Consider the following 54,855-nt stretch of genomic DNA (forward strand, 5'->3'; position numbering starts at 1 on the left):
AAAGTTGTGTTGTTTAAGGGGGGGGGGGGAATATGCCGGAACCATTACGGGAATGCACCCTGTGTCCCCGTAACTGTCGGGTAAACCGGCTGGCGGGGGAGAAGGGTTTCTGCCGGGCTCCGGGCCGGCCGAAGGTGGCCCAGGCGTCGCTGCATTTCTGGGAAGAGCCATGCATCAGCGGCCGGAAAGGGTCCGGCACGGTTTTCTTTTCCCAGTGTAATATGAGGTGTGTCTTTTGTCAGAACCACGAGATCAGTCAGGATGGTTTCGGCCGGGAAATAGAAGTGGCGCAGCTGGCCGGTGTCTTTTTGGATCTGCAGCAGCAGGGGGCCCATAATATCAACCTGGTATCCCCCACCCCCTATATCCCGCTGATCGCCCGGGCCATTGAACTGGCCCGGGAGAAGGGGCTGGCGCTGCCGGTGGTCTACAATACCAATGCCTATGAGAAAGTGGAGGCCCTGGCCATGCTGGAAGGGCTGGTGGACATCTATCTGCCAGATCTGAAATATTTTAGCGACGAGCCGTCCCGGCGCTATTCCGCCGCACCGGGCTATTTTGCCGTGGCCACCGCCGCCATCAAGGAAATGTACCGGCAGGTGGGAGCACTGGTTTTGGATGAGCAGGGGGTGGCCCGGCGGGGGCTGATGATCAGGCACCTGGTCCTGCCCGGTCAGGTGGAGGACTCAAAACAGGTGCTGCGGTGGATCGCCGCCAACCTTCCCGGGGAGGTGTATATCAGCTTGATGGCGCAATATTTTCCCGCCTACCGGGCCGGCGGCATACCGCCCTTAAACCGCCGGCTGCGCCGCAAGGAATATGAGCAGGTGGTGGCCTGCCTGCTGGAATTGAACCGGGATCAGGGTTACGTGCAGGAACTGGAAGCGGCCAGCCCGGATTACGTGCCGGCCTTTGATTTAACCGGACTGGACGGTGGAGGGTAGATTTATCAGGTTAGAATTGCCTTAGCCGGGAAAAAGGATGTTCACCGGTTATTTGTATTATTTATATACAGGTAGAACCTGGCCCCGCGAATGACCGGTGGAAAAAATGGCGTTTTGTTCTGATGGTCTGAACAATTGTTTATCAGCCCAACGGCTGGTATAATTTTAATGTGCCTGAAAAATTCCGCTTTCCCCGGAAAGGATGATTCAGTATGATTAAGCTTCCCTATGACACGGGTTATCTGGAACTGCCCCTGGATCCGGGAGGGCGTGTTCATGTCCTGACAGCGCCCTCCAGCGGTTACCGGCCGGAAGGAAGGCCGGAGGAACTGGTCCGGCAGAGCCTGCAAAACCCCGTTTCCTCCCCACCTCTATCGGCAATGGTTGCGGGAAAAAGCCATATAGTGATTATTTCCAGCGACCATACCCGCCCTGTACCCAGCCGGATCACCGTGCCCCTGCTTTTGGAGGAAATTAAGAAAGGCAACCCCCGGGCAAAAATCACCATTCTCGTGGCCACCGGCATGCACCGGCCCAGCACTCCTGAAGAACTGACCCAGAAGTTCGGCGAAGAGGTGCTGGAACAGGTTACAGTGAAGGTTCACCGTTCCCAGGAGGATGAGGAGATGACTTTTCTGGGCAACCTCCCCTCGGGAGGGGAACTGTGGGTGAACAAACTGGCCGTGGAAGCGGATCTGCTGGTGGCCGAGGGATTCATTGAGCCCCATTTCTTTGCCGGCTTCTCGGGCGGACGCAAGAGCGTACTCCCCGGTATCGCCTCCCACAAAACCGTGCTTTACAATCACAATGCCCGCTTTATTGCCAGCCCCTATGCCCGCACCGGCATTATGGAAAATAACCCCATCCATGAGGATATGCTCTGGGCCGCTGAACGGGCCGGGTTATCCTTTATCCTTAACGTGGTAATTAACAGCCAGAAGAAAATTATCCATTCCGTGGCCGGTCACCCGGTGGAAGCGCACCGGCAGGGGTGTGCCTTTGTGCACGGGCAGACGGCGGTAAAGGCCAGGCCGGCGGACATCGTGATCAGTACCAACGGGGGCTACCCCCTGGACCAGAACCTCTATCAATCCGTGAAAGGAATGACCGCCGCAGAGGCCTCGGCCGCACCGGAGGCGGTGATCATCATGGTGTCCCGCTGCCGGGACGGCCTGGGCGGTGACCATTTCTTCCACCTGCTGGCGGACTACCCGTCACCGCAAGCGGCCATGGACCGCTTTCTGGCCACCGCGGCCGGGGACACCGTTCCGGATCAGTGGCAGGCGCAGATTCTGGCCCGCATTTTGCTCAAACACCGGGTGATTGTGGTTACCGACCCGGCGCTGGCCGGTACGGTACGCCAGATGCACATGGACTACGCCCCCACCCTGGAAGAAGCGCTGCAACGGGCCCGCTCCATGAAGGGAAGGGATGCTTCCATCACTGTAATTCCCGACGGCATCGGTGTAATTGTGGAACAGGATGGGGGGAAGGTATGAAACGGATTGTCATTGCGCCCGACTCCTTTAAAGAAAGCCTGGACGCCCCGCAGGTGGCCAGGGCCATTGCCACCGGTGTGCGCCGGGCGCTGCCTGCCGTGGAAACGGTGGAAGTGCCCCTGGCCGACGGCGGCGAAGGCCTGACCGCCACCCTGGTGGCAGCCACGGGCGGCCGGCTGTGTAAAGCCACCGTCACCGGCCCCCTGGGGGAACCGGTAATCGCCCATTGGGGGATCCTGGGGGACGGCCAAACGGCGGTGGTGGAAATGGCCCAGGCTTCCGGCCTCCCCCTGGTTCCCGTGGAAAAGCGCAATCCGTTGATCACCACCACCGCCGGGACCGGTGAACTGATCCGCCTGGCCCTGCAAGGGGGATGCCGCCGGCTGATTGTGGGCATCGGGGGCAGCGCCACCAACGACGGGGGCGCCGGAATGGCCCGGGCGCTGGGGGTGCGTTTGCTGGACGGTAGAGGTAAAGACATCGGCCCCGGTGCCGCCGGCCTGGAGCTGCTGGAGCAAATCGACCTGAGCGACCTGGACCCCCGGGTGGGGGAGGTGGAGATACTGGTGGCCTGCGACGTGGACAACCCCCTCTGCGGTCCCCGGGGTGCTTCCGCCGTGTACGGTCCCCAAAAGGGCGCCACGCCGGAAATGGTGCCCCGGCTGGATGCCGCCCTGTCCCGCCTGTCCCGGGTTATTGCCCGGGACACGGGAAAGGATGTGCGGGATCTGCCCGGCGCCGGCGCCGCCGGCGGCCTGGGGGCCGGGCTGGTGGCCTTCCTGGGGGCGAAACTGCGCCAGGGAATAGAACTGGTGATGGAGGCGGTAAACCTGGAGGGCATCCTCGCCCGGGGTGCCGACCTGGTTATTACGGGAGAAGGGGAAATAAACAGCCAGACGGCCTCCGGAAAGGTGCCCGCCGGGGTGGCCCGGGTGGCCGGCAGGTATGGTATCCCGGTGGTTGCCCTGGTGGGCTCCATTGGACCGGGTGCCGATGAAGTATACGGCTGCGGCATCAAGGGGTACATGAGCATCGTCCCCCGCCCCGCCACCCTCTCCTACTGCCTGGAAAACGCCGCCGGCCTGTTGACCGATGCTGCTGATCGACTGATGCGCTTGCTTACGGTATGAGGAAAATAGGGAAGAGGGCATCCCGGGTGAATGATGGCTGGATTTTAATCAGGAGTGTTGCTGAAGGTTCTGGCCAGCAAAAGGGCACGGGTATGGCCCCGTCGGCCCTGTTTCCCCTGCTTGAGATCTGGCAGCTCTTAAGCCATTGAAAAACCTGTTGGATGCGGAGAAAGAGCGGGCGGCATTGGTCCCGCCCCAGCACCGGGACGCCGACCAGGTGTTGGGCGGGATTCGGCAAAAATTAAATGACGGGATTGTGTCTAAGAAACCCCGAGCGGACTTTGCCGGGGCCGAGGCCGCCCTGGAAAAAGCCCGTGCCGACCACGGCAGCTACGTCGCCATGGCGAACCTGCTGGCCGCCTACGTGCAGGCCGGTAGGGACACCACGGCGTTGGAAACTGCCATCGCCCAGGCGCTGGGAATTGCCGTTCAGCCGGTACAGCCCGTACAGGCCCCGGTGCAGGCCCAGCCGCAGGCTCGGGCCCAGCAGCCCCCGGCCTAAAAAGGCCAGGGCAACGGCCTGGAAACCGGCACCTTTACGGTGCTGGAAGTCCGGTCCGGCAAGTCCCCCGGCGTCGTCAGGGCCTACTGCCAGGCCATAGACGGCACCAAACACGCCGTCTACGCCAAAAACGGCGCTGGCCAGGCCCTGGCCGGGGCGGTGGGTAAGACGGTGGAGATCAAGTACCGGCAGGGCGACAGGGGGCTGATCGCCCTGGACGTTCGGCTTGCCGGGTAACGCGCCCCGTGGTAAAATGGGGGGCGAAGGGAAGTGAGCGGGATGGCGGAAATCCTTTATATCCCTTTATATCCCGGAAACCTTGCGAACGAAGCTGGGCGAGGATGGCGTAAAAGAATTGGTTGACCTGCTTAACCAGGCTGCAAAAAACATAAAGGGAAGCCTGGAGGAAAAGGCTTCTGACAAACTGGAGCAGAGGCTGACGGAAACAAAAGGCGGGATTGAGAAACAAATTGCTGACCTCAGAACAGAGCTCAAAACGGAGATCGCTCATACCAGAGCGGACTTGATCAAGTGGATGTTTATCTTTTGGGTAGGCCAGGTTGCTGTTATGGGTGGCTTGTTAGGGCTTTCCATTAAACTGATTTTAACGGCAATCGGCAGGTAAGAAGGAACAGGGAAGTGAGCAGGATAGTGGAAATCCTTTATGTTCCGGAAGCACTGCGGGAGAATGTCAGTGAAACGGCGGCGGAAAGGATTGAACGGCGCATTGTTCAAACGAAAACGGAAATCGTCAGAGAAATAGCTGCCGCTGAGTCCAGGCTTTTCTGGAAAACGCTGGCCTTCCTTGCGGGTCAAACCGGCGTCTTGATTCTGGTGATGAGATTGCTGCTGGGCAAGTAGCAGAATTAAAAATCGGGAGTTTTAAAGACGGTTCCTGGCAAAGAACTGACCGAGCTGGAATTTCTTGACGAGAAATTGACCCGGAATATTACCTCGACAAGACCGCCAGGCTGGTGCAGGCATTGTACGAGCAGCTTAAAACCGGCGTGCAGGAAGTGTTCGTTTCAGGTAAACTGGAAGAGTTTTTCGCTTTCCAGCCAAGTTTCACCGGTACAGCTTCGCCAACACCGTTATGATTTACTCCCAGTGCCCGCACGCCACTATGGTACTGGACTTATGAAAAAGCCGAGCATTTTTTGACAGAGAACCGGGACGACCTGTACGAAGAAATCTACCGGGCCGCTATGCAGGTTATCCGGGACCGGCTGCCGGAAGAAAAGGTAGCCCCCGGTGCCGGCCGATGCTGCATGGACGGCCCGAAGGGCGGGTATGACCCGGAGAAATGCCCACTGGCAGCGGTACAGTCCGCATTATCACGGCCCGGGATATGATCCCAGGCGAAAGACGATACTACCGCCGACAAAGGGGTGAGTGAGTCAATGTCTAAGAAGCTACCTGAATTCAAGGGTGACGAGATACCTGAATTTGCTACTGAGGAAGAGGCCGCTGAATTCTTTGCCAGCTACAGTTTCGCGGAAGCTATGGAGAAAGGGTTGTTTGAACCTGAAGAGGTTGAATTAGACCCCGAACTGGCCGCAAAAATCCGCGAGCGGGCACGGACCAAACAGGTGACCCTGCGCCTGCGGGTGTCCCAGATAGAAGCGGCAAAAGAGATAGCCAGGAAGAAGGACATCCCCTACCAGACCCTGATTCGGTCGTGGATTGCAGAAGCCATACGCCGGGAGCAGGGCAGCGGGGCATAATAATAAATCAAAAACCAGAGGGAGACCAGTGGTCGGGTATTTTAACCCGACCTTATCTCTCTGCGAAGAGATGCCGGGAGTTTACGAAAACCCCGGCCTTTCTTTTTTTAGAGGTGACGTAGCGGATGGGGAGAGACCCGGAAGAGATTGTCGCTGAACTCATGTCCCGCCTGCCTCACTACCGGGACGATCCGTACTGCCGCGGGGTGTGGGACGGGGCCATGATGGTGATCGCTCACTACGACCGGGATTTCCCGGACGAGCTGGACGACAAGATAGCTGGCACGGTCATGCTGCTGGCCGCGCCCAGCACGCAATATATCAATTGACTGACGGCAGGAGAGAAAGAGAACCAGAAGGACCCGGTCGGGGACATAACCCCGGCCGGGCTTTTTATTTTTAAGGCCAATTTCCGGCGGGAAAGGAGGCAGGCGGTTGAGCCAGCGGCCTAAATTTTTGAAGGGAGATGTGGCGGCAATGGAAAAGGTTTGATAGTCAAGGAGTTTGAATCAAACGGCAATTAACGCTTCGGCAAAATTTTGCACAAGCGTTGCCAGGTTTAACCATGCGCATATTCCAATATCTGTATTTTTCAAGAGAACAAAATGTTCTCTTGACATTTTGAAATTTTTCCAAAGGAACTGAAAAGTATGCGACTACCTACATCATGGCCCGTTCCCAAAAACATATCGGTATCCCCGCACGCGGGCGAAATGTACCTGGATCGCATCGTGGGCCTGCCATACGACGACGAAACCCTGGTCTGGACCGCCAGGCACGTCCTGGCCCTGAACCTGGAGGGCCGGGTGTGGCCGGTGGAAGATTTCTTCGCGCAAAGCAGCGGCCTTTTCCGGGTGAAGCTGGTCGGGCCGGGAATCAGGTTCGTCTACGAACCAGAGTCCCGGAGGATTATAACGGTTGTGCCCGGCAGGGGTGAGAACTTCGGCCTGAACGCCCCGGTGCCCCCGGACTTCCGGGTGGACAACGGCACACTTGAGCTCCTGCGGGTGTCCTGGGACCGGCTGGTGTCGAAGAAGTGGCCCGTTACCGGCGGGGGCAGGGACTGGCTGGGCATAAGGGTGGACAGGCGCAACTGCGTCCTGGCGGTGAAGAACAGGTGCGTGCTGTGGCTGGACAGCGAGCAGGGCAGGCCGCCCCTGGAAGCGGTGACGCCGAAGCGGAGGGAGGTGGCGTGCGGTGGTTGAGACGTGGGCTTGCGGCGATAAAGCCGTCCTGTACTCCGACGACAGCCAGGTGTGGCAGGCCGCCCTGGAAGCCGGGCTGAAGCCGATGGCCGAATACCGGCGGCCCGATGGGGTGCTGTTCGCGAAGCAGTTTGTGTGGGGGACGGGGAGGTGGTGCAGAGAGTGGTCGAAAAAGTGAAGGAGATGGTCAAATGACTGAATGCCGCTGGTGCGGTAATAAATTTCAGCCGTGCAAAAACAGTCAGAAATACTGCGACGAGTGCCGTTCCGACCCGGAAGTGGAGAGGGCGAGGGAGCGGAAGCGGAAGCAATTGGAGCGGGAAAAGAAAGCCAATAAAAGAAACGACCGGCAGAAGAAAGAAAAACGGTGCTTGTACTGCAACAAGAAACTTGACCCGTCGAGCAACCGCCAGGTCTGGTGCGAGAAATGCCGGATAAACGGCTACCGCGACACCCGCGCCATGTATATGAGAAAGTGGCGCAAAGCACCGGGCAGCAGGGTACCATCCCCGCGTAACGGATTAGACGAAAACGGTCAGAAACCGAACCCCGGAAGCCTTACGGGATAAGGCTTCCGAGAGTATACATTTTAATTTGTGAACTAAACCCGTACTTCTTACTTCTATACCCGCCGGTCTAATGTACAACAGGCCCCCATACCGGGAAGCCAGTAAAATCAAGGCTTCCCGGATTCGTTTTTTTCAGGGGGCTTCCCAGAATGCCCTATATTGCGTTGATACCAAAAACTTACATTTTAAAGGAGTGGTTATCCGTGGAGACACCGGTAATTAAACCGCCTGAAGGTTTTTCCCCGGCTTTACAAAAGGCCCTGGCCTGGTGCCCCTGCTGCGAAAAGGAGACACCCTTCGGCCTGGACGGCCGTTTGGGATACGCCCGGTGCGTGGGGTGCGGCATTTCCGAGCGGGACTTCTACGTGCGGCAGTTCAACGGCCTGTGGTCCGACGACGCGCTGGACAAATTTGTCCGCGCCGTGGAGAAAAGCCGCCGGAAATACGACAGACCGTTCCCGTGGGAACAGGCAGGGCAAATGGAACAAAAGGCGTGTCTCGTTTGCAAGAAACCTTTCACTCCAGCCGGCAACCGGCAGAAATACTGCACCGGCTGTGGCGAAGCTGTCAGGAAAGAACAGCGCAAACAGGCAGTTTACCGGCAGCGGAAAAAAGAGCGCGAAGGAGCGTGACCGACAGTGGCCGACAGAGTGCCCGCACTCCCGAGATTCGACTTCCGGAACGCCGGTATTGTCCCCGGCGTCCGCGTCCGTGTCCGTATCAGGTTTAAAAACCCCGGTACCTGGCCCGTCCAGTGTACCGGGGTGGTGGATAAAGTCTACCCGGCCTTCGCCCTGGTGCTGACCGGCGGGGGCTACCGCACCACCGTGCACATCAGCACCCCGCTGCCGATGCGGAACCTCCAAAGGTCGAGGAAAAAGAGATGCGCGTTTGGACAAAAGAAGATGCGGCCCGGTTTTTAAAAGCCACCGAGGGGCATAAATACTACCCGCTGGTTTACCTGGCGTTAAAACGGGGGCACGCCTGGGAGAACTGCTTGCTCTAGAGTGGGAAAATATCGATTTTAACGGCAAGAAAATACACATCGTGCAGACGCTGGCCGTCCTGCCGGGCGTAGTTAAAACACAGAGACCCAAAACTAAGAAAGCGCAAAGGGTTATTCCCCTTGGTACAGCCACGTACTGCCCCCTTCACAAAAAGAAGCGGTCAGGGCCATTGAAGATTTGGGGTTTTAGCCGGTTAGCAATTGGTTAGCAAACACTGAAGAAACACCAGAAAACCCTTAAAAATCAAGGGTTTCAGAATGGAAGAAAAACGTTCAGAGTTTTTCCGGAGTGGATGGGACCTGCTGAAAGTATCGCCCCCGGGGCAGGGATTTTTTTCCTGCCGAAAAATGGTTCTTTCTTTACAATTAATTAACATAAATATGGGAACTTGAAGGGCCTTTTCAACGTCTAAATAAAAAAGGGCAATTGAAAAGCGGGTTTGCCAGCCGGACCATACAGGATCCGGCCAGATTTGGCCTGTAAAGGAGAAAGGAGGGGAGGGAAAAACCAGCCGGTTCCGGTAGTGTTGGCGGACATTCCACGCCGGTACAACGGCGGGGAAAAGAATGGGGAGCTTAAAGGTAAGCAATGGAAGGGGCGATGGCATTTGCGCAAGGGGTTAATCATCTCACTGGTTTTGTTGCTTTCTCTCTGTCTGGGTGCAGGGCTGTCCTTTGCCCAGCCCCTGGACCAGGGGAAACTGCTGGGTGTTTTTCCGGAGACCCCGGCCCTGGATCAGCCGGTTACCCGGGGTGCCTTTGCCGCCATGCTGGTGAAGGCGGCCAATATACCGGCCGTAGACCAGCAGGTTTACCTGGCAAGGGATGTGGATCCGGGAAGCTGGTACGCTAAAGCCATGGCCACCCTGAAGGAAGAGGGAGTTATGGCCGGCTACCCCGACGGCACCATGCGGCCGAACCAGTCCCTGACGGGGGTGGAGGCGGCGGCGCTGGTGGCCCGCACCCTGGGCCTTTTTGATACCCTGGAGCAGCAGGCCGGTCCTTTAAAGGGGGATCACTGGGGCAATACCCTTTACAACTGGCTGACCAGCCAGGGACTGCTCAATGATGGTATCGATCCAGAAAAGCCCCTCTCTGTGGGGGATGCCGCTGCTTTTCTGTCCCGGGTTTTCGGCAGCGACCCGCAGGCCGTGGATATTGTGGAAAAAAGCCAGCAGGCCCAATCCGAAATAAAAGCCATGCGTCTGACGGGCAATATGGACATGGCCATCAAACCCCGGCCGGAAGTAGCGGAAAAAATACCCGATTTCAAAGGGTCGGGACAGATCAGCTTGGAAATGATTTTACCGGCCACCTTTCACCAGGTGCAACGGTGGCAGTTTAAGGCCGCAGGGATGGACGGGCAACTGCCCAACATGGAAGTGGAGCAGTATATGGTGGACGGCAGGCTGTATATGAAAGTAACCGACCCGGTTTCCGGTAAAGCCGAATGGGTGCGCCTGCCGGAAAAGGATACGGTTGATATGGAGGCTTTGATGAAGGAAAGCCTGGAAGCCAGCAAAATGGGGATACCGGAGGAGTTAAAGCCCTATTTGCATTATCAACTTTTAGGAACCGGGGAGAAAAACGGCCAGAAGACATATGAGATTGGTTACCACGGCCGGATTGACGATATGGCCGCTTTCTTGAAAGCAGCCGTGCCCCAATCCATGCGTGATCAGATGATGGGCGGGCCGGAAATGGAAAGCGCTTTGAAGGAATTTAACCAGCTGTTTAAATCCATTTCCTACTGGGGCCGGGAAGAGATCAACGCGGATACCTACCTGCCCGTGTCCAGCCAGACGCGAGTAGTGGTTTCTTTCAACGACCGGTTCCAGGGCGAGGTCATGCCGGTGGAACTGGCGGAAATGCGCATGCAGGTCAAGGACTACTCCTTTGGGGAGGACATCAAGATCCAGCTGCCCCCCGAAGCCCTGCAGGCTAAAGAAATGCCCGGAAATGATGAACTGAAGGGACAGGCGACCCCCGGGCTGCCTAATAAATGAACCCTTTCCGTGGGCCCCTTCCGGAGGTGAATTGCCGGAAGGGGTTTTGTTTTTGAGCGCTGTCGGGTTGGCCGGGATACAGCAGCATTATTTTCCTCCCACTATCTACCCCGGGAATTAACCAGCAGCACCCCCAAAAGGGCCACCGCTCCCCCCACCAGGGAAAGGACGGCCGGCAGTTCGCCCAGCCAGAGCAGGGCAATCAGGATGGCCAGCACGGGGGAGAGGTAAAGGAAGCTGGCGGCCACCGAAGCGGGCACCCGCGCCAGGGCATAGGCCCAGGTCACATAGGCCAGGGCGGCGGGAAAGACCCCCAGGTAAACTATGGACAGGGTGGCGGAAAGGGGGGCGGCCTGGATTTCCCCGGCCAGACCCGGGAGGAAAACCAGCATCAGAAGTGTTCCCGACCAGATGGTGTAGGAAGTGAACTCCAGGGCGCTGTACTTTTTCAGGTAGGGTTTTTGAAAAACGAAATAAAGGCTGGTGCCCAGGGCCGCCAGCAGGATTAAAAAGGCGGCGGGGCTGAAATGCATCCCGCCCCCCTCTTCCCCCAGGGCGATCAAGGCCACCCCGGCAAAACTGACGGCAATGCCCGCCCACCCCCGGGGTTGCAGGCGTTCACCCAGAAAAACCGCTGCTAAAAGGGCGGTAAAGACGGGGCCGGCGGCAATCAACAAACTGGCCGCCCCGGCCGTTACGGTAACCTCTCCGTAAGATAGGGCCACGTGATAAACGGTGATCCCGGCAAAGCCCAGGAGCAGGATGGCGGGAAGATCCCTTGCCTGCGGCAGGCGCATCCGGGTCAGTATGGCGTACCCGGCCAGGACAAGAGAGGCCACCAAAAAGCGCAGGAGGGCCAGGTGTCCGGGGGAATAGGCGGTCAGGCCGGCCCGGATGCCGGCAAAGGCGGAAGCCCAAAATAAAATGCTCACCCCGAAGGCGGTTAGAGAGCGGACATCCACTTTGTGACAGGCAACGTATACGGGTTTTTTTGCTACTGCCTGCTTCATGTTAACCCCTTTTCCTCTTATTCCTAAACCATTATAATATTTAAGTAATAAATTATCCAGGGAAAAAATGCAATCCGACATGCTTTCGGGGTGGCCGCGTTTATGCTCACCTGGGAAGAGCCAAATCGTCGCCTGTCCCACCGGCTGCCCCATTCGTACCACTTCCGCCCGGGGGTGGGTCTGGATCCCGCCGTTTTTCGCCGGGGGCTGGAACTTTTTGCTGCCTATCTGGGTGAATGAAACGGCCTGTCTCCATGATCCTTCCCAAACCGGCCGCCACTACCGCTTCACGGTCCTTTCCAGGGCGTCCTCCACCTGCAGGGCATAGTCGGCCAGCAGGTGGAGGTGGTGGTGCAGGTATTCCCAGGCCCGGAAGTCTACACGGTCGTGGCACGGCACATCATCACTCAAAGGGGTGGCCGTGCCCCCGGCATAAGACCCCATCAAATAGGCCACGGCCACCTGTGGTCGGTCCTGGACATATCGTTTAATCTCACTGATAATTTTTTTAGTCTCCAGCAGCAATTTTTGCCCCTCCCCGGAATATGTACCTTTAGCCATGTTTCTTATATGTATTGTGATTATACCATATGATTATTCGAGAAAGGTAAATAATGAGGAATGTCGAATATTACCCCGGGTGAATTTTTATGCTCGTTTTGCACGGAACCTGGCTTCCCGCCGGTACGGCGGTGAAAGATGGTGGATATTTTTTTGCCTGGGGGGAAATGGCCCCCGGCACGGAGTTTCGTGATACCGTTCTGCCCCGGCGCCGGGGGCGGCGGCCCCGGGGCTGGCACCCCGGGCAGGCGGAGAAGGCGGACTTATACCACGGGCTGGGTTTAAAGCAGGTACCGGAAACCCTTCAACTCTGGCTTTTGCTGCCCACCGCCGGCGGCCGGCCCCAGCCCTCGCCCCTGGTGCCGGTGGCCGGTACGGCCGAAGATGAAGAGCCCGTTAACGGCCTGATGACCCTTTCGCCCTGGCTGGTGGAAGGTTTTTTGCTTCCCGCCGGGCAGGCCGTGGATCTGCTTTTGAGCGGGCGTTTTTCCTTTGATGCCGTTTTGCCCGCTTCCGGCTGGCACTTCTGGCGGCGGGCGGCTCTCTGGGCCATGGAACTGCTGGTGCGGCAGCGCTTTATCCCCATGCTGGACGAAAAAAGCTACCGGGCCGTATGGCGGCCGGTGTTCAACGCCGCCGAAGATATGCGCAGGCTGGAGCTGCTGGCCCGCTCCATGCCCCCGGCCTGCCGGGCCGTGGCCGGCTGGAAAAACGGCTCTGATCCGGGAAAGGGAGGGGAAACCATACTGCCGGCCCCCGGGGTCATGCTCATGGATTTTGTCCGCAGCGTGGTCCAGGAGAAAATCGCCGGCTGGCTGTCCCCTGCCCCTGCCGGGCGGTGCAAAGGTGCCCGCAACCCGGCGGGTATGCGCTGGTTGGAGTCCTTGAGGCATGGCGGCGGCCCGGTGGACTTGCCGGAAGAGTTGCTAAAAACCATGGCCGGTGAATTAATTGCCTGGCGTTCTCCCCTTTCCCGCCGCCGGCAGTCGTCCTTCCGCACCTGTTTTCGCCTGGAGCCGCCCCCGGAAGGGCAGGGGGAGGGCGGCCGCCATAACGGTGCCGGGGAGGATGAAACCTGGACGTTGGGTTTCTTTTTACAGGCCGTGGATGACCCCAGCCTGCTGGTGCCGGCGGAGGCGGTGTGGAAGGAAAGAAGCTCCACCTTGCATTTTTTACAACGGCGCTTTGAAAATCCCCAGGAACGTTTGCTGGCGGACCTGGGGCAGGCCTGCCGCCTGTTCCCGCCCCTGGTCCGGGCACTGGACAGCCCCTGTCCCACCCGGTGTGCTCTGTCCACCGCCGAAGCCTACGACTTTTTGAAACAGGCCGTCCCGTTGTTGAAAGAAAGCGGCCTGGGCGTACAGGTGCCCGCCTGGTGGGGCGGGGAAGAAGCCGCCCTGGGCCTGCGCATGCGAATAAGGCAGTCCCAAAAGGGGCAGAGCGAGGGGGTGGGCCGGGGGATTATCGGCCTGCACACCCTGGTGGAATTTGACTGGGAACTGGCCCTGGGCGGGGAAATCATCGATGCGGCGGAGTTTCAAAAGCTGGCGGCCATGAAGGTTCCCCTGGTGCGGGTGAAGGGCCAGTGGGTGGAAATTGATCCCCGGCAGATGGAAAAGGCCCTCAGCCTGGTGGCCGGGCAGGGACGGAATCCCACCCTGACCCTGGGGGAAGCCATGCGCCTGGCCGCAGGCATACCGTCGGCAAAGGCACCGGACCCCGGCGACCTGCCCGTTACGGGCATGGACGCCGCCGGAGAACTGGGCCGGGTGCTGGAAGGGCTGCGGGAGGAAGGGAAACTGGCCCTGCTGCCGGTGCCGGAGAAATTCTGTGGGCAGCTGCGCCCCTACCAGGTGCGGGGCTTTTCCTGGCTGGCTTTTCTCTCCCGCCTGGGTATGGGGGGCTGCCTGGCCGATGACATGGGGCTGGGCAAGACCGTCCAGTTCCTGGCCTTCCTGCTGCACCGGGTGGAGCAGGGATTGAGCACCGGACCGGCGCTGCTGGTCTGCCCCACCTCGGTGGTGGGCAACTGGCAGCGGGAGGCGGCCCGTTTTACGCCGGAACTGAAGGTGCTGGTCCATCACGGGCCCAACCGCCTGCAGGGGAAGGATTTTACCCGGCGGGCTATAGCCAGCCACCTGGTGCTGACCACCTATGCCCTGGTCCAGCGGGACGCCCACCTGCTGGCCGGGCTGGCCTGGGACGGGGTGGTCCTGGACGAGGCGCAGAACATCAAAAACCCGGGGGCCAAGCAAACCCGCAGTGTCAAAAGATTGAAGAGCGGCTACCGTTTTGCCCTCACCGGCACGCCGGTGGAAAACCGCTTATCGGAGTTGTGGTCCATCATGGATTTTTTGAACCCCGGTTTTCTGGGGCCGGCCGCCGATTTTAACCGCCGTTTTGCCCTGCCCATTGAGCGCAACGGCCACCGGGAAAAGACCCGGCGCTTAAAGCAGCTGGTGCAGCCCTTCATCCTGCGGCGGGTGAAGACCGATCCCCGGATCATCCAGGACCTGCCGGAAAAGCAGGAAAGCAATATTTTCTGCACCCTGACCAGGGAGCAGGCCACCCTTTACGAGGCGGTGGTGCGGGAGATGCTGGAACGCATCGAAGGGGCGGAAGGCATGGAACGCCGGGGGCTGGTGCTGGCCGCCACCACCAGGTTGAAACAGGTGTGCAATCACCCGGCGCAATTTCTGGCGGACGGCCCGGCGACGCCCAAACGGTCGGGTAAAATGATGCGCCTTTTAGAAATGCTGGAAGAAATCCTGGACGGGGGAGAAAAGGCGCTGATTTTCACCCAGTTTGCCCGCATGGGGGAAATATTGAAGAACCAGCTGCAGGCCTCTTTCGGCCGGGAAGTGCTTTTCCTGCACGGCGGTGTGGGCCAGCGCCAGCGGGACCGCATGGTGGAGCGCTTCCAGCAGCCCTCCGGCCCGGCCCTTTTTGTCATCTCCCTGAAGGCCGGCGGGGTGGGCCTGAACCTGACCCGGGCCAACCATGTCTTTCACTTTGACCGCTGGTGGAACCCGGCGGTGGAGGACCAGGCCACCGACCGGGCCTTTCGCATCGGCCAGAAGAAAAATGTTTTCGTCTATAAATTTGTCTGCAGCGGCACACTGGAAGAGAAAATAGACCGGCTGATAAGCGAGAAAAGGAACCTGGCCGGCAGTATCGTCACCACGGCCGAGGAATGGCTGACGGAAATGAGCACGGCCGAACTGCGGGAGCTCTTCAGCTTGAGCAGGCAGGCCGTGGATGAAGAATAGCGGGGGGTATTTATGGCCAGAAAAGAGTTTGGCGCCACCTGGTGGGGCAAAAGGTGGATAGAGGTGCTGGAATCCTTTGGCTGGAGCACCCGCCTGCAGCGCGGGCGCACCTACGCCCGGGCGGGCCATGTGCTGGAGATATACATCAAACCGGGGCAGGTGACCGCCCTGGTGCAGGGCAGCCGCCCCCGTCCCTACCGGGTGAGCATAGAAATGAAAACCATCCCGGACCGGGACTGGAACAAGGTGATCGAGGCCATGGCCGGCCGGGCGGTCTTTGCCGCCCTCCTGCTGGCGGGGGAAATGCCCCGGGATATTGAGGAGGCCTTCCGCCAGGTGCGCCTGTCCCTTTTCCCCGGTGCGGTCAGGGATATCAAAACCAGCTGTTCCTGCCCCGACTGGGCCAACCCCTGCAAGCACATCGCCGCCGTGTATTACCTGCTGGGCAAAAAGTTTGACGAGGATCCCTTCCTGTTATTCCTGCTGCGGGGGCGCAGCAAGGAACAATTGGTTACCGCCCTGCGGGAAAAAAGGGCCGCCCGGGCGGAACAGGACCGGCCGGAGGGGGATTTACCCCTTTCCGGGGAACCCGCCGGGCCGGACCTGGAAGAGCAGCTGGACCGGTTCTGGGACGAGGGGGAGGAGGCGGCCGGTTTATTCTACCACCCGGTGGCGCCGGAGGTGGACGCCGGCCTGTTGAAGACCCTGGGGCCGCCCCCTTTCTGGCAGGGCGGGGAGGATCTGGCCGCGTGCCTGGCCGATTGTTACCGGACCATCAGCCGGCGGGCCAGGGAAGAGTGGCCGGAGGGGTAGAAGTATACCTGCATCTAGATTGACTTAAGTCAATCTAAATGGTACAATTCAAAAAAGCCACATAATGGGGGGCTTAAAATGCGCGAAAAAATCGGCACATCCATTGACCGCTACCTGCTGAGTGAAGCCCGGTTGCTTGCCCTGCAGAAAAATAAAAGGCTAAATGAGATTATTGAGGAAGCCCTGGCCAGGTACCTGGATCAGGAAAAGAACAAAAAGGACGGTTCCTTTGTCCGCGCCACCAGAGGGGTTATACCAGCCACTCCGGAGCTGGTAAAAAATATTCTGGAGGAGGAATCATTCCTTGACGTTTGACCGGATCGAAGGGAAAAGAGTATTTTTAGACGCCAATATTTTTGTATACCATTTCACTGGTCTATCCATCGAATGTACAGAATTGTTGCATCGTTGTGAAGATGGTTCAATTAACGGTTTCACCACCATTGGGGTAATCATGGAAGTTTTGCATCGCTTAATGATGATTGAAGCTGTTAACAAAGGTCTGGTTTCCCCTGGAAACGTAGCGAAAAAGTTAAAGGAAAAACCGGAAGTAGTGCAACAACTGAATAGCTATGCTGAATACGCTTTGCGCATTCCTGAAATGGGGATACAGGTATTGCCATACACCCTGGCCGATTGCCGGAACAGCCAGCAATTCCGCCAAAAATACGGGTTGCTGACCAATGATTCCTTTCTCCTAAGCGCTATGGACAGAATGAATTGCCCGCATCTGGCCAGTGCTGACGAAGATTTTCAAAGGGTAGAGGAAATTCAGCTATTTCGCCCCGCCGACATTGGTCATAGGGGGTGAATCATTACCCATAGCTCAGATTAAGTGGTCGTTAAGGCTACTCCTGCGGTTTTCGGCGGGAACAGGAGGCTCAAGCGGGTTTCCTCTCCATATATGGCGGAGAGGAACTTGTTTAAACCGTTGACCATTGTTTTGATGTCGCTCATCTATCTTCTCGCCCAGTCAATTTTACTGGTCATTGACCCTTTTCCCCAGGGCCGCTGCCCACTGCCCCAGGCGTTTAAAGGCATCCAGCTTTTCCCCGCGGCCCAGGCGGCTTTCGGCCAGGGCCTTTTGCAAAAAGGCGATTGTCAGGTCGTAGGTGGCCCGGTCCACCGGGTAGGGGTGGCCGTCCTTGCCCCCGTGGGCGAAGCTGTAGCGGGCCGGGTCCCGGTAGCTGGGCGGCGTGCCATAGGCCAGCTCCGAGAGCAGGCTCAAAGCCCGCAGGGCCTTCGGCCCCACCCCCGGGGTGGCCAGCAGGGCGGCAAAGTTTTCCGGCTGCCGCTCGTAGCTTTTCAGCAGCACCCGGTGCAGGTTCTGGGGGTGGATGTCGGCCAGCTCAACCCGGTGCCGGGCGGGCAGGCGGAGCATGTCCTTTTCCTGCAGCAGGGTGAGATCCCGCAGCAGCCGTTCCGGCTTTTCCCGGGCCAGTTCGCTGATCACCCGGCGGGCCGGGTCGCTTTCCCGGGCCACCAGGTTTAAGGTTTCTCCCCGCCGGTCGCAGCATACCGCCTGGTGCGGTTCACAGACAAAATCCTTCACCGATTCGCCCAGCCAGTGGTAGCGGCGGGCCTGGCGGTTGTTTTCGTTCATGCCCTGCTGGATTACCGCCCACTGGCCGGTAGCGGTGAAGATAAAGGTGTGGTGGTAGAGCTGGTAGCCGTCCTGCACGGCGGAATTATCTACTTTGGCGGACATGCGGCTGGCATAGACCAGTTCCTCCGCGCTGCAGGAAATGGGGAAGCGTTCGGCGTAAGCCAGGATTTCGTCCGGTGTCCGGCGGGAAGTGCGCCCCTTGCCCCCGGCCACAAAGAGGCCCAGCTGTCCGGCGCAGTCTTTTAAAGCTTCCTTCAGGGCGCCGCAGACGGTGGTGGTCAGGCCGGAGGAATGCCAGTCAAAGCCCAGGGCGCAGCCCAGGGCCTGAAACCAGAAGGGATCGGACAGGCGCCGCAGCACGCCGGCCGGGCCGGTGTCGGCAACCATTGCTTCAATAAGCGCCCGGGTCATCCGGGTCATGCGCCCGAATAACCAGGCCGGGCATTTGCCTCCGTGCAGGGGTAAATTGGCCACACCGGTGCGCATGATGCCGTCCTCCCGTGTTCGAAAATGTGCAGGGCGGTACAAAAATCACACAAAGGGTTCGGGTAACGCCAGCAGTTCGCCCAGGGCAATCTTGAGGGCCAGGAAAAATGACGTGCCCCTTTAACCGGCGCTTGTCAATGGCCCGTATCTGATCGGGTAAAGCGCGGGCTATCTTTCCACATTCACACATATTATATCATGCCAGTTAGGGGCTGGAAAGCTGTTACAATTAAACGTTGTTTCAGCGGTCCGGCATGGTGTACCGGAAATGGTGGGTTTTTTCGAGGGCCAGGGATTCCACGCTTAAAAATTTCTCATTTCGTGTCTTGACAATTGGGCCCACATTATAAAAAATGTGGGATAGGTAGGCGAGGGAAGGGTTAAGGTTGTAAAGGAGGCGAGCCATGCATAAAGCGTCAAGAGCCCTTTTAAACCAGGCCAAGCGCATCGCCAAAGCGATGTTTTCGATTCCACACCACTATGTTATCGTATTGGAAGACGCGATCGACCGAACGACATACACGGAGGCCCATCTGTGGTGGCGGGATTCGAACGATCCCGACAAAGGCATGGTTGTTGTCACCCTGGCCATGCCTGAAGGACGCCTCCTGGAATTTGAAAGATTTGAATGTGAAGAGCCATCGGTCCTTAAGGGCAGCCAACCCCAAGAGGCCCTTTCCATCGACCAACGGAGACAGGTCGCCGAAGCCTTTTTGATGACCCACGCGCCGGGTTTCAAAACGGATTTCCCGCAACTTCACGACGAGGGCTTCAAGGGCTTTACCCGTTTCACGTGGTCGCAGACGGTCGCCGGACTGCCGCTGCCTGACACCGGTCTACACATCGACGTTGACGCCCGCGGTCGCATCAAGGCCTTCCGTTTCAAAGGAAAACGCGTTCGGCTGCCGTCGCCGCCTGCACAGCTCCGTTCACGCGAGGAGGTCCTACAGGAGGCGAAGCGCGCCCTTAACGCTACCTTGATGCTTGCCCACTTCGATCCAAAGCTTTATCTTCTTCCGCAAGATGGCCTTGGCGAAACCCGGCTGGTCTACTGGATCGAAGGCCTTTGGCCGCTCCCCGCGGATGCGGACGTCCCCGGCCCAGCGTACAACGTGCATGTTTCCTCGCCCAAAAAGCCACGGCTCCTTCCCTTGAAAGCGTCATCCGATACTGTCGTCCTCGGCCAAGAAGCTCTCGAGTCGTTCCTTGAGCACGTTAGCGGCGACCTTAACCGTTATCCGCGGCGCGGCATGGATTGGGAGGATGGGCGGCGGGTGGTGTGGCTTAAAGAAACATATGCAGATTATATTTCTCCCGACCTATGGCCTACACCCGACGTCTTGCTTCGACCCGCAGTTCCGTCTGAATCCCAACCATCTCACCAAGCCAAAACGTTTGCTCAATTTTTTGAGGCCCTCTTCAATTTTCACGTCGCCCAGATGACCGTTTGCAAAGCTTCGGGGCGCCTCTTGGGCTTCATTCGCTTTTCCCATGAGGACGAGACCAAGCGTGTCATCTCCGGGCCGAAGTGCTTGCCCCATGCCGTGCTTAAAGCTAGGGCCGTTGCTTTTGTCCAGCGCGTCTTCCCCGAGGCACACCGTTATTTGTTCCTGGTGGATGACGAAGATGCGCTCGATTCTCCTACTATACCACAAGAAGGCCCTGGGGAAGCGTCAGGCGACAGCCCAAATCAAATATTTCGGTTTGAAGCTTTCATCGACGGCATTCCCCTTTATCTATTTTCTTGTTTCGTCACATTGCGCCGCACCGATGGTCGTATCGTCGCCTACATGAGTACGGACACGCACCCGTCCATCTTCCTTGCAACGCCCAAAACGCCCCGCGTCACCCGTGAAGCGGCCCTCGCCCGCGTCACTCAAGAGCTCGATATTCGCCTCGAATGGGAGCAGATCCCAGAAGGCGAGCGTAACGACATCGCATTGTTCTACCGTCCTTACTTTCCACAGGGGACCATACGTTTCATCGACGCCTTTAGCAGCGAGCCCATCAGGGAACGGTACCCTTAGTCCATTTAAGACCCGAGCTTTAGGACATGCTTGGTGTCCGCGACTGGGGGTCTGATGATTATCATTTTAGTTTAACGGGGGAAACGGCATTATTGACCATTATTTTTACCTTCATCGGAGTTTGGTGAGCCCTTGAGGGTTTTCCGGGCGGCGCCGCAGGGCAGCCTTGACTGCCGGGGACACCGCACGTGGTACAATGGATAGCCGACGGGGCATACTTCTTGTCCAAAGCATGTTGCCGGAGCCGCCCCGTCGGTGTTTTTGATTAACCACGTGCGGGGTGGCAGTCAAGGCCGCCGCCCTGAATTAAAATTCGCTGAAATCGTGAGCAAGAAGGACTAATTGTCCAATCTTAGGGGGTCAGCCCGCTGAAAACGCGTGCACAGGAGGGTGATTATACGGTGACCGTTTTAAATAGAGAATGGTACCAGACCATTGCCAGGCGCCGGTCGCGCCGACTCTACGAGGTGCGCCCGGTGGCGCCCGCCACCCTGGAGCAACTGAACAGGTCCTGCCGGGAATTCAAGCCCTTCCCCGAGGTGCGGGCGGTACTGGTCCCCGCCCTGGAGGAAGAGGTTTTCCGGGGCATTCTGGGGGATTACGGAAAGATCAAAGGTGCCCCCGCGTTCATCGCCTTTCTGGGGGAGGCGGAAAGTCCTTATCTTTACGAGCGGGTGGGGTATCTGGGCGAGGGCGTAATCCTAGAGGCAACCCGCCTCGGCCTGGACACCTGCTGGGTAGGTGGCTTTTTCCGCCCGGAGGTGGCGGCTCGCCTGGTCGGCATGCGCCCCGGCGAAAAGGTGGTGGCTGTAACACCCGTGGGGTATGCCACCTGCAGGTGGTCAGCAGAGGAAAAGCTCATGACCGGTTTCGGACGCAACCACCAGCGTAAGCCCCTGGTTGAACTGGCAACCGGGCTTGACCAATCCTGCTGGCCGAACTGGGTCAAAGTGGCGATGGAGGCAGCCCGCCTCGCCCCCTCGGCAATGAACCGGCAACCCTGGCGGTTCGAGGTGGGGAAAAACACTATTACGGTGGCCGTGGACAACCTGCACGACACCTACAATATTCCCAAGCGCCTGGACTGCGGCATCGCCATGCTGCACCTGGAGCTGGGCGCTCTGGCCGCGGGTGTTACGGGCATCTGGGAGTTCCTGCCGTCGCCCCGGGTAGCCAGGTTTATCTGTTAATTGACATAAATGGGAAATTGAAAGACGTGGGCCCCCAGGAGCTGGCTGATGTGGTGCGCAAGGAGCCGGTGGTTTATTCGTACGCTATTTTTAGGCGGTTGAGGAACTGGCCTCTCTTGTCGGGAGGGATGAGTGGCTGGCGGCGAATAGAACAAGTTGGAGGCTGAGTCGTGCGCAATCAGGTCGCATGGTTACCTGTTTCGGCGGGGAGAGGAGGCAGGAGAAAATGAGCTACCAGTTAAGTTATCTCGACGTACTGAAGGCACTTTTTTTACCACTGGCCCCCTTCGATGTTCTACTGCTGGCGGGTGTCTTCCTCGGCATTCCGCTTATCACCATCTGGGCGCTGAAAGCGGCAGGCGCGTGGCGCAGATGGTGGTGGCTTCTACCGGTAACTGTTGCTTTTCTCTTTTTAGTACAGCTTCTGGCAATCTGGCCGCAGGCGGGATCGGGCTGGCGGCTGACGGATGAAGGTCTCAAGCTCAAGGCGTGGCCGGTCTCCACCACGCTCGACCTGAAGGGGACGCGGGCGGCGCTGGTGGAAAGCTCAAGCCCCTGGCGACCGGTGACCCGGACCTATGGGTATGGCACACCGGGGCTAACCACCGGCTGGTGCAAACTGGCCAACGGCGAGAAAGCGGTGGTGTTCCGTCACCTGCACCCTGGCCGGATGGTGGTGCTGGAGTTGGAAGGCCGCTATTACGTGCTGACCCACCCGGGTGTGGAGGAACTTTACTCTGCGTTGCTGGCGCGGGGGGTGAAGCAGGGTGCCCTTTAGATTCAGAATCGCTCCTTGGGACGGTACGACCAGGGTGATAACCCTGGGCGCGTTTTTGCTGCTCGGCGGCATCACCTTCTGGATCTGGATCTTTGCGGCTTGGTGGTATGCTGTTCGCACGCTTCTGTGCGGTGCGGGCTGCAGGAGGCATTTGGGGAAGATTCCGGCTGACAGTTTTGGGGGAAGCCGGCCCTGTCGATAATGTTCGACAGGGTTTTCTTGACGCTTTTTCGGGAAGATACCTTATGATGCCCGTGTGTTCTTATTAATCCCCAAGATAAAGGGTCAGCCAGAACTCCTCGCCCTTTTCTTCCAGGCCGGGTTCGATGCCCACCAGGTTTTTCATCAGTCTGATGATCATGGGTATGCCCCGGCCCAAACGATCTACATAACGCATATTTTCCATGTATTTCAGCAGGAAGGGATTGCGGGCGTAGGAGGTGCCGATTTTCATCTTTTCTATAGTCACGGTGTTGGGCAGCCGGCCGGGGCTGCGCACCTCAATGCGATTGGCAAAACGAAAGACCCGGATTTTCGAGCCGGTGATGCTGTAATTTCTGTGTACCACGGCATTTACCAGGGCTTCGCGGATCACCACAGGGGGCAAAATATCCTTCTCCTGCCGTTTCATACCCCGGATTTGGGCGGGTACCGCCAGGGTATCTTTGACAATGGTGGCACATCGTTCTACCACATCGGGGAGGGTACCGTTTATTTCTTTTTTGTCCATTATTTCAGAGGTAATGTCTTCTCCGGAAAAACGGGCATAGGCTATCCCCGACTGGGGTAAATGACGGGCCGGTTCCTTGCCGAAAATCAACAGGCCGCCCACGGTAACGCATAACCGCTCCTCTTCCCGGGACAGGATGTCAGCATTGAACAGGATGCGCTGCCGTTGCTCGGGCGGTTCCTCCAGAATATCAAAGTAATTGAATTCCAGAAAGTACTGGCGCAGGCGAGTCATATCCAGGTCCTTTTCGCCTGTTCCCGGTACCGGGGTGATATCATAATGAACCATGCCGGACAACTGAAACAACCTGCCCAGGTCTTCCCTGGTGGCCAATCGTTTGGTGGACCCCACTCGGATAAAATACTTTCCCGCCGATGTCTGGTAAGGTCTATGCGGACCTTTGGGAATTTTTAATACGGCCACTTTTTTCCCTTCAATTTGCACTGTTTCGTAAAACGGTATAATGGAAGGGATAACATTATGGGAGCAAATGTTCATAAGCCACTGTTCCATATCTTCCCTCTGTACACCTTCAATAAAACCGTCATCGCCCACGCCGATTAAAATGGTACCCCCCTCGAAATTGGCGAAGGCGACAATTTCCTCGGCCAGATGTTCCGGTCGTATGTTCTCCCGTTTGAACTCCAGGGCGGAGTTTTCCCCGTTGGCAATTATCTCCAGCAGTTCCCGGGCAGTCAATTTACAACACACCTCCCGCCGGGTGGCATTTTATGGGCTATACATATTATAACATGCCAGTAAGGGCTGGAAAGGTATTACAATTAAACGTTTACTTCAGCGGTCCGGTATGGTGTACCGGAAATGGTGGGTTATTTTCGACGGCCAGGTTAAAAGGCGGTCTTCTTCCCGGGGATAGGGTCCGGCGTTGTGGATGAGCAGGGGGACGCCGTCGGGCCGGCGGCGGTCGGAAACTATCCCGATGTGTTCAAAAGGCCAGCCGAAGGCCACGATATCCCCGCCCTGCCATTGCCTTAAATTTTCCGGGTCACCCGGTTTGATCTGCGTGGTCAGATTCTCCGCGTACTTCTGGAAAAAGACCACCTGGTTCTGCACCCGCCGGAAGTCTATGTTCGGATCGGGCCGGCCGTTCACCCGCGGGTAGTCCCGGACGTGCTTTTTTATGTCTTCGTCCATCATGGCTTTTAAATCGTAACCGGCATTCTTTAACGCCCGCCAGATGAGATCGGTGCAGACCCCTTCGTCTTCCGGCGGGTAACCGCCCTGGTAATAGGCGCTCCGGTAGCTGACATTGGCCTGCACTTCTTTCCGGGCGCCGGCCACTATATCGTCCAGATCCGGTACGCCGTCTTTATCCCGGTCGTGGTTGACCACCAGCTTTTCAATCTTTAATGGCTGCCGGGGGACGGGACGCATGATCAGGTAATTTTGCAGCTGGAAATGGGCGGTCAGGAAGTAAAACGCCCCGGCCAAAAGTAAAACCAGAGAAAAAACGATTATTCTCCTGGGTTCCGGCATTGATGTATCTCGCTGCTGATCCACTTCAGGTTTGGGGAATATCAGGTTGTATAAAGTAACGGGTTTGGCCCGGCGGGTGGACATAATACCATTCCTTTTTTGTAATGGGGCAACGCCTGTTTCCCGGATTGGCGCCAGCCGTGTTTACATCAAAATGCCGAATCAGTTTGCTTTACCGGCCGGATTAAGTATATCACGGAGGGCACTTTCAGAGCAATGGCTCTTTTGAGGGCTTACCACTGAAAACCCTGTGGCCTTGTGCATTCCAATGGCATAAGAAAACTGGTGAAAAAGCACCGGGCTTGTTCCGGAAGGAAGTTTACCAGGATATGAAGATTCTCTGTCCAGTTTTTACACAGCTAAAAAAGGGCGGGTACTTTTCTGGTGGGGCAGTACCCGCCTTTTTTCCACGCTACGCCCCTGGCTTAGAGCACCTGGACCACTTTGAAGAGGGGGCCCCGCATGTACTGGCTGAAGCCGTCGAGCAAAAAGCCCCGGACGGTTACCTGCCGGCCCACCCCGGCTTCCAGGGCGGCCGCCACCTCTTTATTGCCTTCCCGGGGAATGAGCACCAGCCGCCCGCCGGCGGTTTCCAGCTCGTAATGGCGCCCTTCCAGGTTGCTCACCGTCAGTTTGCCCGTGACCTCCCGGACCGCGCTTTCTTTAAACTGGATGTCAAAGGAGGCCGGATAATAGTTGGCGTAATAACCGGGGTTCTCGGACAGGCGGCAAAGTTCCGTTAATTCTCCCGTGTCCAGGGACATTTCGTAGAGGGAGCCGCTGTTCCGCTGGTTTAAACGCATAAAAATCAAGTATTTTCCGTCCAGGGACATGTGCGGTTCGTAGTCGGCCGTATCCGCCGGCCCGCCGGTCAGGGGCTTCACCGTGCCGTCCGCCGCCCGCAGCCAGATGCGCTGCCCGGGCACCGGCACGCCCCGGTGGTCGCTGCGGCCCTCCCAGGCGGTGGTTTCCGGACCCCGGCAGAAAAGCAGTCCGTAGGGCGGGGTGGCCGTCCACACCGGCCGGGTATCCACCTGGCCGTCCCGGCCGTAGTTGATAATTTTGCCGCCGGCCGGCATATCCACGATATACAGGTGCTTGTTGGCGGTGGCTTCCCGGCCGCCGCCCAGGATGCAGGCCAGCCGGCTGCCGTCTGGGGACCAGGCCAGCCACTGGGGATAGTTCAATGCCGTACCCACGTTCAGGGGCTGCCCCGGCTTTTGTACGTCCAGCACCTGGAGGGTCACTCCGTCGGCGGACAGGGAGGCGGAGTTGGGACGCAGGTAATAGGCCAGATAGCGACCGTTGGGCGACCACTTCAGCCCCTCGGCCGACCAGGCGTAGATGCTGTCTTGATCTTTTTCCGTTAGCGGTTCACCCAGTTTGAGCAGGCCGGACCGTTCCCCCTGCAGGGTCACCCGGTCGATCTGAAGAGGGTTGCCTTCCGTCCTGGCGAAAGACACGGCCAGGCTCTGCCCGTCGGGCGCCCAGGCAAAGTCTGCGATCAAGCCGGTCTTATCCGGCAGGAGGGTGGTAATGGCTGCTTTCCCGTCATTTAACGAGGCCAGCTTGAGGTTGCCGTCCGGGGCATAGCCGCCGCCGGGGCCCTGGGTGCTGTAGGCCAGGACATTGTCCCGGGGCGACCAGGCGGCCGCATCCAGCACGGGGCGCGGGTCCACCTGGAAGTTACCCGTACCGTCGGCTTTGACCACCCACAGGTATGGCTTCCCACTGTAGAACTCGGCAGTGTCCCACTGCAGGTAGGCCAGCCACCGGCCGTCGGGAGACCAGCCTACGATTTTTACCGCCTTACCATTTGTATCCCGCACCGGTATGGCCTTGGCGGGGCTGTTGTTCCCCTGCCCGTCCACCACCCACAGGTAACCGTCCCGGGTAAAGGCCACCCGGGAGGGTATGGTGGTGGAATATACCTCTGCGGGTACGGCATTGTCCGGGCCGCCCTGTTCCGGCATGGTTATTTCAATGACACCCGTTTTTTCGTTCCACTGCACCGTAGCGCCCAGGGTCCGGGCAATAAACCGCAGGGGCACCAGCACCCTGTTTTCCAGCAGGATTACCCGGCCGCCCGGTTCGATGGGCCGATCATTTTTATAGGCCCGGCCGCTGTCTACTTCTAGCTTTATGGCAGCACCGTCTTTGACCACGGTCACCGTACGGGTGGCCGGGTCCCAGTCCACCCGGGCCTGCAGGGCATAAGACAGGGTGCGCACGGGCACCAGGGTTACCCCGTCCAGACGCCATTGCGTTAAATTTAATTCCCGGCCGTTGACCAGGACCGGTTTCTGCAGGGGAACAAGTGAGGAACTTTGTCCATCGCCGGCGGCGGAAACCCGGGGAAAGGCCGGAACAGAAGCCGCCAGCAAAAGAAGGGAAAGCATAACGAAAAGTGCCAGCAGAGGCAGGCGTTTTTGCTTGAACATCAATTTTACCTCCCGGTCCGGAATGACACTGGCAACGAAATTTGGTATAACAACCCGGCGTGCAGACAGTGGAGTTTCTCAGGAAGTGCTCACCATGACCGCCCCGCTTTCCACCTGTACTCATTATTTATAGACGGAAAAAGGCCGGCAAAGGTTCCCGGACCGGGGAAAAAGATGGGCTATGTGTATACACTGGGAGGGATCTTTTACAAGATTATGTAAAGTTCATGGAAGAGGTTAAAAATATTTTGCTTGTCATGTTGAGGGAGACCCATCAATGCCGTCAGTAAAAGAATGCACGACTGCGTTGAAAGGGAAATCTTGACCGTTATGCTGTACTGAAGTATGCTGTATAAGAGGTGGTGTTTATGAATAACTATAAATATCGAACGCAGCTTTATCTGGATGAAGATCATTACCGTTTTTTAAAAGAACAGTCCGCCCGTTACCAGATCAGCATGGCCGAAGTGGTGCGCCGCCTGCTGGACCGCGAACTGGAAAAGAATGAGGAAATCAAGGACGATGATCCTATTTTTCAGATGGGACGGGAAGGCACGGCCACCGGTCGCGTAAACGGTTCACTTAACCATGACCGGTACATTTATGGCCAGTTCCCCAAACACCGGAGTGGACAAAAGCGGGGTTCCCATGGTTAAAAGCAGAAAAAAAGAGTGGCTGTTCATGGATACTTCCGCCTTTATTGCCCTCAATGATCGGAGTGACGCCAACCATGAAGCGGCAACCGGCTTTTTTACCCCGAAAAATCTTGTTTCTTTGAGGGTTATCCCGGTAACCACAAACTTCGTTTTTGCGGAAGTATATGCTTACTTTTGCCGCTTTCACCGGGTGGCCGTCATGATTGGCGAAAGCATCCGGACCAGCGAAGTGTTAAAGTATTTGCGGGTGGAGGAAGCGGATGAAAATGCGGCCTGGGAACTGGCTAAAAAATATATCGACAAGGACTTTAGCTTTACAGATTGCCTGAGCTTTGCCGTTATGACCAGGCTGGGCTGCCGGAAAGCTTTTGCCTTTGATCAGCACTTCCGGCAGATGGGCTTTGAAGTTTTTCCCTGAAAAAGCGCTGGTGTCATTCCGGGAACGTACCCGCCCGTAACAGTAATACATGTGGGCGCTACAATTAAATTTAATGCGCCAGGGGGAGGGTGGGGGCGGAAAATAGTTTCTACTCTGCCGGCAGGTGTTTATTGACCGGGCGTCCTTTAATCAGGTCGGCCATGGTAGTTCTCCCGGCGCAGAGCAGGTCCCTGACTTCTTCCTGAAAATTTCGGGGATCCCGGGGGGTGTGGGTACCCATAACCAGCCTGATGTTGGGATAAGCCCCCTGGATTACGCTGACATACCTTTCTATGAAAGGACAGACGGCGGTCATACAGAAAGAGAAATGAATGGCGTCTACCCGGAATTCCGCAATGGATCTTACCCGGCGTAAAATCTTCGCCGGGGCGTTTACGGTGGGGCAGCCGGCACAGTTGATGATGCCCACAAGCTCCAGCTTTTCATCGGCCGGATAATCTTGAAAGAATCCCTTCCGTTTGCGCATATCGGCCAAACAGACCACCGAGGCGCAATCCAGATCCTGTGTGCAGTTGGAACAGGTGATAATACCGATGCGTGCCATAAAATCACTCCCAACTCTTTTGAGGGATATTTCTGGCTATTCAGGAGATTTCCTTCATACAAATTGTAATTAACCATTTTAATTACTGTAGGGTCCCGGTAGGAGAGGTTTTTTTATTTTTCTGGAGAAAATTATGGAAAGTAATTCTACAGGAATAACGGGGGCGATCCGGTGGTGAAAGAAGAACAGTTCGATATGGACCCCCGCTACCGGCAGGCGGCCAAAGAGGCCTGGATCGGGGTGGGTGTGTTCCTGCTTAATATTGCCTGGTGGGCTGGCTTTGCCTACGGCCTGGGTATGGGGCCGCCCGAAAAATACACCTACATTTTCGGTTTTCCGGCCTGGTTTTTCTGGAGTGTTATCGGCGGCTTCGTGGTGTTTTCCGGGGTCATCTGGCTGGTGGTCCGCTACCTGTACCGGGACATGCCCCTGGATGCGGATGCTGACCAGACCCAACCGGGGGACTGAAAGGGGGAGCTGCGGTGCAGTGGCAGATCATTGCCGTTTTGCTCCTTTACCTGGCAGCCATGTTTTTCATCGGGGTCTGGGGCGCCAGGCTGACCACCCGGGCCAGGGGAAGGTTCCTGGAAGAATACTTCCTGGGCGGCCGCGGCATGGGCGGGTTTGTCCTGGCCATGACCCTGACCACCACTTACATCAGTGCCGGCAGTTTCATTGCCGGTCCCGGGGCGGCCTATTCCATGGGCCTGGGCTGGGTTTTGCTGGCCATGACCCAGCTTTCCGTGGGCTACCTGGTGCTGGCTATTCTGGGCAAGAGGTTTGCAATCGTGGCCCGCAAGATAAAAGCCGTCACCGTGGTGGATTTTCTAAAGGAACGTTACGGCATCAAAACCCTGGTGCTGTTGTCCTCCCTGGGCATCCTGGCCTTTTTCGTGGCCGCCATTACGGTGCAGTTCATCGGCGGCGCCCGGTTGTTCCAGTCCGTCACCGGCTACCCCTATGAAACGGCCCTGTTCATTTTTGCCGGTGTGGTGGTGCTTTATGTGACCGTTGGCGGGTTCCGGGCGGTGGTGTTCACGGACACCGTCCAGGGCGTGATCATGTTTGCCGGCACGGCCCTGCTCCTTTTGGCCGTCTTTACCTATGGCGGCGGGGTATCCAGTGTAATGCACAAACTGGCAACCATCAACCCGGAGTTGATTACTCCCTTCGGCCCGGGAAACTTCCTGGCCGTACCCTGGATCATGTCTTTCTGGGTGCTGGTGGGCTTCGGCGTCATCGGCCTGCCCCAGGTGGCCGTGCGGGGCATGGCCTATAAGGACACCAGGGCCATGCACCAGGCCATGGTCATCGGCACCATTTTTACCGGCTTTTTAATGCTGGGGATGCACCTGGCCGGGGCGGTGGGGCCGGCCGTTTATCCCGGCATAAAGGTGGCCGACACCGTTATCCCTGAACTGACCAAACTGACCATGTCCCCCTGGCTGGCCGGCGTTTTTTTAAGCGCACCCCTGGCCGCCATTATGTCCACGGTCAGCTCCCAGTTGCTGGTGCTCTCCAGCACCATATGCAAGGATCTTTACCTCAATTACCTCAACCCCCGGGCGGAGGAAAGGATGCTCACCAGACTGGGCCTGATCATCACCGGGGTGACCGGGGTGCTGGTGCTGGCCCTGTCCTACCACCCGCCCCGGCTGCTGGTGTGGTTGAACCTCTTTGCTCTGGCCGGCCTGGAAACCACCTTCCTGTGGCCCACCCTTCTGGGCCTTTACTGGCGGCGGGCCAATGCCCCGGGGGCCATTGCTTCGATCATTGTGGGGACGGGTACCTATATTGTTTTTAACACTTACTGGGTGCGGCCCTTCGGCACCCACACCATCATTTTGCCCCTGGCTCTGTCCCTGGCGGTGTTCGTGGCCGTCAGCCACTTCACCCCGCCCCCGGCGGCGGAAACCATCCGCCGGTTCTGGGGGAGGTAGTCATCCGGCGCACATTTTCCTGGAGCAGGGCGAATAGGGGTTTTCCCGGGTAGTCAAGGGCAAAAGGGCACATCCGGATCATAAGAAGAAAGCCAGGGCATGGTACCGAACGGGGAATCCATTACTTTTTTAAAATGTTCGGATAATCAAATCTATACCTTATCACCCGTAGTTTTAGATATGCCGGGGTTTAAGACCGGGTCCCGTCTGACAAAAGGGTTAAACTGCCACCGGAATGCCCCGGTAAACTATTTGTGATGGTGTAAAAGGGTTAATGCTCCCACCTTGCTGGCCATGTAATTAACTGGAAAACCCGTCCAAAATTATTGGCCTTTTTTATCCAAGACTTATTGGCGTTCAAACCACAGGACATCTTTTCAGATAAAAAGGGTTCCGGTTACAGCCAGATACCTAATTGTGCGGTGCGTAATCAGGCATGGCCTGGTCTTCCACCTGAGCGAACGACGCTTTCAGCGCCCCCTGCATGTGGCGCCCCATTTCTTGGGCAGCCAGTTCATCGTCGCCGGCCGCAATGGCTTCCATGATGCGGCGCGGAACGCACGGCCCTGGTTTTTTACGGCAAAAAAATTTCTTACAGGGAACTGGGAAACCACATTGATGGCCTAGCCGGCGCCTTAAAACAACTGGGGGGCGGACCCGAGGACCGGGTAGCGCTGCTCCTGTCCAACTGCCCCCAGTACGTGATTGCTTATTGTGCCGTTTTGCAGCTGGGTGCCGTCGTGGCACCGGTCAACCCCCTGAGCACGGAGCGCGAACTGACGCATATCGTGCAGGATGCCGGCATCCGCCTGGCGGTGGAGCTGAATTTGCTGGTCGGCCGGTTGGAAAATGTACGGGCGGCTTTGCGATCCGGCGGATCAACTTTGCTGGAACAAATTATCTGTGCCTTTATGCCGGAATTTCTCCCTCTCCTCTCCCCCTGAATCTGATTTATCCCCTGAAACAAATGCCACGTTCTGCTCCAGTTTTGTGAAGAGTATCAATTTCCGGCCAGTATTGCTCATACCGTTGGTGGATAGCCAATTCCTGTTCTTTAAGCTCGTTCTGTTGGCGGATATTCAACTTTCTCATCAAACCAGAGGAATTTTTGACGAAGGATGTCTGAAAAAGACGATAAGTTTCTTGCCAGTATATGGAACTCCTTAGCTCGTTTACTCGTCTTTATAAATAGACGGGCGGAGGGAGGTGAAGGTCCGCGCTTCCAACGAAAACCAAATACCCGCGCTAAGGGCAAACCCATCGAAAGGTGGGGACGCAAAGCTATAGGGTCTAAAGTGCCCACCGGCACTATGACAGCCTGGCTGCCGCGTTTATTGGTAGTCAGACCTGCCATCAATCAATAGAGGGGCAGGTCTTTCTATCTCTGTGGGAGGGGTGACACCACTTGGGAAAAAAACCAAGGCTCCGAGAACTGATTGCTCTGGCGAAAAATGGCAATGAGGAAGCTATGACCCAGGTCGTTCAACGCTTTATTCCAATTGTCAAGAAATATGGCCGTCGCTTGGGTTACGAGGACGCCTGTTCTGACCTAGTGACATGGATAGTTGAGGCCGTTTACCGATACCGACCAAATACCACGTGGGGTAGGGACGAGCTAAACCGGTACTTCTCCCGCAACGGCGGTGATCGGCACTAAGCAGAAAAAAATTTTTTTCCAGAGGGGGGTATTAAAACGCCCCCCTATTTTCTCTTTATGTAGTAGAGGGCAGGTTAGACAAGCTGGAAGGAGGTGGACGATGATGGCTCCCTACACCTGACACCTACGACGACGTTGAAGAGGCCCGGATTATGGCCTGGTTTTTAACCGGCCTACGCCACGAGGCCATCAGACTGGCGAAAAAGCATAAGCAGCTACGGGAACACGAACTGCTCATCCTCAACGACCTGCTTAGCCAAGGCGCCGAAAATGAGATGACAGAGATGCTCGATACCGTAGCCGGCACAGATGACATTTTGGCCGTAGTAGAGGACTCTGTATTCCTTCAGGAAGCCCTCACGATGCTGACGCCACAGCAGCAAAAAGTCATTACGGCAACGGTTCTGGAGGGACGCACGGAGCAGGAGGTAGCTGAACAGTTGGGAATATCACAACCGGTCGTACACCGACTGAAAGAGCGAGCGTTGAACAGGTTAAGGAAACATTTTGTCCTGGACGAGCCCACCGCCAAGTAGAGCCTCATCCAGGACGGACAACCCCATACCCGAAGGCAGGGAGTTGCGTTTTTAGTTTACTCCCTCCTGCCTTCAGAGTAAAGGGGCAGAACATCTAACATTTAAAAGGGAGAGGTTTTCATGGCAAACCAAGCTTCATACACGTGCGCTACTGATGGTTCGTATGGCGATATTTACATCAAAGGTAGGAGCAGTAGTCCACAATGGATTGCAAGACTTTTTAGTAGTGGTTCATATACCGGTTGTCAGAGGGCACAAATCGCAGTTAATCGACTGAATTCTATGTTTAGTAATCCCGGCAGATATTGGTTTGAGTTTTGTACACCAGGGATGGTTTCCTACCCCACATATTCAGTTATAATCGTACCGAACGTAAATAGACGCAGTACTCCTGATGCTAGCTGGTATAGTACTACCAAGGAACTTATAATGGACGTGGGACCGAATGATGCAGTTGCACCGTGGTACACCGCACTATTATGGGCAAATAACATTCGCAGAGAAGTTGCCGATGACTATGGCTATAATCCAACCCCTCTCTATGCACCTTCAGGAAGTGGCATCACTGATACAGATTTTGTCTACCGTAACCAAGCAGACTCATATTATGGGGCAGGTGAATCGTTAAACAAACAGACTATTACGGGTGAAGTATTCCATATATGCGATTTAACTGTTGCCACGCGAGTACGGTGGACACAAACTGAGTTTAGGAATTTGTTTTATCAAAAAGGAAGTGTCTGGGTCAGAGTTAATCATCCGTCTAATGGACGAGTTGTAGTCTGTCGTCAAATTGATTGGGGTCCATCAGATAGTGTATACCAACAATATTGTCGTACCATTGACCTATCGTACGGAGGAGCTCGAGAAGCCCTCGGTACAGGTACTGGCTTTTGTGACAGCGGTGATAGAGTAGACTTCCGCTTTTTAGAATAAGATTCAAAAAACGACTGAGCTTCTGTTTTTATGGAAGCAGGTTATAACCCTGCTTCCTTCATTGTAATATGATTGGGAGATAATCCACTTCATAACCGTCAGGGGTGACCAAGCTAACTAACATCTTATCTCTGGGCAATTCAGTACGATTAATCCAAATTATTTGATAACCACTCCTAGCAGGTTCGGCAGTGATAGCTACTTGTTTATTCAGTGTCATTATACCATTAATCCGGGAGTTTACAATTAAAAAACCAATATAGTCTGCAGGTAAATCTGCTTCGCTTATAGCACCGTCAAGCCCAATGCTAACATAAAATGGAAAACTTAGAGAGGTGCCAGCAGGAAGTTCAAACAGCCTGTGCATTGCTGCTTCTACTAATACAGAAGGATCGGGAAACCTTTCCTTAAACAGAGGATCATCCCACGCTTTAGAATAGGTAGGTCTAATCCAATCCTTATTCTCCGCTTTTAAGGTGAATTTTATGGTCTTACCTCTGCTTAAAACCTCTTTAATGGGAACCTCCTGGAATTCTCTCGTAGTTTCTCTGCGTGAGGAATATTTGAAGCTCTTATCATTATTTCTTTGATTGTCATTTATTCCCTGCGTGCCAACTCTATAATCTACCTGCCTGTCATTGGCTGACCGTTGAGCACATCCGAACAGGACAAATGAGAGGATAACGATAACACCACCAACCACTACTAACCACTTCTTCTTCACTGGCAAAACCTCCGTTAAATTTTTTCTCCAAAAAGTATAGACGTAAGGAACCATTATCCGATTCCTTTATCAATGTAGATTGGTATTTTTAAGGTATCCCCTGCTCGAATAAAATGCGGGTCAGTAATATTGTTAAGCTCTAAAACCTGTTTAAAATACCAATCCCTGTTCATTCTAAAATGAATTATAGAGTATTGAGTTATAATCGCGCTTAAAGTGTCTCCTTCTTTCACAGTTATATCGCGTATTTCTTTTAACTCCCATACATCATCAGGTCGGTTTGAAATATTAATATCATTGGGTATACTTACTTCATGAGTATAGTATCAACCTAGGCGTTGTTCGATAACCAATTCCTGGTTCCTCGCTAGGTCGTGTGGGCGTACAAATGTACCCAAACTAAAAAGGAAATAATATTAGGATTTGGCATGGAATTAAGGGCATAAATGTCATTCATTAGTTTTTGCAGGAAGAGCTTCTTGCCATAACGAATCTTGACTTAAAATCCTTATTGTGAGGTTCTTCTGATGATAATGGTGATGGATTATAGATCTCTGTTCGCTGCCGCCTTAGGTAACACTCCCCCTGGCAAGTGCTTGATATACAATTTTCTGCAGACCAAAATCGGCTGGACATTTGGGTAGGTTACATAATTTCCAGTCGCCTTGACCATGGTTTACCTAGATTATGCCTTTGTTAACTATTTCTGCTGGCATCACCCACTCAAAATAGGGAAGAACCTAGTCTTATGCACAGGGAGATGTGCGCTTTGGCAAAACTTACGGTCACATTTTTACAACCCTTGTTAGTTCTTTACCTTTAGTATCTGTAAAAATGAAGGTAGACATTTTCTCGCCAGATCCGCTTTCTTTATATGGAAGGTTAGCAACCGGTGGCTCAACTGCAACGAAATCATAGCCGGCGTCTTGAGGTTGGACATAGACTGTTACGTTCTGTCCTGTTGCTGTAATTCCAATGATAGAGCTATACACCGTAAGAATACTTAGGCTACCTTCAGGAGCAGCAATCTTTGATGAAATACGTTCCATTTTATCTATGCCTAGAGAAGTTAACTTAATAACCCTATTATTGCTCCACTGGACATCAGCACCCAGCGCTTCAGCAACCCATCGAACTGGTACCATTGTCCTGTCGTTAATAATTTGTGGTGGTACATCTGGCTTAATTTCCTGGCCATTAACAATGAGCTTGATAGGGCTGGCAGCAAACGATAGAGTAGCTAGGGCTGCGGTTAATATAGCGGCACCAAAAACTATTAACCACTTTTTCCTCTTCACTGAATAAACCTCCCTTAAAAACTGTTCTTCTAGGCATATAGACGTAGAAACCGGCTATTTCGTTCTGCTCTCCGTAGGCCTTTTGGGCTAGAGTTCTGGGAATGCGAATCCCCAAGCTGTTGCCCCACTTTGTTACATGGGACTGCATTATAGAAGCCTCCCTTTGTGTTTATACATACATAATATATTTAAAATGCAGTAAAAATCAAGAGTTTATCCTAAAAACCCTTGGGATCTTTGTAGGTATGGGTACCCGTTACGGTTCGGGTCTAAAAAAACCGCTCCGTTTAAGGAGCGGGAGGGAAAGGAGAAAAGGGTGTTATTTATATGAAAAACTGCCGTCCGCTTTCATTCGGAAAAAGGGAGCATAGGTTATGGTCAGCAAGCTGCCCGGAAGGCCCGAAATGTCCACCTTCTGTCCGGTCAGGGCGTTGAATACACCGGCTCCTGCGATGTCCCCCTGCAGTATGGCCCCGTGCAGGCGGTTCCCGCTGCGGATTACCTTCCGGTAGCCGCCGGGCCAGCAGGCCGTTTCCACCCGGCAACCTTCCTCCGGCGGGTCCGGACGGCCGCAGGCAATGGTGGGTACCTGGAAGAAGGTCATGGCGTTCTGGCAGGCAAAGATGTCCGGCGCTTCCGCTTCCACACCGGCCATGTTCATTCCGGCCACCCGCCCCTGGATTACCGCGGCGGGCCAGATAGGGGTGGGGGACACCCGGCCGGTGAAGGCTTCCATGGACTCACAGACATCCCCGGCGGCATAGATGTCCGGCAGGGAGGTGCGCATGTGCCGGTCTACCACAATTCCCCGGTTCATGGCCACCCCGGTGCCCTCCAGGAAATCCACATTTGGGCGCACCCCGGCGGCCACCAGGATTACATGGCAGGGCACGATGGTACCGTCGTTGAGCACCAGTGCCCGCACCAGATCTCCCTCCAGTTCCACCCGGTAAGCCCCCTGGCCGGTGATAATTTCCGCGCCCCGTTCCCGGAAAAGCTTTTCATATACGGCGGCGGCGGTGGCGTCCAGTTGCAGGGGCAAAAGCCTGGGGGCCAGTTCAATCACCGTCACCTTTGCCCCCCGGGTCAGCAGGGCTTCGGCCGCTTCCAACCCCACCAGCCCGCCGCCCAGGACGGCCACCCGGGTACCCGCCCCAACCGCCTCTTTAATAGCCAGGGCATCTTCCAGATGGCGCAGGGTAAATACAGGCCTGGCCCGGTTCAGATTTTCCACCGGCGGCAGGGTGGGGGAGGCTCCGGTGGCCACCAGCAACCGGTCGTAACCCAGGACCCGTCCGTCCTGGAGGACAACCTCCCGGGTATCCGGCTTTACCCGCACCACCCGGCATCCCGGCAGAAAATCTATTTTCAACCGGTCAAAGAAGTCCTTTTCTACAAAACTGATCTCCGCCTCCGTACGTTCACTGCTGATTATACGGGGCAGCAGGCAGCGGGAATAAACCTGCCGGTCGGCGGCCACCATGGTAATTTCCCCGTCCGGATCATGCCGGCGGACGGCCCGGGCGGCGCTGATACCGGCAGCACTGGCACCCAGAATAACGTAGTGCATGGGATCACCCCTTGAATTAGTCGTTGGTCGTTGGATTAAGTACCCAGCACCCATTTATACAAATTAGCTTCAAAGTAACCTCAGAACGACTATAGTAATTAATATTGATAATATTGCAGTGCCGGTGAGTGCCGGGCACGTCGAGCTAATTTAACCGATTTTCACTCTATGCGGAAAGAACGTTAATTTGTCATGGGCAACTCCTGTAGAATATAGCAAATGGTATTACTTGCCCCAAAGGGTCACGCCCCTTTGGGTACAAGTATGGAATTAATCAAGTGCCGGTGATCTCCCGGATCACCCCCGGGCCGTCTGTTTCCACCAGGGAGAGGGCGCCGGTGGGGCAGGCTTCTACGCAGCGGGGAGTGTTCCTCTCCCCGCAGAAATCGCATTTCACCGCCACCCGGCCCCGGGCGTCGGGCCAGATCAGACCGTAGGGGCAGGCCATGACGCACATCCAGCAGCCCGCGCAGCGCTCCGGCTGGTGTATGACCGTTCCGGCGGCCTCATCCCTGACCAGAGCTCCCGCCGGGCAGGCCGTCAGGCAGGGCGCGTCGGTGCAGTGGCGGCAGGCCAGGGGGACCGGATTTCCGGCCGGCCCGGCCAGCACCACGTTGCGCGGTTGATTTGCGGGATCGCTTAAATTAATGGTCCAGAGGGAACTGCCCGGACAATGTTCCACCATACAGGTCAGCTCACAGGTTTTGCACCCGGCGCATAACTCGGGGCGGATAAATATTCTCTTCATGGTCAAAAGTCACCTCTTTGATTGGTTGATGTTCCGGTGACAGGTATGGGACTGCTAATTATATTTCAGCCTGACTGGGAACAATGGCAGCCTGTGATTTGCGGATCCGTCCAGCCTTCCGAAAGTCTTTTCAGTTGTGTTATATCCTGGTTTCAGGTTCAAACCTTTATCTTGCGCCCGGAGCCGGAGTTGAAGGGGGACGGGGTGGCTATGAACAGGGGATAAAATCCTTGCGCTTATATTCCCAGGGCGGACCGCCTCTGCTGGATAACCTGTTCCAGTTTTTCCGCCGCCGCCCCGATTTCTCCCTCCACAATCACCCGGCCGCCGGTGAGCTTTTCCATATCCTCCGTAAGCACCCGGGTCACCAGGCCGCTGCCGGTGATGAAGGGGGGCTGGGCCAGGTGCAGGGGCAGTCCCAGGGCCAGTCCGAAGGCGCCGTCGGCCAGGGCCTGTTCTTCCAGCCACTGGGGTGCCGAGAGCACCAGGGGCAGCCGGGGCAGGTCCACCTGCAGCGCCGCCGCTATGCCGGCGGCCACCATTTCCAGCCGGCCGATGCCCAGGCAGGGGCCGAAGTTCAGCACCGGCGGTATGTTCAATTCCCGGCAGACCTTTTGCAGCCTTTCCCCGGCCCATTCCACCGCTTCGGGGGACATGAAGCCCAGGTTCTCCAGGCCGCCGCTGGTGCAGCCGGCGGACAGGACCAGGATGTCCCGGCGGATCAGTTCCCTGGTCAGCCCGGCGGTAAATACGTCGTGGCCGCCGGCCGTCAGGTTGGAGCAGCCCACTATGGCCGCCAGCCCCTTGAGCTGGCCGGAAGCTATCAGATCAATCAGGGGCTGGTAGTGGCCGCCCAAAAAGGCCCGCAGGTTCCTTTCGCTGAAGCCCGCCAGGGAGCTGGAGCGGCCGTGGCCGGGGACATTCACCGGCACTTCATCCCGGCGGCGGCGGTAGTTTTCGGCCGCAGCCCGGGCCACCTGGCGGGCAATGGAATCCCCTTCGGCCGGATTAAAAGGTAGATAATCGGCATTTTGCTTCTTGGCCACGTCGTCCAGGCAGATCTGGGCCACCCGGTAACGGCGGCAGATATCTTCAATGCCCGGCAGGGTGCAGTTGAATTCGCTGATCACCAGGTCGATGCCCCCGGTGGCCAAAAGGGCTTCGCTGGTGAAGTTGTTGCCCGCATGGCCGGCGAACACCTCGCCGCCCCGGGACTGGATGTCCTGGCCCACACAGGTGCAGCCCACAATTCTAAAGCCCTTCGCCCCGGCTTCCCGGGCCAGTTCCACGGCCCAGGGCTCGCCCAGGCCTTCCTGCACCGGGCCGAGCAGGGCGTGCTGGTGGCCGGTGACCATGATATTGATGTAATCCGGGTCCACCACGCCGAAACCAACGGGCCGGGTGGACAGCTGCGGCTCGCCCAGCAGTATGTCATTCAATAAGTTGGTCAGCTCCAGGCCGTATATGCCGGTGGCGATACCCAGGCGCAGGGCGTGGATGAGCATATCCATGGGATCGCTGGACAGGTTGGTGCTGGTTTTCACCAGGGCGTCGAATACCTCGGATTTGGCTCCCCCCGGCAGCAGGCCCAGTTCCCGCCAGCGGGCCAGGCGGGGGCCGTAGGCCAGCTTTTCCACCATGGCCATTTTCCTGTTCCGGGGCAGGTAAAGGTCGTTTAAAACCGCTCCGGCCACCGCTGCGGCCCTGGGGTGAAGGTCACCTTCCGGTATGTCCAGGGCGGCGGCCAGTTCCGCCAGCACCTCCGTTCCCTTTAATGGCCGGCCGGATTCGGCGGCGGTGCGCAGGCTCTCGGCGGCATTTTCCACCACGTGCAGGTAGCAGGCCGCCCCGGCCGCCACCGCCCGCAGGAAGTTCCGGGCCACCATGGTATCGGCATCGGCGCCGCATACGCCCCGGGGAGATTTCGGGGTAATACGGCAGGGGCCGTTGGTGCACAGGCGGCAGCAAACCCCCTGCAGGCCGAAGCCGCACTTTGGTTCCTGGGCGGAAAGGCGGTGAAAGGCGGTCTCCACACCGTCCTGGTCCCGCATAAAAGCAAAGAGAATTTCATCGGCAGAAGGGCAGATTTGCTTCATGATGATTATACCTCCAGGTGATTTTTATTTGCCGGCCGGCTCTGGCGGGAAAATTTTATGCCGGGCCGGTGGCAAAGGGATTAAAGTGGACTTGTATGGTATAGATTTGAACATAAAAAATTGACTTGAAATGGTTGTATGGTTTTTTGAGATGATAAAAATGGATTTCAATCCAGTGAACTAATGAACTATTTGCTAACCCGGTATTTTTCTACCACCTCCCTGGCCGGTGTATTTATTAATTGAGCGCCATTGCCTTGAACAATGCAAACTATACTTAGCCGCTCCACTTTCAGGTATATTTTAACGACCCTGCTTCTCCCTGTCAAGGGGAAACCAGACTTTTTTTGGGCGGGATAACAGGGATAAAGGGGCCTCCCTTTTCCATCCGGCGGTTGAAAAAGAAAAGCCCCCGCCTGTTTTTTCCGGAGGCTGACTACTGCCAGATTTTAATGGCCACGCTGATGCTGACGGCCAGGGCGGCCAGCGCAATACCGATGGTTGCCCAGAAAAGGCCCTTCATTTCCTGCCTGAAGGCAATAATTTCCTGCCGCAGGCTTTGTTCAACATTTTTTAATTCCTGCCTTATGCTATTATCCTCCTGCCGCAACGCGGTTTCAAGGGTTTTGATCTCCTGCCTCAACCCGGTCTCAACGGTTTTGATCTCCTGCCTCAACCCGGTCTCAACGGTTTTGATCTCCTGCTTCAACCCGGTCTCAACGGTTTTGATCTCCTGCTTCAACCTGGTCTCAACATTTTTTAATTCCTGCCTTAAGGTGTTATCCTTCTGCCTCAACCCGTCCTCAACATTTTTGATTTCCTGCCTTAAGCCAATCTCTACAGCGGATAGCTCTTTACGCAGCTCCCGGATTTCAGTCCGCAGATCCCGGATTTCACCCTGGACCCAGCTGCCCAGGAAAAACATCTGCCCGCTGTGTCTGTATTCCTCTTCTTCCGAAGTGGCCGCTGTTTCCCTTTTGACCTCTTCCATAGCCGCCACCTGCCTTTCATTTCCCAGCATAGCAGATCCGGGAGTTCCAGGCAAGGAAAAGTTTAATGGGTCAGGGCCTTTCCTCCAGCACCAGATCCACAAAGCAAAAATGCACCGTATCCACCAGTCCCCGGTTGGTTACCCGCAGTTCCGGGAGCACCGGCAGGGATAAGAGGGCCATGGTCATGAAGGGGGAGACCAGGGGGCAGCCCAGCTCCTTCCAGGCCCGGTCCAGGGCGGCCACTTTTTGTTCCACATCTTCCACCGGTTGATCGGACATGAGCCCGGCGATGGGCAGGGGCAGCAGGGCCAGCACCCGGCCGTCCCGCACGGCCACCATGCCCCCGCCGCACCCGGCCAGGGTGTTGGCGGCCAGGGCCATGTCCGCCTCGTCCATACCCACCACCAGCAGGTTGTGGCTGTCGTGGGCCACGGTGGAGGCCACCGCCCCGGCCTTAAGGCCGAAGCCCCGCACCAGTCCCATGCCCGTGTTTCCCGGGCCGCCGTGGCGTTCGATGCAGGCTACTTTGGCCACATCCAGTTCCACCGAAGGCCTGATTTCCCCGTTTATCACCGGCACGGCCACCTGCCGGTGCAGCGTGCCCACTTTGGCTTCCATTACTTCCATGACCCGTACCAGGGCTTCCCGGCCGCCGCACCGGATGGTGAAATCCCCTGCCGCCAGCGGCTTCGCCAGGTGTACCGAGCGGCGGGCCCGCTCCGGGTAGGTGAAGGCCGGGAGGTCGTATAACAGCCGCCCCTTTTCCGCCACCACCATTCCGTCCACCATCACCCGTTCAACCTGCATATCCGCCAGGTCCGGGACGAATAAAATGTCGGCGCAGCGCCCGGGGGCGATGCTGCCCAGCTCCCGGGACACGCCGAAGCACTGGGCCGGGTTGATGGTGGCCATCTGGATGGCCCGCACCGGGTCCACCCCTTCTTCGATGGCCCGGCGCACCACATGATTCAAATGGCCCAGGGTGAGCAGGGTTTCCGGGTGGGTGTCGTCGGATACCAGCACGGCGTAGCGGGAGTCCACCCGGGTTTCGGTGATGCTTTTCACCGTGGCCTTTACATCGTGCCAGGCGGAACCCTCCCGCATCTTGGCGTACATGCCCAGGCGCATGCGGGCCAGGGCGTCTGCCGCCAGGGTTGATTCGTGGCAGGAGGTAATGCCGGCGGCCACATAAGCCGGCAGGCCCGTTTCTATTTCCGGTATCGAATAATGGCCGGTAACCACCTTGCCGGCCTGCAGGGTGGCCTGGATTTCCCCGTGTACCAGGGGGTCCCCGGCCAGCACGCCGGGGAAGTTCATCATTTCCCCCAGGCCGATGATTTCCGGCCAGGCCATGGCTTCGCGCACTTCCGCCGGACCGATGGCTGCCCCGGCATCCTCAAAGCCGGGAGCCGCCGGCACACAGGAAGGCATGGTGGTGAATACCTTTAAGGGCAGGTTTTTCCCTTCATCCACCATCAGGCGGATGCCTTCCATGCCCAGCACATTGGCAATTTCATGGGGGTCCATAAAAATGGTGGTGGTGCCGCGGGGCAGAACCGCCCGGGCAAACTGGGTCACGGTGACCATGCTGCTTTCCACGTGGATGTGCCCGTCCAGGAAACCCGGCACCAGGTAAAGGCCGTCCGCATCAATGACCAGGGTGTCCGGGCCAATGGTGTGGTCTGCCCGGCCCACCAGGACCACCCGGCCGTGTTTAACAGCCACATCCGAGCCGGGCTGGATCTCGGCGGTATGTACGTTCACCAGCCGGCCGTTTTTAATGACCACGTCGGCCGGTATTTTCCCCCGGGCGGCCAGGGACAGATCTGCAGTCACTTCCCACAGCGGGCGCCGGTTTGGCTGGTAAAGCATATTACTCACCTCATATAAATAGTTTGGCGCAGTTACCCGGGTGGATGGTTATTGTTCCGGGACCACTGCCGGGTGCGCCATCCCCTTCCCGGGGATAAAAACTCTAAATTTAGCAAATGATCTCCCTCTATAATTACCGGGTCAGGGGGAATAATACCTGCAGAAAAACAGGTAGTGGCCAATAAAATTATCAACCCCTGCGGCGTGTTAACTGGGAGCAAAAAAGGGGACAGGCTGCTTTTTTTGCTCCTAAAAAGTAGCCTTTCCCCTTTTCTGACGTCAGACCACCATTTTAGGAGGGAACCCAATGCCGGAAGAAAGGGATAAAAAGCTGACGGAAAAAGTACAGGCCGCCCTGGACAGTGACGTGCGCACCAGGGCCTACGGCCTGACGGCCGACGTGGTGGACGGCAGGGCACGGATCACCGGGGTGGTGGATACCCTGGCGGAAAAAGAACAGGTGCGGGAGATTGTTTCAGCCATTGACGGTATCCGGGCGGTGGAAAACGGGGTGGCTGTGAGCACCGACGGCGCCGTCACCGATGATGATGTGAGCTTTGAAGTGGGGGAAGAACTGGCAGCGGCCGGTATCAACCGGCGCCATGTGGGAGTGAAAAGTGTGAAAGGGGTGGTCTTCCTGCAGGGCCGGGTGGACGATGTCCGGGAGATTGAAAAAGCGAAAGCGGCGGCGGCCAGGGCCCGGGGCGTAAAGGAAGTGGTCAGCCAGTTGAAGCTCCGCGCCCCCGGCGGGTACGACGATGAGGATTTAACGGCCATCTTCCATCACCAGGTGAATAACGACCGGGAGGATGAGGGGGAGGCCAGGTTATAAAAGAAAAGGTTTTTAGGCGGCCGTCCATTAAGAGGTCATATTGCTTTCAAAAGGAAAACAACGATGTGATCCGGCGGGTGAGCCAAAACATCAAGCGGTGGTTTACTGCCACCGCATTAATTCTATCACTGAAAAAATGTCAATGGGTGCCAACCCCTGCTATATATGGCGGAGAATTGTGGATAAAGTTTAGCTGTTTAAAGAAGGCTAAGGTACATCGCTTTGATTACGGGCTATCGTTGATGTGAAAAAGGTGAAAGACCGTTTTCCTGTCCCACCCCATGTCCCAGGGGCAGTGGTAGCGGTCCACCGTATGGGCGTTCACCAGAGGATAGCCCCGGGAATCGGTGCCCACCACGATGGCAAAATGTTCAATGTGCCCCTTCTCTTCATAGCCGATGACATCTCCCTTCTGCAACTCCCCCACGGCTCCCCGGGGAAACCGGCCGGCGGGCTGGTTCAGTTCCGGGAAGGTGCCCCGGGCTATGCGTTGCGACCGGCCGCTGTATAAAAGCCAGCTGGCAAAAGCTTCCGTCTGCACCCAGGCCCGGCTGCCGGACCCGCCGTTGCGGTCGTAACGGTAGTACCAGGCGCCGTCCATGGGCAGGCGGCCCCCCTCCTTATCCCCCAGGCACTGGGAGACGAAATTGGTGCAGTCGCCGCCCTGGCCGTTTAAATCCCGGTAACGGGAGTTGTATTGATGGTCGTTACCCGCCCCCCAGGCCAGGCCGGCATATTTATCGGCATACCGGGCGGCTCCTTCCCGGTCATAAATGGCGGAGCCGCTTCCCTGGGCGGGCGCCGCACTGGGAGGCCGGCCGGTGAAAGCCGCCCCGTCGGCCGGTGTGGGTTTGGGAGCCAGGGTATCGTCTCCCAGGCCGTCGGTGTAAAAGTCCTTCCGGATGAGCCAGCGGCCGTCCCGGTGCACCAGTTCAATCCAGTGCCGTGTACCGATGCCGAAGCGGTTAACCACCGCCGGCTGATCGGGATAAATATATCCCAGGGCCAGGGTCTGGTGAACCACAAATTCCGCCCGGTCTTCCCGGACCCGGGACCAGGGGATTTTTAAGGTCATATTGGCTTCGGTAATGCGGACGCCCCGTTTCTGTGCCCAGGACTGAATGAAGTGCAGCTTGCTCTGTTCGTGGGATAAGGCCCAGCGGCCCAGTTTGACACTGGTGTCATACATTCTGTACACCGGTGCCGGGTCCGCTCCCGTCAATACTGCCCGGGCACGGGTTTCCAGCATTTCCTGCAGTATTTTTTGCATATTCTCTGCCGGCAATGGCGCGGCCTGTGGCGACTTGGCCTGGGACGGCTGGGCCGGGAGGGCTACCGGCGCGCACAATAAAATAAAGATTATAATGATTGAAAATACAAAAAAAGAAATGGTTTTTCCCGGCAGCATGGGCAAAATCTCTCCTTTTTGGCAGGGAAAATATTGAAAGGGTAAAAACCATGTGAAACTAGTTTTACCGGGAGCGTGTCGGGTTTTACGAGGTTTTTCGTGGTATCGTAGAGGGAAAGCTGCCATCGGGGGCAAAAAAATCCCCTTCCCAGGAACGCCGTGGGGTCCGGGAAAGGGCGTATTCTGCAACCGCAGTATCTTCAGGCGGATGTCACGTCACGCAGCACCCTGCTCCAGGCATCGGGAGAAACTTCCCTGTATTTACCTGTGCCGGTAAAACATTCCTGTCCGGGTAGTGCCTGTTTGCGCAGGATTTCCGGGCCGTTGCCCCTCAGGGTGTTGTAAATAGTCAGTATGTTGCCGGCACCCATATTGGTTTCCGTGCCGGTGGTAAAGATCCATAACAGGCGGGGTATCTTGACCAGCACCGCCGGTTCAATCAACCTGGCGGCCAGGGCGCGGATTTCCGCCTGCAGGTCCATTCGCTGGCTGGTATAGGTTCCTTCAAAAACTTCCAGCAGGGAGGTCTTTTTCCCGGCCATTTCCACCGGCCCCAGGGCGTCGCTGGTGCGGGCCAGGGCGTCCTGGCTGATGTCCACATAGTTATTTATGGAAATGCCAAAGCGCTTTTCCAGATAGGCGGTGGTGCCCGGCCGCCCTTCCCGCCGGTAGAGTTCTTCTAAGGTTCTGGCTCCGCCGACGTCGTACAGGCGGGTGTTTATGGGAATGGAAACAATACCCACCGGTTTGTGGCCGGGATTAATGGCCATGAGGGTAATGGCCTTTAGCTTAGGCCCGTCCGTCCAGAAGATAAGTACGTTTTGCGCAGGACCGGCCGGCGCGTCGTTACGAGCCGCACTCTGCCTGCCGACAGACGCCGGCCAGGCGGCCGTTGCCTGCGGCGGTGTGCTGAGGAGCACCACCAGGGAAAGGGAAAGGATCAGGGGAAGGGTTTTACGCATCCAATGTCACTCCTTGAACCCTCCTTCATACCTGAAATATTCTCACACCGGCAGGTATGTTTTATTCAGAACGGGTTTACCCGGGTCATTTTCCTGTTGACAGGAGGAAAGGAAGCAGATTATACTTAAACATAGTTTGGCAAGCTAATATATCATCATATTAAAGCATAAAAGATGGCAGGAGGTATGCTTGTGCAGTTACGTCTCGGTTTGCCCAAGGGCAGTTTGCAGGAAGCCACCTTTCAGTTGTTCAAACGGGCCGGCTTTAATATGGCCGTGAAAAGCCGTTCCTATTTTCCCAGCATTGATGATCCCGAGCTGGAAGTGGTGCTCATGCGCGCCCAGGAGATCCCCCGTTATGTCAACGAAGGGGTGCTGGACGCGGGTATCAGCGGGCTGGACTGGATCATGGAAAACGAGGCCGATGTGGTGGAGGTGGCCGAACTGGTCTATTCCAAGCAGACCACCAATCCCATCCGGCTGGTGCTGGCCGTGGCCAACGACAGCCCCATAAAAACGGTGGCCGACCTGCAGGGCAAGCGCATTGCCACCGAACTGGTCCAGGTGACCAGAAAGTTTCTGGCCGCCCATGGCGTGGAGGCCATGGTGGAGTATTCCTACGGCGCCACCGAAGTGAAGGTGCCCCACCTGGTGGATGCCATTGCCGATCTCACGGAAACGGGCAGTTCGTTGAAAGCCAATAACCTGCGGGTGATTGCCACCATTTTGCAGTCAACACCCCGTTTGCACGCCAATAAAAAGGCCTGGGCGGATCCCTGGAAGAAGGAGAAGCTGGAAAACCTGGCCGTACTGTTGCAGGGAGCGCTGCGGGCCGACGCCAAGGTAGGCTTAAAGATGAACGTGCCCGGGGAGAAGCTGGATGATGTGCTGGCGTTGCTGCCGGCCATGAAGCATCCCACCATATCACAGCTGGTGAACAGCGACTGGGTGGCGGTGGAAGTGATTCTGGACGAAAAGCAGGTGCGGGACCTGATCCCGCCTTTAAAAAGGGCCGGGGCCCAGGACATCATCGAGTACCCCCTGAACAAGGTTATTCCCTGAAATTTCGGCGCGGGCCGGCCGGTGGGGCCGGGCAGGGGATATGATATTTAGTTGATGAAAACCCTTCTCTCTCTCTCCATGGCTTTGCCGCGGGGAGATTTTTATTTTCCCCGGCAGGTTATTCAGAAAGTTTTTAGAATAAAATCATTGGGATCAGTATGTAAATGTATCCCAAAAGGAGTTCGGCACCCCTGTGGTGTTTTCCAGTTTAAGTTCCTGGTGTTTTCAGTGGCCTGGTGATTAATCGATTTCTGAGTATCAATGAAAAATATTGAGATAGGGGGTAACAACAATGGCCGGTGGAAAGCAGGATATTTTGCACAGTATTTTCTATCCCCGCAGTGTGGCCGTTATCGGGGTTACCGAATCACCGGACCGGGTGGGGTACTGCCTTCTGGAAAGTCTTATCCATGCCGGTTTCCAGGGCCGGATTTACCCGGTACACCCCCGGCTAAAAACATTGCAGGGCCTACCTGTCTACCGTTCCCTGGAAGAAGTGCCCGGACCGGTGGACCTGGCGGTGATCGGCGTCAATCAGGTGGCCACTGTGGATGCGGTGGAGCAGTGCGGGAAGATGGGAGTAAAGGGCGTGGTCTGTGTGGCCGGCGGCTACCGGGAAATGGGGGATGAGGGGCTGGCCCTGGAGGACAGGTTAATTGCCACGGCCCGGAAATACAACATTGAGATCGTCGGCCCCAACACCCTGGGCCTGATCAACACCGATGCCGGTTTGAACACCACCTTTTATCCCCTGCGCCTTCCCCGGGGCAGGGTGTCTTTTGTCTGCCAGAGCGGCGGGGTGGGCCTGACCATCATCCACAAAGCCGTGGATGAAGGGCTGGGCATCAACAAATGGGTGGGGGTGGGCAACCGCAGCACCCTGGAAATGAGCGATTACCTGCATTACCTGGCGGCGGACGACGGCACGGCGGTCATCGGCGTCTTTGTGGAAGGCACGGATAATGCCCGCCGGCTGGTGCAGGTGGCCGGGGAGGTGGCCCGGCAAAAACCGGTGGTTTTCTATAAAGTGGGCCGTTCCGGGGCGGTTGATTTTGCCGCGCAGACCCACACCGGCAGCATGGCCGGCAGTTATGCCATGTACCGGCAGATTCTGGGTCAGTTTGGCCTGCCGGTGGTGGACAGCGCCCTGGAGATGGTGGCCGCCTGCAAGGCCCTGGCCCTGGCCCTGGCCCCACGCCCCAGGGGCAACCGGGTGGGGGTGGTCACTCACACAGCCGGTCCCAGCATCGTCCTGCTGGATGAAGTGAGCCTGCGGGGCGGGGTTTTTCCCGGCTTCCAGCCGGAAACCCTGGAGGAAATCAAAGCCGTTCTGGGGGAAAACCCGGCGGTGGTGGTGAAAAACCCCCTGGATGCCGCCGGCCAGGCCATGCAGGCCCATCCCTTCGGCCGCCTGGTGGACGCGGTCATTGCCGACCCGGGAGTGGACCTTCTGGTGGCCATCTACTGCCCCCACCTGCACTGGCGCTGCCCCACGGCGGAACTGCTGGCCGCCCGCCAGAAGAGCAACAAGCCCCTCCTGGCCCTGTACATTGCCAGCCAGGAGGCGGTGAAGGAAGAAAGGGAGTTGTTGCAGTCCCGGGGCATCCCGGTGTATACCACTCCCGAGGAAGCGGCCTGGGGAGTGGCGGCGCTGTTGCATTATGCTTCCCGGCAGGGAGGTGAGGTACAGTGAAGGCGCAGGATATTATCGGGCGGGCACTGGCGGAGGAGCGCCGGTATCTGTATGAAGATGAGAGCAAGGATATGCTGGTGTCTGCCGGCATACCGGCCACCCCCTGCCGGGTGGCGGCAGATGAGGAAGAAGCCGTAAGCATTGCCGGGCAGATAGGCTACCCGGTGGTGTTGAAGGTGCGTTCCACGGCCATTCAACATAAATCGGACCTGGGCGGGGTAATCCTAAACCTGGGGGATGCCGGCCAGGTGCGCCGGGCCTACCGGGAAATTATGGACCGGGCGAAGGCCGTGGACCCGGCTGCGGGAGTAACGGTACAGACCATGGCTCCCCCGGGGCGGGAAGTGATTGTGGGGGTAACCACCGACCGGCAGTTCGGCCCGGTGGTCATGTGCGGCCTGGGTGGTGTGTTCACAGAGATTTTAAAGGACGTGAGTTTCCGCCTCATACCCCTGACGGAAGCCCATGCCCGGGACATGATCCGTTCCCTGCAGGGCTACCGCCTGCTGGCCGGCTACCGGGGCGCTCCGCCGGCAGACGAGGGGGCGCTGGTGGATATTCTTTTAAAGGTATCCCGCCTGGTGGAAAATGAACCCCGCATCCGGGAACTGGATCTGAACCCGGTGGCCCTGTACCCGCAGGGGGCGCTGGTGCTGGATGCCCGCATGGTGCTGGGGGAAAGGGCATATGATATGGCTTAAGAAATGTTTCCGCCAGAGGTTACCCGGTCTTGTCAGGACCGGGTAATCAATGTATGATAGAATGGTAAAAACCTGCCAAAAGCCACACTATAAGAGTTATCGCCACACCGTAATCAATGTATGATAGAATGGTAAAAACCCTGGCAGTCCCTGCCACGGTCAAAAAACCAGAAATGAGGGCTGACCGGTGATTCCTTTACGTGACAGCATCCGTCCCCGGCGGGCACCCTTTATCAACTGGATATTGATCGGCCTCAACCTGTTTGTATTTTTTCAGGAATTGACTTTATCCCCAAACGAACTGAACCAGCTTTTCTTTAACCTGGGTGTGGTGCCGGCCCGGGTCTTTCACGTGCTGGCCATGGGCGCGCCGGTGGAGCCCCTGCTTATACCCTTCATTACCTCCATGTTCCTGCACGGCGGCTGGGTGCACGTGCTGGGGAACATGCTCTACCTGTGGATCTTCGGGGATAATGTGGAAGACCGGCTGGGCCACTTCCGTTACCTGCTCTTTTACCTGCTGGCCGGGATGGCCGGCAGCCTGGCCCATGTGATAACCAACCCCACCTCCCCGGTGCCCGTGGTGGGGGCCAGCGGGGCCATTGCGGGCGTCCTGGGGGCCTATTTTATTACTTTCAGGCATTCCCGGGTGCTGGCCCTGGTACCCATCTTTTTCTTCTTGACCATCATGGAGATACCGGCGGTCATTTTCCTGGCCCTGTGGTTTGTGATCCAGCTTTTCAACGGAGCGGCCTCCCTGGGTGGAGCGGTTAACCCGGTGGCCTGGTGGGCGCACATCGGGGGTTTTGTGATCGGGATGATTCTGATCAAGCTCATGGCTCCCCGTCCCCGTTATGATTACCCCCGGTGGTGAAATGTCGGGTTTCAAGTTGCGAATTGCGAGTTGATTATATGTAACTGCAGGAGGGCTTCCTCCTGCATTTTCCTTTTATTTGGCAAAGACATGGTTACCGATCCGGGTGACAATGGGCCGGGACCAGACCCATGGGCTCGATGCCTTTGCCGGGTTCCAGTAATACAGCGCGCCGCCCGTAGGGTCGTGACCGTTCACCGCTTCCCGGGCGGCAGCCAGGGACTCCTGGCTGAGGGGTCGCAGGTACTGGCCGTTGGTCACGGCCTCAAAGGCATCGGGTTCATAAATAACTCCCTTGACGGTCCGGGGAAATTCCCCCTCCCGGGTCCGGTTGAGAATCACCGCCCCCACGGCCACCTTGCCGATATAGGGTTCGTCTGCCGCTTCCCCTTCAATGACCCGGGCCATCAGCACCAGATCGTCCCGGCTGATATCGTTGCCCCGGGAAACCTGGGCCGGGGCCGGGCGGTCCTGTATGACCGGCGTTTTTTTAATGCTCATAATTGATTTTGGCTGTTCCAGTCCAACCGTGGCTCCGCCGTTGCCCGGCATTACCGCCAGGGCGAAAATGATGGCTGCCATGGTCACAGCGGTGACTGCCAGCGCCTTTTGACTGCTTTTCCGTTGAAACCAGAGAAAAAAAGCCATGGTCTCCACTCCTTTCGTCGCTTCAGCCAGGCCGGTGTTTAGTATACCTGACTGCGGGCGGAGGGTCAACCGTAAAACATTGGCAGGTTGGCGGTTGCCCGGGGGAATAAAGGCCGGCCGGGAAAAACGCGGCGTTTAAGGGGCCAGGGCCAGACAAAGGAAATAAAAGGCGGCACCCATGGCGGCGGATGCCGGCAGGGTAAAGAGCCAGGCCAGCAATATTTTCCCCACGGTAGACCAGTGTACGGCCCCTTTCCCCCGGGTAAGCCCCACTCCGGTGATGGATGAAGAAATGACATGGGTGGTGCTTACCGGCAATCCCCACAGGGTGGCCCCCAGAATGACCGCTCCCGAACCCAGATCGGCGGCGAACCCGGCCGGTGGGTCCAGGGGGGTGATTCCCCGGCCCACGGTGCGGATAATGCGCCAGCCGCCGCGGGCGGTCCCCAGGGCCAGGGCCAGGGCCGAACAGATTTTCACCCAAAGGGGCACGGTAAAAGTTTCCTGATTTCCGGCCAGCACCAGGGCCAGGGTAATGATGCCCATGGTTTTCTGGGCGTCGTTGGTGCCGTGGGAAAAGGCCTGCAGGGCGGCCCCCAGGCGCTGTAGCTGCCGGAAACGGTTGTAAAGACCGCCCTGGAGCCGGCACAGCCTGGCATAAAGGGTAATGATCAGCATGGTGGTGAACCCGGCCAGCAGGGCCAGAGGCGGGGAAAGGATCAGGGACTGCAGGATGTTGCACAAGCCGCCGGTATTCACCCCGCCCGGTCCGCAGGCGGCCAGGGTGGCCCCGGCCAGCGCTCCCACCAGGGCATGGGATGAACTGCTGGGCAATCCCCGGTACCAGGTGAGCAGGTTCCAGCATACGGCCGCCAGCAGGGCGGCGGTTACCGCCCGGGGATTCTGGAGCAGGGCGTAAGGGGTGATAATCCCTTCGGCTATGGTCAGGGCCACCCCGGTGAAGGTGAAGGCACCCAGCAGGTTCATACCCGCGGCCAGGATAACTGCCGTGCGGGGTGCCAGGGCACCGGTGGCCAGGGAAGTGGCTATGGCATTGGCCGTGTCATGAAAGCCATTGATATAATCAAAAATTAGGGCCAGAAGGATTATCAGCAGCAAACTTAAGGGAAAGGTTTCCGTCACGGCTGCAGGGCTCCTTAAAAAATAGATGCCGGTCGTACGAGGCCGGATGCCGGATTTAGCCGGCATCCGCCAAAACGAATTCCGGATGGAACACAACCCACCTGAAAGATATGCTCATCTTTCCCGGTGCCACTATTAACGGTATGGCAGAACAATTATTCCCGCAGGTACCTTTGAGGAATTTCACTTGCCGGTGATAATCTATATTTACCTTTTAAGGTACTTATTACCTTTACCGGTTTAAATCCGGGCGAGCAGTGTATTTTCAGGCCCGGTGCCTTTGTAGCGACGGGGGTGATTGTAGCCCGGCATATATCCGCCGTATGTAAAAAGTGGTTTTCCGGCCATACTAAGGGTGAACGGTACCCGCCGGCGGACCACTTTTCCTCCGGTCAACCGGGAAAAGACAGGAAAGGGGGGAGAGGATGGCCAGGGATATCTGTGTGGTGGGCATCCTGGTGGATGAGCGGGCCAGCAAAGCCCCGGAGGTACAGCATGTGCTCACCCGGCATGGCTCCCGGATTTTAAGCCGGTCGGGCATTCCCGATCCCGGCCGGCAGAGGGGAATAATTACCCTGACCATGCAGGCCAGTGAAAATGAACGGCAGGGTCTGGAGAAGGATCTCCAGGAGATTGGCGGCGTGGTGGTGAAATCCCTTACCCTGGGGCCGGCTCTGGAGTAAAGGGCCGTTTCAATGGAATGTTTTGAAAAATGTCCCGGCTACCGGGGCTATTCTTTTGACGGCAGGAAATATTCCTTGGCATGTAGAAATCTGGAGCAGTTAAACAGGTGGTGGAGCTGTTCTCCAAGCGGATGCGAGCCAGCAAGCCGGTAAATATACCGGGTGCCCGGCTGTTAACTTATTTTGGGGAGGAGAAAAGGGATGCCTGATGAACCAATAGCCCTGACCGGAGAATTAAAAAAATGGCTTTTGAATGATCCCTTCCCCAGGTCCCTGGGGGTGGAAATAATGGAGCTGAGGCCCGGATATTCCCGGGTTAGATTAAAAGTGACGGAGCAGATGACCAATATCCACGGCATTACCCACGGCGGGATCATCTTTACCGTGGCCGACGTGGCCTTCGGCACGGCCAGCAATTCCCATGGCGTGCCGGCGGTGGGTATCAATATGAACATTAACTACTTGAAAAAAAGTATCCCCGGAGACGAACTGGTGGCCACCGCCCGGGAAGAAAATTTAACCCGGCGTACGGGCCTGTACCGGATTACCGTGGAAAATCAGCATGGAGAGCTGGTGGCCGTGGCTTCCGGTCTGGTCTACCGTCGAAGCCGGTAATAAAAGGTGGGGTTGGGTTGTAGAAATAAGCATTTCATGGCCTTAACCCGGGGCGCCCCAATGCCTCCATGGTCTTAAGGACCTGTTCTTCCACATAGGTGAAGAAGTGCTCCAGGTCGGCCGTAACCATCTCCCGGGCGCTGGCAATGAGCCGGGCGGTGCGTTCAATGTCGATGTGAATGTGGTGCTTGTAAAACATTTGCACATCGTATTTCACAGCCAGGTTCCGGGGAGTGATCCGGTCTATCTGGATGTAATACGAAAAGTTGTGCATACGCTGGTAAAGCCGGCGGGGGTCCACCGCATAAACGGGGGCCACCAGCCGGCTGATCTTGGTGAGCAGGCGCTCGTTTTCCAGGGCTTTCCGGAGTATTTCTCCCCAGGGGCTTTTGTGTCCGCCGATGTGCAGTTCGATGCCCATTTCCACGATGTTGTGGCTTTTCCACCATCCCATGGCCGCGGGCAGGTTGCACGCGCGGATGGTTTCCTGCACCAGGGGGCGGCCCTTTTCAAAGCAGTAACCCCGTTCGTGGTGCAGGTATTTTTCATCGCCGTAATAATCCAGGCCTTCCGGGCTGGTACCGTGGGTGAGTACGCCCAGGGCAAAATCCCGCATCTCGGGATCTTCCCCCAGGGCGTTCAGCAACTGGCCGCCCCGGCCGTGGCTTTCGTCCCGTCCGGGAGTGAGGGCGGCCACCATATCGGGGAAAATGCTGCCCAGGGCCAGGGCTTCGGAAATCTCCCCGCACACCCGTTGGGCAAAATAGGCGTGGGTCTGCGGATACAAAGCGGTTCTCTCCTTTTTCGTCAAATAGTGTTAATCTTAAAAACTTCTTTATGCGAGGGGAATTTCCCTGCTGTCCCCGGTCAATTTTATAAAGCCGAATTTAAGGGAACCCGTTATTGCCTTGAAGAGGGATTGTCCATGATCACGGAACAACCGGTACAGGATGAAATGATCCAGTCATTAATAGGCGCCGGCAATGACCACCGTGGGGACGGGCAGGCGGGACGGGTGCCGTTCCCGCAGCAGATCGCTGTGGCGGACAAATGCGGTCAGCCGGTCCGGGCAGGCGGCAATGTGGTCTCTTCCAGGGGCCGGGGTTGTGTTTCCGTGCATAAATAAAGGCACTCCCCTTGTACCGGCCGCCCGGTATGGAAACCGGGAGCCGGTTACTTACCATCCATTTCTATATATTAGCAAGGGGGGCAAATATGACAGTAGGGAAGGGG

Annotated in this window: 59 protein-coding genes and 1 riboswitch; of the genes, 39 read left to right on the forward strand and 20 right to left on the reverse strand. The window is 57.0% G+C overall.

Translation table 11 applies throughout. The features are described 5' to 3' along the window. The first annotated feature begins 32 nt into the window (after positions 1 to 32). The 16 genes from GFC01_RS09570 to GFC01_RS09645 all read left to right on the forward strand — a co-directional run bounded on the left by GFC01_RS09570 (position 33) and on the right by GFC01_RS09645 (position 10,585). Complete coding sequence (locus GFC01_RS09570) at positions 33 to 944, forward strand: radical SAM protein (protein WP_152946634.1); 912 nt, start codon at positions 33 to 35, stop codon at positions 942 to 944. Positions 945 to 1,156: 212 nt separating this feature from the next. Then, a complete protein-coding gene (gene larA, locus GFC01_RS09575; protein ID WP_152946637.1) occupies positions 1,157 to 2,443 on the forward strand; it encodes a nickel-dependent lactate racemase in 1,287 nt (428 codons plus the stop codon). Continuing rightward, on the forward strand, positions 2,440 to 3,573 hold the full coding sequence (locus tag GFC01_RS09580; protein WP_152946639.1) for a glycerate kinase: 1,134 nt from the start codon (positions 2,440 to 2,442) through the stop codon (positions 3,571 to 3,573). The genes larA and GFC01_RS09580 overlap by 4 nt, the downstream gene beginning before the upstream one ends. Positions 3,574 to 3,718: 145 nt before the next feature. Then, the gene (locus tag GFC01_RS09585; RefSeq protein WP_152946641.1) at positions 3,719 to 4,075 is read left to right on the forward strand and encodes a hypothetical protein; all 357 of its coding nucleotides are present in this window, start codon (positions 3,719 to 3,721) and stop codon (positions 4,073 to 4,075) included. Positions 4,076 to 4,114: 39 nt separating this feature from the next. Then, positions 4,115 to 4,312 (forward strand): hypothetical protein, encoded by a 198-nt coding sequence (locus GFC01_RS09590; protein WP_152946643.1) that lies wholly within the window; start codon positions 4,115 to 4,117, stop codon positions 4,310 to 4,312. Positions 4,313 to 4,382: 70 nt separating this feature from the next. Next, positions 4,383 to 4,700 (forward strand): LA_3696 family protein, encoded by a 318-nt coding sequence (locus GFC01_RS09595; RefSeq protein WP_423244383.1) that lies wholly within the window; start codon positions 4,383 to 4,385, stop codon positions 4,698 to 4,700. A gap of 14 nt (positions 4,701 to 4,714) precedes the next feature. Further along, the gene (locus GFC01_RS09600) at positions 4,715 to 4,936 is read left to right on the forward strand and encodes a hypothetical protein (RefSeq protein ID WP_152946644.1); all 222 of its coding nucleotides are present in this window, start codon (positions 4,715 to 4,717) and stop codon (positions 4,934 to 4,936) included. A gap of 296 nt (positions 4,937 to 5,232) precedes the next feature. Further along, positions 5,233 to 5,427 (forward strand): hypothetical protein, encoded by a 195-nt coding sequence (locus GFC01_RS09605; protein ID WP_152946646.1) that lies wholly within the window; start codon positions 5,233 to 5,235, stop codon positions 5,425 to 5,427. A 48-nt stretch (positions 5,428 to 5,475) separates the two neighbouring features. Further along, entirely contained in the window at positions 5,476 to 5,799 is a 324-nt protein-coding gene (locus tag GFC01_RS09610; protein WP_152946648.1) for a CopG family antitoxin, read from the forward strand. Between the two features lie 125 nt (positions 5,800 to 5,924). Continuing rightward, positions 5,925 to 6,128: a hypothetical protein gene (locus GFC01_RS09615; RefSeq protein WP_152946650.1), complete on the forward strand. Its 204-nt coding sequence runs from the start codon at positions 5,925 to 5,927 to the stop codon at positions 6,126 to 6,128. Positions 6,129 to 6,512: 384 nt separating this feature from the next. Then, positions 6,513 to 7,004, forward strand: a complete 492-nt coding sequence (locus GFC01_RS09620) for a hypothetical protein (protein ID WP_152946652.1) — start codon at positions 6,513 to 6,515, stop codon at positions 7,002 to 7,004. After that, a complete protein-coding gene (locus tag GFC01_RS09625) occupies positions 6,997 to 7,182 on the forward strand; it encodes a hypothetical protein (RefSeq protein WP_152946654.1) in 186 nt (61 codons plus the stop codon). The genes GFC01_RS09620 and GFC01_RS09625 overlap by 8 nt, the downstream gene beginning before the upstream one ends. Positions 7,183 to 7,195: 13 nt before the next feature. Beyond that, positions 7,196 to 7,573 carry a hypothetical protein gene (locus GFC01_RS09630; RefSeq protein WP_152946656.1) on the forward strand — a complete coding sequence of 126 codons (378 nt, stop codon included), beginning with the start codon at positions 7,196 to 7,198 and terminating at the stop codon, positions 7,571 to 7,573. A gap of 149 nt (positions 7,574 to 7,722) precedes the next feature. Beyond that, on the forward strand, positions 7,723 to 8,205 hold the full coding sequence (locus GFC01_RS09635; protein ID WP_152946658.1) for a hypothetical protein: 483 nt from the start codon (positions 7,723 to 7,725) through the stop codon (positions 8,203 to 8,205). Between the two features lie 251 nt (positions 8,206 to 8,456). Next, the gene (locus GFC01_RS19750) at positions 8,457 to 8,579 is read left to right on the forward strand and encodes a hypothetical protein (protein ID WP_279233461.1); all 123 of its coding nucleotides are present in this window, start codon (positions 8,457 to 8,459) and stop codon (positions 8,577 to 8,579) included. 608 nt (positions 8,580 to 9,187) lie between these two features. Beyond that, positions 9,188 to 10,585, forward strand: coding sequence for an S-layer homology domain-containing protein (locus tag GFC01_RS09645; RefSeq protein ID WP_152946660.1), 1,398 nt, complete (start codon positions 9,188 to 9,190; stop codon positions 10,583 to 10,585). A 101-nt stretch (positions 10,586 to 10,686) separates the two neighbouring features. Here GFC01_RS09645 and GFC01_RS09650 read toward each other — a convergent pair whose 3' ends face one another. Beyond that, positions 10,687 to 11,595 carry a DMT family transporter gene (locus tag GFC01_RS09650; RefSeq protein WP_152946662.1) on the reverse strand — a complete coding sequence of 303 codons (909 nt, stop codon included), beginning with the start codon at positions 11,593 to 11,595 and terminating at the stop codon, positions 10,687 to 10,689. Between the two features lie 102 nt (positions 11,596 to 11,697). Here GFC01_RS09650 and GFC01_RS09655 point away from each other — a divergent pair, with 102 nt between their 5' ends. Continuing rightward, the gene (locus GFC01_RS09655) at positions 11,698 to 11,835 is read left to right on the forward strand and encodes a hypothetical protein (protein ID WP_152946664.1); all 138 of its coding nucleotides are present in this window, start codon (positions 11,698 to 11,700) and stop codon (positions 11,833 to 11,835) included. A gap of 39 nt (positions 11,836 to 11,874) precedes the next feature. On the opposite strand, the gene GFC01_RS09660 is transcribed toward GFC01_RS09655, so the two are convergent. Then, entirely contained in the window at positions 11,875 to 12,120 is a 246-nt protein-coding gene (locus GFC01_RS09660; protein WP_152946666.1) for a nucleotidyltransferase domain-containing protein, read from the reverse strand. 125 nt (positions 12,121 to 12,245) lie between these two features. Here GFC01_RS09660 and GFC01_RS09665 point away from each other — a divergent pair, with 125 nt between their 5' ends. The 4 genes from GFC01_RS09665 to GFC01_RS09680 all read left to right on the forward strand — a co-directional run bounded on the left by GFC01_RS09665 (position 12,246) and on the right by GFC01_RS09680 (position 17,049). Beyond that, positions 12,246 to 15,425, forward strand: coding sequence for a DEAD/DEAH box helicase (locus tag GFC01_RS09665; protein WP_207707603.1), 3,180 nt, complete (start codon positions 12,246 to 12,248; stop codon positions 15,423 to 15,425). A gap of 12 nt (positions 15,426 to 15,437) precedes the next feature. Then, positions 15,438 to 16,238, forward strand: a complete 801-nt coding sequence (locus GFC01_RS19035) for an SWIM zinc finger family protein (protein ID WP_207707604.1) — start codon at positions 15,438 to 15,440, stop codon at positions 16,236 to 16,238. A gap of 78 nt (positions 16,239 to 16,316) precedes the next feature. Continuing rightward, positions 16,317 to 16,553, forward strand: a complete 237-nt coding sequence (locus GFC01_RS09675) for a hypothetical protein (RefSeq protein ID WP_152946668.1) — start codon at positions 16,317 to 16,319, stop codon at positions 16,551 to 16,553. Beyond that, the gene (locus GFC01_RS09680; protein WP_152946670.1) at positions 16,543 to 17,049 is read left to right on the forward strand and encodes a type II toxin-antitoxin system VapC family toxin; all 507 of its coding nucleotides are present in this window, start codon (positions 16,543 to 16,545) and stop codon (positions 17,047 to 17,049) included. Before GFC01_RS09675 ends, GFC01_RS09680 begins: the two co-directional genes overlap by 11 nt. 168 nt (positions 17,050 to 17,217) lie before the next feature. Here the strand turns inward: GFC01_RS09680 and GFC01_RS09685 are convergent, their stop codons facing one another. After that, positions 17,218 to 18,318: a DUF763 domain-containing protein gene (locus GFC01_RS09685; RefSeq protein ID WP_423244384.1), complete on the reverse strand. Its 1,101-nt coding sequence runs from the start codon at positions 18,316 to 18,318 to the stop codon at positions 17,218 to 17,220. Positions 18,319 to 18,734: 416 nt separating this feature from the next. Here GFC01_RS09685 and GFC01_RS09690 point away from each other — a divergent pair, with 416 nt between their 5' ends. The 3 genes from GFC01_RS09690 (at position 18,735) to GFC01_RS09700 (ending at position 22,325) form a co-directional block, all read left to right on the forward strand. After that, complete coding sequence (locus tag GFC01_RS09690; RefSeq protein WP_152946690.1) at positions 18,735 to 20,357, forward strand: YcdB/YcdC domain-containing protein; 1,623 nt, start codon at positions 18,735 to 18,737, stop codon at positions 20,355 to 20,357. 401 nt (positions 20,358 to 20,758) lie between these two features. Then, entirely contained in the window at positions 20,759 to 21,547 is a 789-nt protein-coding gene (locus tag GFC01_RS09695; RefSeq protein WP_341473878.1) for a nitroreductase family protein, read from the forward strand. Between the two features lie 226 nt (positions 21,548 to 21,773). Next, complete coding sequence (locus GFC01_RS09700; protein WP_152946694.1) at positions 21,774 to 22,325, forward strand: hypothetical protein; 552 nt, start codon at positions 21,774 to 21,776, stop codon at positions 22,323 to 22,325. Between the two features lie 265 nt (positions 22,326 to 22,590). Here GFC01_RS09700 and GFC01_RS09705 read toward each other — a convergent pair whose 3' ends face one another. From GFC01_RS09705 to GFC01_RS09715, 3 genes are all read right to left on the reverse strand, one after another. Continuing rightward, a complete protein-coding gene (locus tag GFC01_RS09705) occupies positions 22,591 to 23,754 on the reverse strand; it encodes an RNA-binding domain-containing protein (protein ID WP_152946696.1) in 1,164 nt (387 codons plus the stop codon). A gap of 96 nt (positions 23,755 to 23,850) precedes the next feature. Continuing rightward, entirely contained in the window at positions 23,851 to 24,636 is a 786-nt protein-coding gene (locus tag GFC01_RS09710) for a DUF1287 domain-containing protein (protein WP_243137418.1), read from the reverse strand. Between the two features lie 341 nt (positions 24,637 to 24,977). Beyond that, positions 24,978 to 26,993, reverse strand: coding sequence for a stalk domain-containing protein (locus GFC01_RS09715; protein WP_152946698.1), 2,016 nt, complete (start codon positions 26,991 to 26,993; stop codon positions 24,978 to 24,980). A gap of 368 nt (positions 26,994 to 27,361) precedes the next feature. Here GFC01_RS09715 and GFC01_RS09720 point away from each other — a divergent pair, with 368 nt between their 5' ends. Together GFC01_RS09720 and GFC01_RS09725 are read left to right on the forward strand one after the other, a co-directional pair. Continuing rightward, positions 27,362 to 27,649 carry a ribbon-helix-helix domain-containing protein gene (locus tag GFC01_RS09720; RefSeq protein ID WP_152946700.1) on the forward strand — a complete coding sequence of 96 codons (288 nt, stop codon included), beginning with the start codon at positions 27,362 to 27,364 and terminating at the stop codon, positions 27,647 to 27,649. Continuing rightward, positions 27,642 to 28,067: a type II toxin-antitoxin system VapC family toxin gene (locus GFC01_RS09725; protein ID WP_194174886.1), complete on the forward strand. Its 426-nt coding sequence runs from the start codon at positions 27,642 to 27,644 to the stop codon at positions 28,065 to 28,067. The genes GFC01_RS09720 and GFC01_RS09725 overlap by 8 nt, the downstream gene beginning before the upstream one ends. Positions 28,068 to 28,176: 109 nt before the next feature. Here the strand turns inward: GFC01_RS09725 and GFC01_RS09730 are convergent, their stop codons facing one another. Continuing rightward, positions 28,177 to 28,632: a CGGC domain-containing protein gene (locus tag GFC01_RS09730; RefSeq protein WP_152946704.1), complete on the reverse strand. Its 456-nt coding sequence runs from the start codon at positions 28,630 to 28,632 to the stop codon at positions 28,177 to 28,179. A 171-nt stretch (positions 28,633 to 28,803) separates the two neighbouring features. Between GFC01_RS09730 and GFC01_RS09735 the strand changes: the two genes are divergently transcribed. The 6 genes from GFC01_RS09735 (at position 28,804) to GFC01_RS09760 (ending at position 33,701) form a co-directional block, all read left to right on the forward strand. Next, entirely contained in the window at positions 28,804 to 29,100 is a 297-nt protein-coding gene (locus GFC01_RS09735) for a DUF997 family protein (protein WP_207707605.1), read from the forward strand. Positions 29,101 to 29,114: 14 nt separating this feature from the next. After that, positions 29,115 to 30,572, forward strand: a complete 1,458-nt coding sequence (gene panF / locus GFC01_RS09740; protein ID WP_341473879.1) for a sodium/pantothenate symporter — start codon at positions 29,115 to 29,117, stop codon at positions 30,570 to 30,572. Between the two features lie 566 nt (positions 30,573 to 31,138). After that, positions 31,139 to 31,516, forward strand: coding sequence for an AMP-binding protein (locus tag GFC01_RS09745; RefSeq protein WP_152946755.1), 378 nt, complete (start codon positions 31,139 to 31,141; stop codon positions 31,514 to 31,516). A gap of 296 nt (positions 31,517 to 31,812) precedes the next feature. Further along, positions 31,813 to 31,902: riboswitch (cyclic di-GMP riboswitch) on the forward strand. Between the two features lie 75 nt (positions 31,903 to 31,977). Beyond that, positions 31,978 to 32,229: a helix-turn-helix domain-containing protein gene (locus GFC01_RS20185; RefSeq protein WP_152946706.1), complete on the forward strand. Its 252-nt coding sequence runs from the start codon at positions 31,978 to 31,980 to the stop codon at positions 32,227 to 32,229. A gap of 152 nt (positions 32,230 to 32,381) precedes the next feature. Next, positions 32,382 to 32,765: a sigma-70 family RNA polymerase sigma factor gene (locus GFC01_RS09755; protein ID WP_152946708.1), complete on the forward strand. Its 384-nt coding sequence runs from the start codon at positions 32,382 to 32,384 to the stop codon at positions 32,763 to 32,765. 429 nt (positions 32,766 to 33,194) lie between these two features. Next, positions 33,195 to 33,701 (forward strand): RlpA-like double-psi beta-barrel domain-containing protein, encoded by a 507-nt coding sequence (locus GFC01_RS09760; protein WP_152946710.1) that lies wholly within the window; start codon positions 33,195 to 33,197, stop codon positions 33,699 to 33,701. A gap of 58 nt (positions 33,702 to 33,759) precedes the next feature. Here GFC01_RS09760 and GFC01_RS09765 read toward each other — a convergent pair whose 3' ends face one another. The 7 genes from GFC01_RS09765 to ade all read right to left on the reverse strand — a co-directional run bounded on the left by GFC01_RS09765 (position 33,760) and on the right by ade (position 43,001). Then, entirely contained in the window at positions 33,760 to 34,425 is a 666-nt protein-coding gene (locus GFC01_RS09765; protein ID WP_152946712.1) for a hypothetical protein, read from the reverse strand. Positions 34,426 to 35,210: 785 nt separating this feature from the next. Continuing rightward, positions 35,211 to 35,723 carry a copper amine oxidase N-terminal domain-containing protein gene (locus GFC01_RS09775; protein WP_341473880.1) on the reverse strand — a complete coding sequence of 171 codons (513 nt, stop codon included), beginning with the start codon at positions 35,721 to 35,723 and terminating at the stop codon, positions 35,211 to 35,213. Positions 35,724 to 36,042: 319 nt separating this feature from the next. After that, positions 36,043 to 37,293: an NAD(P)/FAD-dependent oxidoreductase gene (locus GFC01_RS09780; protein ID WP_152946714.1), complete on the reverse strand. Its 1,251-nt coding sequence runs from the start codon at positions 37,291 to 37,293 to the stop codon at positions 36,043 to 36,045. Positions 37,294 to 37,567: 274 nt separating this feature from the next. Next, positions 37,568 to 38,041 (reverse strand): 4Fe-4S dicluster domain-containing protein, encoded by a 474-nt coding sequence (locus GFC01_RS09785; protein WP_152946716.1) that lies wholly within the window; start codon positions 38,039 to 38,041, stop codon positions 37,568 to 37,570. Positions 38,042 to 38,277: 236 nt separating this feature from the next. Continuing rightward, positions 38,278 to 40,137, reverse strand: a complete 1,860-nt coding sequence (cooS, locus tag GFC01_RS09790) for an anaerobic carbon-monoxide dehydrogenase catalytic subunit (protein WP_152946718.1) — start codon at positions 40,135 to 40,137, stop codon at positions 38,278 to 38,280. 436 nt (positions 40,138 to 40,573) lie between these two features. Then, a complete protein-coding gene (locus tag GFC01_RS09795) occupies positions 40,574 to 41,128 on the reverse strand; it encodes a DUF1640 domain-containing protein (RefSeq protein ID WP_152946720.1) in 555 nt (184 codons plus the stop codon). A 70-nt stretch (positions 41,129 to 41,198) separates the two neighbouring features. Then, positions 41,199 to 43,001 carry an adenine deaminase gene (gene ade, locus GFC01_RS09800; RefSeq protein WP_152946722.1) on the reverse strand — a complete coding sequence of 601 codons (1,803 nt, stop codon included), beginning with the start codon at positions 42,999 to 43,001 and terminating at the stop codon, positions 41,199 to 41,201. Positions 43,002 to 43,308: 307 nt separating this feature from the next. On the opposite strand from ade, the gene GFC01_RS09805 reads away from it, so the two are divergent. Further along, a complete protein-coding gene (locus tag GFC01_RS09805) occupies positions 43,309 to 43,833 on the forward strand; it encodes a BON domain-containing protein (protein ID WP_152946724.1) in 525 nt (174 codons plus the stop codon). A gap of 226 nt (positions 43,834 to 44,059) precedes the next feature. On the opposite strand, the gene GFC01_RS09810 is transcribed toward GFC01_RS09805, so the two are convergent. Both GFC01_RS09810 and GFC01_RS09815 read right to left on the reverse strand, forming a co-directional pair. Further along, positions 44,060 to 45,241, reverse strand: coding sequence for an amidase domain-containing protein (locus tag GFC01_RS09810; RefSeq protein ID WP_152946726.1), 1,182 nt, complete (start codon positions 45,239 to 45,241; stop codon positions 44,060 to 44,062). A gap of 200 nt (positions 45,242 to 45,441) precedes the next feature. Then, positions 45,442 to 46,203, reverse strand: coding sequence for an LCP family protein (locus tag GFC01_RS09815; protein WP_152946728.1), 762 nt, complete (start codon positions 46,201 to 46,203; stop codon positions 45,442 to 45,444). Positions 46,204 to 46,395: 192 nt separating this feature from the next. Between GFC01_RS09815 and hisG the strand changes: the two genes are divergently transcribed. The 4 genes from hisG to GFC01_RS09835 all read left to right on the forward strand — a co-directional run bounded on the left by hisG (position 46,396) and on the right by GFC01_RS09835 (position 50,533). Then, positions 46,396 to 47,265, forward strand: a complete 870-nt coding sequence (gene hisG, locus GFC01_RS09820) for an ATP phosphoribosyltransferase (protein ID WP_341473881.1) — start codon at positions 46,396 to 46,398, stop codon at positions 47,263 to 47,265. Between the two features lie 292 nt (positions 47,266 to 47,557). After that, the gene (locus GFC01_RS09825) at positions 47,558 to 48,958 is read left to right on the forward strand and encodes an acetate--CoA ligase family protein (RefSeq protein ID WP_152946733.1); all 1,401 of its coding nucleotides are present in this window, start codon (positions 47,558 to 47,560) and stop codon (positions 48,956 to 48,958) included. Further along, positions 48,955 to 49,659: an acetate--CoA ligase family protein gene (locus tag GFC01_RS09830; protein ID WP_207707606.1), complete on the forward strand. Its 705-nt coding sequence runs from the start codon at positions 48,955 to 48,957 to the stop codon at positions 49,657 to 49,659. The genes GFC01_RS09825 and GFC01_RS09830 overlap by 4 nt, the downstream gene beginning before the upstream one ends. A 187-nt stretch (positions 49,660 to 49,846) precedes the next feature. Then, on the forward strand, positions 49,847 to 50,533 hold the full coding sequence (locus tag GFC01_RS09835; RefSeq protein ID WP_341473882.1) for a rhomboid family intramembrane serine protease: 687 nt from the start codon (positions 49,847 to 49,849) through the stop codon (positions 50,531 to 50,533). Positions 50,534 to 50,608: 75 nt separating this feature from the next. Here GFC01_RS09835 and GFC01_RS09840 read toward each other — a convergent pair whose 3' ends face one another. Together GFC01_RS09840 and GFC01_RS09845 are read right to left on the reverse strand one after the other, a co-directional pair. Continuing rightward, positions 50,609 to 51,181: a cell wall hydrolase gene (locus GFC01_RS09840; protein WP_152946735.1), complete on the reverse strand. Its 573-nt coding sequence runs from the start codon at positions 51,179 to 51,181 to the stop codon at positions 50,609 to 50,611. Positions 51,182 to 51,316: 135 nt separating this feature from the next. Next, positions 51,317 to 52,324, reverse strand: a complete 1,008-nt coding sequence (locus GFC01_RS09845) for an inorganic phosphate transporter (protein ID WP_341473883.1) — start codon at positions 52,322 to 52,324, stop codon at positions 51,317 to 51,319. Between the two features lie 425 nt (positions 52,325 to 52,749). Between GFC01_RS09845 and GFC01_RS09850 the strand changes: the two genes are divergently transcribed. Together GFC01_RS09850 and paaI are read left to right on the forward strand one after the other, a co-directional pair. Next, the gene (locus tag GFC01_RS09850) at positions 52,750 to 53,007 is read left to right on the forward strand and encodes a hypothetical protein (RefSeq protein ID WP_152946740.1); all 258 of its coding nucleotides are present in this window, start codon (positions 52,750 to 52,752) and stop codon (positions 53,005 to 53,007) included. Positions 53,008 to 53,208: 201 nt separating this feature from the next. Then, on the forward strand, positions 53,209 to 53,622 hold the full coding sequence (gene paaI, locus GFC01_RS09855; protein ID WP_152946741.1) for a hydroxyphenylacetyl-CoA thioesterase PaaI: 414 nt from the start codon (positions 53,209 to 53,211) through the stop codon (positions 53,620 to 53,622). Positions 53,623 to 53,656: 34 nt separating this feature from the next. Here paaI and GFC01_RS09860 read toward each other — a convergent pair whose 3' ends face one another. Continuing rightward, the gene (locus tag GFC01_RS09860) at positions 53,657 to 54,409 is read right to left on the reverse strand and encodes a hypothetical protein (protein ID WP_152946743.1); all 753 of its coding nucleotides are present in this window, start codon (positions 54,407 to 54,409) and stop codon (positions 53,657 to 53,659) included. 180 nt (positions 54,410 to 54,589) lie between these two features. Continuing rightward, on the reverse strand, positions 54,590 to 54,742 hold the full coding sequence (locus GFC01_RS09865) for a hypothetical protein (RefSeq protein ID WP_152946745.1): 153 nt from the start codon (positions 54,740 to 54,742) through the stop codon (positions 54,590 to 54,592). Positions 54,743 to 54,855: the final 113 nt, after the last annotated feature.

This window comes from Desulfofundulus thermobenzoicus (assembly GCF_009428905.1).
GTDB lineage: Bacteria > Bacillota > Desulfotomaculia > Desulfotomaculales > Desulfovirgulaceae > Desulfofundulus_A > Desulfofundulus_A thermobenzoicus.

Excerpts from the sequence above, each read along its gene's own strand:
- GFC01_RS09570 (WP_152946634.1), top strand. The coding sequence starts at position 33 with ATGCCGGAACCATTACGGGAATGCACCCTGTGTCCCCGTAACTGTCGG.
- larA (WP_152946637.1), top strand. The coding sequence starts at position 1,157 with ATGATTAAGCTTCCCTATGACACGGGTTATCTGGAACTGCCCCTGGAT.
- GFC01_RS09580 (WP_152946639.1), top strand. The coding sequence starts at position 2,440 with ATGAAACGGATTGTCATTGCGCCCGACTCCTTTAAAGAAAGCCTGGAC.
- GFC01_RS09610 (WP_152946648.1), top strand. The coding sequence starts at position 5,476 with ATGTCTAAGAAGCTACCTGAATTCAAGGGTGACGAGATACCTGAATTT.
- GFC01_RS09615 (WP_152946650.1), top strand. The coding sequence starts at position 5,925 with ATGGGGAGAGACCCGGAAGAGATTGTCGCTGAACTCATGTCCCGCCTG.
- GFC01_RS09620 (WP_152946652.1), top strand. The coding sequence starts at position 6,513 with ATGTACCTGGATCGCATCGTGGGCCTGCCATACGACGACGAAACCCTG.
- GFC01_RS09630 (WP_152946656.1), top strand. The coding sequence starts at position 7,196 with ATGACTGAATGCCGCTGGTGCGGTAATAAATTTCAGCCGTGCAAAAAC.
- GFC01_RS09635 (WP_152946658.1), top strand. The coding sequence starts at position 7,723 with ATGCCCTATATTGCGTTGATACCAAAAACTTACATTTTAAAGGAGTGG.
- GFC01_RS19750 (WP_279233461.1), top strand. The coding sequence starts at position 8,457 with ATGCGCGTTTGGACAAAAGAAGATGCGGCCCGGTTTTTAAAAGCCACC.
- GFC01_RS09650 (WP_152946662.1), bottom strand. The coding sequence starts at position 11,595 with ATGAAGCAGGCAGTAGCAAAAAAACCCGTATACGTTGCCTGTCACAAA.
- GFC01_RS09655 (WP_152946664.1), top strand. The coding sequence starts at position 11,698 with ATGCTCACCTGGGAAGAGCCAAATCGTCGCCTGTCCCACCGGCTGCCC.
- GFC01_RS09665 (WP_207707603.1), top strand. The coding sequence starts at position 12,246 with ATGCTCGTTTTGCACGGAACCTGGCTTCCCGCCGGTACGGCGGTGAAA.
- GFC01_RS19035 (WP_207707604.1), top strand. The coding sequence starts at position 15,438 with ATGGCCAGAAAAGAGTTTGGCGCCACCTGGTGGGGCAAAAGGTGGATA.
- GFC01_RS09675 (WP_152946668.1), top strand. The coding sequence starts at position 16,317 with ATGCGCGAAAAAATCGGCACATCCATTGACCGCTACCTGCTGAGTGAA.
- GFC01_RS09690 (WP_152946690.1), top strand. The coding sequence starts at position 18,735 with ATGCATAAAGCGTCAAGAGCCCTTTTAAACCAGGCCAAGCGCATCGCC.
- GFC01_RS09700 (WP_152946694.1), top strand. The coding sequence starts at position 21,774 with ATGAGCTACCAGTTAAGTTATCTCGACGTACTGAAGGCACTTTTTTTA.
- GFC01_RS09710 (WP_243137418.1), bottom strand. The coding sequence starts at position 24,636 with ATGTCCACCCGCCGGGCCAAACCCGTTACTTTATACAACCTGATATTC.
- GFC01_RS09715 (WP_152946698.1), bottom strand. The coding sequence starts at position 26,993 with ATGTTCAAGCAAAAACGCCTGCCTCTGCTGGCACTTTTCGTTATGCTT.
- GFC01_RS09720 (WP_152946700.1), top strand. The coding sequence starts at position 27,362 with ATGAATAACTATAAATATCGAACGCAGCTTTATCTGGATGAAGATCAT.
- GFC01_RS09725 (WP_194174886.1), top strand. The coding sequence starts at position 27,642 with ATGGTTAAAAGCAGAAAAAAAGAGTGGCTGTTCATGGATACTTCCGCC.
- GFC01_RS09730 (WP_152946704.1), bottom strand. The coding sequence starts at position 28,632 with ATGGCACGCATCGGTATTATCACCTGTTCCAACTGCACACAGGATCTG.
- GFC01_RS09755 (WP_152946708.1), top strand. The coding sequence starts at position 32,382 with ATGGCCTGGTTTTTAACCGGCCTACGCCACGAGGCCATCAGACTGGCG.
- GFC01_RS09760 (WP_152946710.1), top strand. The coding sequence starts at position 33,195 with ATGGACGTGGGACCGAATGATGCAGTTGCACCGTGGTACACCGCACTA.
- GFC01_RS09780 (WP_152946714.1), bottom strand. The coding sequence starts at position 37,293 with ATGCACTACGTTATTCTGGGTGCCAGTGCTGCCGGTATCAGCGCCGCC.
- GFC01_RS09785 (WP_152946716.1), bottom strand. The coding sequence starts at position 38,041 with ATGAAGAGAATATTTATCCGCCCCGAGTTATGCGCCGGGTGCAAAACC.
- cooS (WP_152946718.1), bottom strand. The coding sequence starts at position 40,137 with ATGAAGCAAATCTGCCCTTCTGCCGATGAAATTCTCTTTGCTTTTATG.
- GFC01_RS09795 (WP_152946720.1), bottom strand. The coding sequence starts at position 41,128 with ATGGAAGAGGTCAAAAGGGAAACAGCGGCCACTTCGGAAGAAGAGGAA.
- ade (WP_152946722.1), bottom strand. The coding sequence starts at position 43,001 with ATGCTTTACCAGCCAAACCGGCGCCCGCTGTGGGAAGTGACTGCAGAT.
- GFC01_RS09805 (WP_152946724.1), top strand. The coding sequence starts at position 43,309 with ATGCCGGAAGAAAGGGATAAAAAGCTGACGGAAAAAGTACAGGCCGCC.
- GFC01_RS09810 (WP_152946726.1), bottom strand. The coding sequence starts at position 45,241 with ATGCTGCCGGGAAAAACCATTTCTTTTTTTGTATTTTCAATCATTATA.
- GFC01_RS09815 (WP_152946728.1), bottom strand. The coding sequence starts at position 46,203 with ATGCGTAAAACCCTTCCCCTGATCCTTTCCCTTTCCCTGGTGGTGCTC.
- GFC01_RS09825 (WP_152946733.1), top strand. The coding sequence starts at position 47,558 with ATGGCCGGTGGAAAGCAGGATATTTTGCACAGTATTTTCTATCCCCGC.
- GFC01_RS09840 (WP_152946735.1), bottom strand. The coding sequence starts at position 51,181 with ATGGCTTTTTTTCTCTGGTTTCAACGGAAAAGCAGTCAAAAGGCGCTG.
- GFC01_RS09850 (WP_152946740.1), top strand. The coding sequence starts at position 52,750 with ATGGCCAGGGATATCTGTGTGGTGGGCATCCTGGTGGATGAGCGGGCC.
- paaI (WP_152946741.1), top strand. The coding sequence starts at position 53,209 with ATGCCTGATGAACCAATAGCCCTGACCGGAGAATTAAAAAAATGGCTT.
- GFC01_RS09865 (WP_152946745.1), bottom strand. The coding sequence starts at position 54,742 with ATGCACGGAAACACAACCCCGGCCCCTGGAAGAGACCACATTGCCGCC.